This window comes from Janthinobacterium sp. Ant5-2-1, assembly GCF_001445815.1.
Taxonomy (GTDB): domain Bacteria; phylum Pseudomonadota; class Gammaproteobacteria; order Burkholderiales; family Burkholderiaceae_D; genus Janthinobacterium; species Janthinobacterium lividum_E.
This window is the reverse complement of sequence record NZ_LNCE01000051.1, coordinates 55527-100787: the sequence shown is the minus strand read 5'-3', so window position 1 is coordinate 100787 and position 45261 is coordinate 55527. Positions and strand designations below refer to the sequence as shown.

Sequence of the window (45261 nt, the reverse complement as noted above, 5' to 3'; positions counted from 1 at the left end):
CCCGCGTGGCCGCATCGGCGGGCGCCACCCCGGGCAGGACGCTGTCGCTGGCTTGAAGCACACGTTCCGCGCGCCGCTTGATGCCAGTCAAGCGGCGCCCGATCAGGCAAATATCGCGCCGAAATTCTTATATTATTTCCTTTCAGCATGTATCTGCGCCCGGCCGCATGGCGCACGTTGCAAAGGAAAACCATGTTCCGTACTTTCCGCCTGCCGGGTGACGCATGACGGCGCTGCTGCTGGCGCTGTGCCTGGCCCTGGCCATGGTGCTCGCCGTGCTGCTGGCCTGCCAGTGGCGGGCGGCGCGCATGTGGCGCATGCGCCATGCGGCGGGCGTGGTGCTGCAGGCGGCGCAGGCGCAACGCATGGCAGATGCGCTGGCGCTGCTGCATGCGCTGCCGGCGGCCGTCATCGGCACCGACCACGATGGCGTGGTGCGGTACCTGAATCCCCGCGCCAGCGCCATGGGCGGCTTGCAGGGCGACGATAGCCCCGGCCAGGCCGTGACGCAGCTGCTGCCGCTGTTCCATGACGGCACGCCCATCGACGCGGCGCGCCAGGTGCGCGACTGCGTGGCGCGGCAGGAAGTGCTGGAAGTGGCGCGCGGCGCCGTGCTGCTGCGCCATCTCGACGGCAAGCGCATCGACGTGCAGTACAGCTGCGCGCCGCTGGCGCAGGGTGGCGCGGTGCTGCTGCTGCACGACGTGTCGGCGCGCCGGCGCGCCGAGCAGCAGCTGGAATTCATCGCCCACCACGACGGCTTGACGGGCTTGCCGAACCGTTTGCATTTCCAGATCCGCTTCGAGCACGGCATCGCCTACGCGCGCCGCCACCAGGGGCTGCTGGCCGTGCTGTTCGTCGACATCGACCGCTTCAAATCCATCAACGACAGCCTGGGGCACGACGTGGGCGACCAGGTGCTGACGGAGTTCGCGCGCCGGGTGCAGCAGTGCGTGCGCAAGGTCGATACGGTGGCGCGCCAGGGCGGCGACGAATTCATCATCCTGCTGACGGAACTGCGCACGGCGCACGATGCCGAGCGGGTGGCCGAGAAAATCGTCCGCGCCATCGCCGCCCCCTTCGTCATCGGCGAATACAGCCTGACGGTGGCGGCCAGCGTGGGCGTGGCCCTGTACCCGGACGACGACGATGACGTCAATGCGCTGATCGAAAAGGCCGACCTGGCCATGTACGCGGCCAAGCGCCACGCGCCCGGTACTTGCCAGCGCTATGCGCCGCGCATGCAGACGCAGTCGTATTCGCGCACCATCCTCGAGACGGCCCTGCGCCACGCGCTCGAACGCAATGAATTCGTGCTGTACTACCAGCCGCGCATGGACTTGAAGACGCGCAGGATCACGGGCGTGAAGGCGCTGCTGCGCTGGAAGCACCCGGAACTGGGCCTGATGATGCCGCTCGACTTTTTGCCGGTGCTGGAGGAAAGCGCCTTGATCCTGCCGGTGGGCGCCTGGGTGCTGGCCACGGCGGTGGAGCAGGCGCGCAACTGGATTGCGCAAGGGCAGATGCTGACCGTGTCCGTCAGCCTGTCCGCGCGCCAGTTCTACCAGCGCGATATCGCACGCAATTTCGCCGCCGCGCTGGAGGCGGCCGGCGTGCCTGGCCATTGCATCGAACTGGAAATCGCCGCCGGCATCCTGATCGACAGCAGCCAGAATTGCGAGCTGATACTGCGCCAGTTCCGCCAGCTGGGCATGGCGATCGCCATCAGCGATTTCGGCACGGGCGACGCTTCGCTCACTTACCTGAAACGCTTTCCCACGGATGCCGTCAAGATCGAAAAGTGCTTCGTCGACGACCTGGACAAGCCGGGCGGCGACAGCGCCATGGTGCGCGCCATCGTGGCGATGGCGCGCACGCTCGGACTGCGCACCATCGCCGGCGGCGTGGAAAGCGGCGAGCAGCTGGAACTGCTGGCCGAGATGGGCTGCGACGAAGCATTTGGCTATTTTCTTGGCCGCGCCGTGGCGCCCGAGGACATCGAGGCGCTGCTCAAAAGTAGCGAAGCCATTCAGAACTGATAGCGCAGCGACAGCATGGCGTTGCGCGGATCGCCGTAGTAGCCGCCCATGCCCGTCGAGTAGTACTTCTTGTCGAAGACGTTATTGATGTTCAGTGTCGCCACCAGTTGCTTGCTGACCTGGTACTGCGCCATCAGTCCCGCCACCGCATACGCCTTCTGCGTGAAGCGTTCGCCATTCGGCCCGCGGTCGTCCATGTAGATATCGCTCTGCCAGTTCACGCCGCCGCCCAGCACCAGGCCAGGCACGCCTTGCGCCAGACGCCAGGTGGTCCACAGCTTGAGCATGTTTTGCGGCTGGTTGGTCTGGATGCGTGCGCCGGCCGCATTGCGGATGCGGCTATGCGCATAGCTGGCCGTCAGTTGCCAGTCGGGGCGCAACTGGCCCGATACTTCCGCCTCGAAGCCGCGCGTGGTGGCGCCCTTGACCGTGTGATAGGCGTAGGAACCGCCGCCCGTGCCGATGATCCAGACATTGCCCGGATCGGCTTCGGCCAGGTTTTCCTGCTTCAGCTGGAAGAGGGCGGCGCTGGTAGTGAGCTTGCCGCCGAAGAATTCACCCTTGGCGCCCACTTCGTAGTTCTTGCCCTCGAGCGGCGCCAGGAAGCGGCTGTTGACGTCGCGCTGGCTTTGCGGCGTGAAGATGCTGGTGTAGCTGGCATAGGCCGACCAGTTTCGGCCCAGGTCGTAGACGAGGCCCGCATACGGCGTGATCTTGCCGTTTTCGCGCATCGCGTCGTACAGGTCCGTGTCGGCATCGTAATCGCTGCGGATGTCGCGCTTCCAGTACGACAGGCGCGCGCCCAAAATCACCGACAGCGCATCCGTCGGGCGCAGGCGCAGCGTCGAATACAGGCCGCTTTCGCGTTCCTTGTCGTACGAGCTGCCTAGCCGCATGCCGCTGTAGTCGGGTACCGGCATATCGCCATTCCAGGCGTGGATATTCGGCACCGCATGGTCATAGCCGGCCAGGCGCCAGCCCGGATAGATGGGGCTATTCGTCTCGAGTTCCGAGGCGCTCACGCCCAGCACCAGTTCGTGCTGGCGGCCGAAGGCCCGGAACGGTCCGCTGACGTACGCGTCGAGCGAGGTCTGTTGTGGCTTGCTGTGCCAGTTGGCCAGCCACAGCCGCATGCCGCCGCCCGTCACGCGGTCCGGATAGCCATTGCCGGAAAAACCCTGCAAGGCGTCGTACTGGTTGCTGCTGCGGCTGACGGCCAGCTTGGCGATCCAGTCGTTGTCGAAATAATGGTCGAGCGTGGCGAACAGCATGCTCTGCTCGCGGTCATACGTGCTCCACGCGGCCGTGCCGTTCATCGAGCGGGGGAGGCGCGTCTGCGAGCCGTCGCTGTAGAAGATGGGGAATTCGCGGCCCGCGCCCTTGAGCTTTTCCTGCTGGTAGTTGATGCCGGCGCTGAGCACCGTCGACGGTGTCAGGTCCACTTCGACGATGGCGTACAGCACGTCCTTTTTCTGCCGGTAGCGGTCGATGAACGAGCGCTGGTCTTCATGCGCGGCGACGAGGCGCGCGCGTACCTTGCCGTCCGCCGTCAACGGTGTCGAGACATCGCCTTCGATGCGGTAGCGGTCCCATGATCCCAGCTGCGCGCCGGCCGTGGCGGCAAAGCTGCGGCCCGGGCGCTTGCGCACCAGGTTGACGGCGGCCGACGGGCTGCCCGTGCCGCTGATCAGGCCAGTGGCGCCGCGGATGATTTCGACGCGATCGTAGATGGCCATGTCGTAGGTGCGCGCTTCCAGGTTCTTGCTGGTCGGGATGCCGTCGAACATGTACGACGTCACTTCGAAGCCGCGTGAAAATACCTGGTCGTATTCGCGCGTGCTCGACGAATGGTCGACCGTGATGCCGGGCGCCTGCACCAGTAAGTCCTGCAAGGTGCGCAAGCCCTGGTCGTCGATCTGCTGGCGTGTGATGACGCTGACGGCCTGCGGCGTTTCGCGCAGCGACAGGTTCAGGCGCGTGGCGCTGGTCAGGCCCGCGTAACCGCGCTTGCCTTCCGTGGTGCCGTCGCGCAGGGCGCTGGAACTGACGGCCACTTCGTCCAGGGTGGCGGCAATCGGCGCGCCGGTCGATGCGGCACCCGCCTTGCGCAGCACGTAGCTGCGTTCCCCGCTTGGCAGCGCCTCGAGGCCCGTGCCGGCCAACAGGCGGGCCAGTGCCTGCGGCACCGTATAGCTGCCGCTCAGGCCCGGCGTGCGCACGCCTTGCAGCAGTTCGGCCGCCGCGCCCACGCTCACTTTTGCTTCGATGGCAAAGCTGGCGATGGCGGCGGACAGCTCGCCGGCCGGCACGTGGAAGGTCGTTTGCGTGGCGGCTGGCGCGGCGGCATCGGCCGCCATGGCCGGCGCCTGCGCCAGCGACAGCAGGATCACGGCGCTGCCGATGGCGCGTGCGAGGGGAGTCAAACGGGGTGGTTGCATGGTGTGGCCTTTCCGGTGAGTGTCGTTGTAAGGTATCGTTGTAATACCCTCAGGACAGGTCACGGCGAAAAAAAGGGCTAATTTTTAACAATTATTTTTTGCGGGCCGCGATAGTGACCCAGTACGGGGTCCGGTACAGCACGTCGACGGGCAGCATGCGCGCCAGGCTGTCCAGCACGGCGTCCGTGTCGTCGAGCTGGAAGGCGCCCGACAGGCGCAAGCCCGCCACTTGCGGTTCCACGCGCAGCAGGCCGGGACGGTAGCGTGACAATTCGGCAGCGAAGGTATCGAGGCGCATGTCCTGCGCCGCCAGCATGCCGTGCGCCCATGCATCGGCTTGCAGCGGCGCCGGCGTGGGCAGGCCGGCGTGGCTGGCGTCGAAGCGGCTTTGCTGTCCCGCCACGAGCGTGCGCACGGTGGCCGACGGCGCGCGCGGCGTGATTTCCACCGCGTGTTCCAGCACCGTCACGCGGCTGCCGTCGTCGTCGACGCGCACGGTGAAGCGCGTGCCCAGCGCGCGGATGCGGCCATGGCAGGTGGCGACGATGAAAGGGCGGCTGCCCGCATGGTCGGGGCGCGTCTGCACCAGCACTTCACCGCGGCGCAGGGTCAGCCGGCGTTCGCCGGCGACATACGCCACGTCGACGGCGCTGTCCGTGTTGAGCACGAGGGCGCCGCCATCGGGCAGCGATACTTCGCGCCGTTCGCCCACGCCGCTGCGGTAATCGGCCAGCATGTCGTGGCGCACCAGCAGCCAGGCGGCGGGCGCCGCCATCAGCGCCAGCAGCACTTGCACGGCCACGCGGCGCTGCGGCCGGCGCAGCACGGGCACGGCCAACTCCGGCGGTAGCAGGCCGGCCGTCTGGCTCACCTGCTGCACCCTGTTCCAGGCGCGCGCGTGTTCCGGGTCGCGCGCACGCCACCGGGCGCTGGCGGCCAGGTCATCCGGCGTGGCCTGGCCCGACTGCTCCAATAAATACCATTCGACGGCCTGGCGCGCCACCTTGCGCGACAATGGTGGATATGGCGTAGCGGCCGCGCTCATGCCGGCAGGTCCTGCGCCAGCAGCACGCATTCGGTCAGCGCCTCGGCCATGTAGCGTTTCGCGGAGCGCTCGCCGATGCCCAGCTGCGCGGCGATGTCGGCATAGGCATGGCCTTCGATCTGCGCCATGATGAAGACGGCGCGCACCTTCGGTTTCAGGCCGTCGAGCATGGCGTCGACGGCTTGCAGCGCCTGCAGGATTTCCGCGCGCTGTTCGGTCGATGGCGCATGCTGTTCGGGCATAGCGGCGAGCGTGGCCAGCCATGCGCGTTCCAGCGACTGGCGGCGCAAGTGGTTGATCAGCAGATGTTTGGCGACGGTCGCCAGGTAAGCCTTGGGCGCGCGCAGGGCCGGCGTTTGCGGCTGCATGGGCGCGCCGGCCAGCAGGCGGGCAAAGGTATCGTGCATCAGGTCGGCCGCCTCGGCAGCATTGCCCAGGCGCCGCTGCAGCCAGTGCGCCAGCCAGCCGTGGTGTGCGCGGTAATGGCTTTCCAGCTGCGTGGGCAGCAGGGGTTGCATGGACATGATCGTTACAGCACTGCCAGCGCGACGGCGGCCAGCAAGGCCGCCACGCCGATCATGCGCGCCAGCCGCATGGCCTGGTGCGGCGCATACGGCAGCAGCCAGATCAGCAGCAAGCCGCAGCCCGTCAGGCTGCCGACCCAGTAGACGAGGCCATAGCCGCCGCCCGCGATGTGCATGGCCCAGGCCAGGGCCGCCGCCAGCGCCAGCCAGCCAGCCCACTGCAGGCGGCGGCGCAGCGGCGCGGGCGGTTCGGCGCCGCGTCCGTGCAAATCGGCGTAATGGCGGTCCATCGCCAGGCACAGCGAGGACAGGCCCGCATAGCACAAGGCAAAGACAAGAAAATTCGCGAGGAAGTTCGACAGCAGTTCCATCACGCGGCCTCCATCGTTTGCGCCGGTGTTACCGGCGCCGCCTTGGCCGCTTTCACGGGCAGCGGTTTCAACTTGAACGCCGCATACGCGAGGCCCAGGCCCAGCACCAGCACCACCAGGTCGAAGGCGGCCACCGCCACGGGGCCACGGCCCAGGAACAGCGTGACGCCCAGGTGCGAATCGGTGGTAAAGACGTTCAGCACGGGCAGCGACGCGAGCAGGAAGGCGCCGGCGGCCAGCTGCATGCGCCACATGGCGCGCGACGGGCGCAGCTGGGCGATGATGGCAGCCAGGGCCCAGGCGCCGAAGAAGCAGGCGATTTCCTCTTGCGGCCGGTCTTCCATCGCCACGGGCAGCAGGCGGTTGGCCCAGAAGTAGGCGCCGAAGGCGATCGGGATGCCGGCGATGGCGCCGATGTTGAGCGCCTCGACCAGGCGCAGGCCGAAGCTGGCGCGCTTGCCGGCGGCCAGTGCCTTGGCCTGCTTCTGGCGCGTCTTGACGGCCCACAGCAGGGCGCCCGTGGCGACCATGGCGCAGCCGGCCAGGCCGGACAGGAAGAACAGCGCGCGCAGCAGCGGGCCGCCGAAATGCGCGACGTGCAGTCCCACCATCACGCCTTGCGTGGCGGCCGCGCCGGGCTGCGCGTCGCCATCGCTTGACAGCAGCTTGCCGGACACGCCATCGAACTCCATCGACGGCTGCTTCGACGACATGTCGCGTCCACCGGCGCGCGTGAGCGAAATGGTGGCGTTGGCGTCGCCCGGATGGCTGACGGAGATGCGTTCGACCTTGCCGCCGCCCCAGTGCTGTTCCGCCTGGCGCACGAGGGGCGCGATCGACGTCAGCGGCGCGGCCACGCCCGCCGGCTTGCTGTCGCCCGAGCGACCGGGAAACGCTTCGGCGAAGAAGGCGTCCTGGTCGCCCTTGTAGGCGGCCGTGGCGCCCGAGGGCATGTACAGGAACATCAGGGTGACGAGGCCCGTGTAGGTGATCATGATGTGGTAGGGCAGGGCCAGCACGGCCGTCACGTTGTGCGCGTCGAGCCATGAGCGCTGGCCCTTTTTCGGCCGGAAGGTAAACAGGTCCTTGAAGATGCGCTTGTGCGTGACGATGCCGCTGATGATGGAGACGAACATGAACATGGCGCAGAAACCCACGATCCAGCGGGCCCAGATGGCCGGCATGTAGTGCAGGTCGAAGTGCAGGCGGTAGAGGAATTCGCCGCCGCGCGTCTCGCGCGGCTTGGACAGTACTTCGCCCGTGGCCGGATCGGCTTTTTCGCTATGAAAATTGCCGCGCCGTCCGCGTTTCTTTTCACCGGGCTTCGATGGCTTGCTCCAGCCCAGCTGCGTGGCGGCGCTGCGCTCGCCGGGCAGGCTGATGAACCAGCGCGTGGCGCCTTCGGCCCGCTCTTCCATCGCCTTCTGCGCGACCTTGGCTGCTTCCTCGGTGCTTACCTGACTGGCGGCGGCGCCGTGCAGTTCGGGCTGCATCCACAAGGTGATTTCATTGCGGTAGTAGCTGGCCGTGCCGGCGCAAAACACCAGCAGCAAGATCCAGCAGACGAGCAGGCCGGACCAGGTGTGCAGCCATGCCATCGACTGGCGGAAACCTTCTTTCATGCGAGACTCCAGGATAGTGCGTCCATCCACTGCAGGATGGCGGCGATGACGGCGGCCGGCATCAGAAGGCCCAGCCAGGCGCGCAGGGCGCTGCGCGTGGCAAAGACCCACAGCACGGCGCAGGTGTAGATGGCAAACGACAGCAGGGTGGCCGTCATGACGGCTTCGGAGCGGGCCATGGGCAGGCTTACCGACAGCAGCATGGTGACCAGCGCGGCCAGCACATAGCCGCCGACGATGGCCGCCACGCTGCGCGATGCGACGCCGAGCCGGTACACGGCGCCGGCGGACAGCCGCAGGCGCGGCATTTTAGTGAAGGCTGACGCTTGCATGGTCAGTCGTGATCCTTGCTGGGGGGAATGGCCGGACCGGCAGGCAGCGGCGTCACGCCTTGCGGCTGCACCAGGCTCAGGGTGGTCACGAACATGGCCTTGTCATAGGCTTGCGCGCCGCGCTGGCCGGCTGTCTTGTCCGTGTGCTGTACTTCCAGCACATAGGTGCCCTTCCATGGCAGCGCGAAGCTGACCAGGCCTTGCGCGTCGCTCCACGCTTCCTTGCCCCAGCCTGACTGCACCACGGCGTTGACCTTGGCTTGCGCCAGCGGCTTGCCCTGGTAGCTGACCTGGAACTGGCCTGCCGTGCCGGTCGGCACCAGGTCTAGGGTTAGCGCGGGCGTCTGCGCCTTGCCGTCGGCGATCAGGCGCGCTGCCGGGACCCACACGGTGCGCGTGGCCTTGCCATCCTTTTTCTCTTCCCACGACGGGTAGTTGTCTTCCTCGACGATGATGCTTTCGCCGGCGCCCACCTTGCCATTGAGGAGGAACGCGCCGGCCGTCTTGCTCGCCTGCAGCGGCTGCGCGCCCTTGGCCGATACCCACGTCACGTTCTTGATGCTGAACTTGTCGAGCAGGCCCGGCGACGCCTCGCGCAGGTTGTCGCCGAATTCGCCGAAGTACACGCTGGCCGCCTTGCCATCCTGCTGCAGCCAGATCTGGTGCGCGCTGGCGCTGCCGGAAACGAGGGCCGCGCCCAGCAGGGCGGTGGCGAGGGCGCCGAGGCGCGCGATGGAAGTGATGTGCATGGTGTATCCCTTAGTTTTTGATGAGAAACATGGTTATCGCAGCGGTGCAAAGTACCGGGAAGTCGCGGCGGCAGCGCCGGCCAGCGAACGTGCTCGTGCCATGAAACTTTCTTCTTTCGTTATTGATATGGGAAGGCTTGCTTGGCGGGGATGCCTGGCTGGCGCAGCGTGTCATCCAGCTGCGCACCAGCCGGTGGCTGCGTGCAGACTCTGGCCAGAGCCTAAATGTGAATGAGAACTATTCTTATTATAGTGTGGGGTTGCGAGACATGCAAGAGTGCGGTGCAGCAATGCCGCAGCCAGCGTAAGCGGTTTACCGCACCGTGGCAGGCCTACAACGCTTTGCCGCTGGCCCCGCATGCGTTAACATGGGAAGTTAATATGGAGGCAAGATGGCTATTCAAATCATCAATACGGCGCCGATATCCGGCCAGCGGCCAGGCACGTCGGGCCTGCGCAAGAAAGTGGGCGTGTTCAGCCAGCCGCAATACCTGGAAAACTTTGTGCAGAGCGTTTTTGACACGCTCGGCGACTGCCGCGGCCAGACCCTGGTGCTGGGCGGCGACGGGCGTTACTACAACCGCGCGGCCATCCAGACGGTGCTGCGCATGGCCGCAGCGCACGGCTACGCGCGCGTGCTGCTGGGGCAGGGCGGCATCCTGTCGACGCCGGCCGTCAGCTGCGTCATCCGCAAGCATGGCGCCAGCGGCGGCATCATCCTGTCGGCCAGCCATAACCCGGGCGGCCCCGATGGCGATTTCGGCATCAAGTACAACATCGCCAATGGCGGCCCGGCGCCCGAAAAGGTCACCGAGGCCATGTTTGCGCGTACGCAAACCATTGCCGAATATCGCATCAGCGACGCTGCCGATATCGACCTCGACACCCTGGGCACCGTACGCATCGAGCAGATGACGGTCGAAGTGATCGATTCCGTCGCGGACTACGCGGAACTGATGCAGCAGCTGTTCGATTTTGACGCCATCCGCGCCCTGTTCGCGGGCGGCCTGCGCATCTGCTTTGACGGCATGCACGCCGTCTCCGGCCCGTACGCGACAGCCATCCTGGAAGGCATGCTGGGCGCGCCGAAAGGCAGCGTCATCAACGGCGTGCCCCTGGAAGACTTCGGCGGCGGCCATCCGGACCCGAACCCCGTCAACGCGCAGGAATTGATTACGCGCATGGCCAGCGACGATGCGCCGGACTTTGGCGCAGCCTCCGATGGCGATGGCGACCGCAACATGATCGTCGGCCGGCGCTTCGACGTCACGCCCTCGGACAGCCTGGCGATTTTGGCCGCCAACGCCAGCGTGGCGCCCGGCTACCGCGCCGGCTTGTCCGGCATCGCCCGCTCCATGCCGACGTCGGGCGCGGCCGACCGGGTCGCTAGCGCGCTGGGCATCCCCTGCTACGAGACGCCGACGGGCTGGAAATTCTTCGGCACCCTGCTCGACGCCGGCATGGCCACCCTGTGCGGCGAGGAAAGCTACGGCACGGGCTCGAACCACGTGCGCGAAAAAGATGGCCTGTGGGCCGTGCTGTTCTGGCTCAACCTGCTGGCAGAGAAAAAGCAACCAGTGGAAGACATCGTGCGCGCGCATTGGGCCACGTATGGCCGCAACTACTATTCGCGCCACGACTACGAAGACATCGATAGCGCTTGCGCGGCGCAGTTGATGGAGGCTGTGCGCGGCCAGCTGGCCGCCTTGCCGGATCAGGTAGTCAATGGCTGCACGGTGGCGCTGGCCGACGACTTCAGCTACACGGACCCCGTCGACGGCTCCGTGGCAACGCAGCAGGGCATCCGCATCATCATGACGGACGGCGCGCGCATCGTGCTGCGCCTGTCCGGCACGGGCACCGAAGGCGCCACCCTGCGTTTGTACCTGGAGCGCTACGAAGCCGATCCGGCCCGGCATGATATTCCCACCCAGGAAGCGCTGGCAGGGCTGATCGCGGTAGCCGAGCAGCTGGCGCAGATACGCGAGCGCACGGGGCGCGATGGGCCGACGGTGACGACGTAAAAAAGAAGGACGCGTAGGTCGGATTAGCGTGGCATCGCCACGCGTAATCCGACGACATTGTCAGCAGCGTTGTCGGATTACGCCCTTCGGGCTAATCCGACCTACTTGCATGATTACGCCTTGCCCGGCACCACCGCCTGGCGGTAGTTATCCACCATCTTGTAGCGCTTCGCATACAGGCCGAAGGCCAGCATGGCCACGGCGGCAAAGGCGGCGAAGAAGAACATCTGGAAGGCCGTCACGCTGATGCCGCTTTCGGCGATCTTGCCGATCACGCCTTCGTTCATGACGCTGCGGTTGACGATCAGCACCCACAGGTTGCCCACCGTGGTCGACAGGTTCCAGAAGCTCATGATGGCGCCTTTCATCGAGACGGGCGCCTGGCTGTAGGCAAACTCCAGTCCCGTCGCCGAGACCAGCACTTCGCCGAACGTCAGCAGGGCGTACGGCAGGATCTGCCACATGATGGAGACGGCGCTGCCACTGTCGAGGGCCAGTTGCAAGAGGCCAATGACGATCCACGCCAGCGAGGAAAAGCCGATGCCGGCCGTCATGCGGCGCAGGGCCGTCGCTTCCAGGCCGAAGCGGTTCAGCATCGGGTACAGCACCAGGTTGTTGAACGGGATCAGGAGCATCACCAGCATCGGGTTCAGCGCCTGCATCTGCGCCGGCAGGAACCAGCTTGGTTTTTCCATGGTGTTCGCCTGCACGATCCACGTCGAGGCCTTCTGGTCGAACAGTGAGAAGAACGGCGTGACGAGGGCGAAGATGACGAGGATGCGCAGCACGGCGCGCACGCCTTCGACGGCTTCGTCAGGGTGGATGCCGCGTGCGCGTTCCAGCTGCATGGCCGTGCCGATGCTGCCGAAGGCCAGCAGCAATACCAGCGCGGTACACGCGGAAATCACGAAGCCCCATTCCGGGATGCTGTAGAAAGCATACAGGGCGCCGACCACGCCGACGTAGGCCACGTACAGGCCGGGACGCGAACCGCCATCGACACGCGCCAGCAGGGCCGTGCGGGCCACGCGGGTAAATGAATCGGGGTTCGGCGGTGCTGGCGGCACGTGCACGTATTTCTTGGCGCCCATCCAGAAGACAAGGGTGGCGGCCAGCATCATCAGGCCGGGGATGCCGAAGGCGATCGATGGACCAAAGTCGCGCAGGAACATCGGCATCAGCAGCGAGGCGAAGAAGGAGCCGAAGTTGATGATCCAGTAGAACAGGTCGAAGACCAGCTTGGCCTTGTGCTTGTTGGTCTGGTCGAACTGGTCGCCGACAAACGAGGCCACGAGCGGCTTGATGCCGCCGGAACCGAAGGCGATCAGGAACAGGCCGAAATAGAAGCCGTTGACGCTGTTTTCAAACAGGGCCAGGCAGGCATGGCCGGCGCAATACACGAGGCTGAGCCAGAAGATGGTGTTGTACTTGCCGAAGAAGCGGTCGGCCAGCCAGCCGCCCAGCAGCGGGAAGAAATACACGCCGATGACGAAGGTGTGGAACACGTGCTTGGCTTCGCCCGTGCGCTGGTCGATCGGGATCATCAGCAGCAAGGTGCTGATGAGGAATGGCGTCAGGATGTTGCGCATGCCGTAAAAGCTGAAGCGTTCGCAGCCTTCGTTGGCGATGATGTACGATATTTGCCGCGGCATTTTGCCCGTGGCGGTTTGTGTCTCGGCCGATGACATTGGCTCTCCCCAAGTTTTTTTTGTAAGCCGCGATGCTAAGGCCTGCCGCGTTTGCTTGCAACAGAAAAAACGGCCTGTCCGCTATTTCGCAGGGATTTGTAAGGTATTGATTTTCATAAAGACATTACTTTCGGCACTTGCACGGGCAGGGCGGGGCAGTAATAGTTGCATTTGCAGCATGCCATCCGATGCGGGACTGTCCTCGAGGGTAAAACCGCAAGCCAGGTACAGGGTCAATGCCGCGTGGTTGTCCTGCACCACGGCCAGGCGCACGCGGGCCAGTTCGGGCACGCTGCAGGCGTGCGCGATGGCCGCCTGCACCAGTTGCCGTCCCGCGCCGCGCCCGCGCGCCTGCGACGCCACGTACACGCTCCACAGACTGGCCTTGTCATGCACGACGGCAATCGGTTCGCGGCGCAGGCCGGCAATGCCGATCAATTGTTCCTTGTCGAAAGCGCCAAATATTATTTGGTACGATGTGGCGCGCAAGCGCTCGGCTATCTGTGCCAGCGGCAAGCCGCTTTCCGCCGCATGCGTGGTGCAGAAGGCGGCAGGCAGTTCGGTAATGCCGGCCAGGCGCAGCGCGCGGTAGGCGCTGGCGTCGTCTGGCGTGAGGGGGCGGACAGTGATGGCGGGCATGTGGGCGAGTATCGGTCTTCGATGCCAGAAAGTAAAGCTTGCGCTGCAACGCAGGCGTCCCGCCGCAAGGCTCGCCGGCGTAGGGAGTTACTGCGTGGCGATGCGCTGCATGGGCGCGTTGTCCTTGCGCCATTGTTCCAGGCTGATCAGGTCGCCGCTGACGACGTCGTCGACGAGGATGCGCTTGCCATCTTGGGAGACGACGAAACTCTCCCAGCGGTGCGCCGCGTCCGGCGTGTTTTCCACAAAGTTCAAGTCATAGTAAGGCTGGCCGTCGATGAGGCGTGCTTCTGGCGACGTTTCCATCACGGCGCCATGGGCGCGGCCGCCGGAGGTTTTTTCGATATGCGCCGACCAGGCCTTGATTTCAGGCAATGCCATCAAGGCGTCGACGGCGCGCGCGTTCTGCTCTTGCGCCGCCGTGTTGCCGCTCGCGGCCGGGGCATTGTCACCGTGCGGCGCGGACTGCTGGTGCACGTAAAAAGCGCCGAGCCCGGCGGCCAGCAAGCCAGCCAGGATGCCGGCGATGATGGTGGTTTTGGAAGAAGAGGCGCGTGGCGGCATGATGGTGGGCGTGAGAAAGAGGGACGATGGCGGCCATGCTAAAGCAAAACGCACAGGCCGGCAATCGCCGGGCTTGCCAACGGGTTTGCCAAATCCATGGACGAAAAAAAGCCACCTTCCGTAGAAGGTGGCTTTCGGGGCCGCCGGGGAGGCGCTGACAGCTTTTGGTCTGCCAGCCCTGTCGCGGCGTATGCGGCCAGTCGCGCCGTCGCCTGCGCGACTGGCCACCGGACATTACATCATGCCGTCCATGCCGCCCATGCCGCCCATACCACCCATGCCGCCGCCCATGCCGCCGCCTGCTTTGTCGTCAGCGATTTCGCAGACCATGCAGTCGGTTGTCAGCATCAGCGAAGCGATCGAAGCGGCGTTTTGCAGCGCCGAACGGGTCACTTTGGCTGGGTCCAGGACGCCCATTTCAACCATGTCGCCATACGTGCCGTTGGCAGCGTTGTAGCCGTAGTTGCCCGTGCCAGCCAGTACGGCTGCCACGACGACCGAAGCTTCTTCGCCAGCGTTTTGCACGATCATGCGCAGTGGCTCTTCCATTGCGCGCAGGACGATCTTGATACCAGCGTCTTGATCAGGATTGTCGCCCTTGACCGTGATGTTGGCGCGTGCGCGCAGCAGGGCTACGCCGCCGCCTGGCACGATGCCTTCTTCCACGGCAGCGCGGGTTGCGTGCAGTGCATCTTCAACGCGGGCTTTTTTCTCTTTCATTTCGACTTCGGTGGCTGCGCCAACCTTGATCACGGCAACGCCGCCAGCCAGTTTGGCGACGCGCTCTTGCAGTTTTTCACGGTCGTAGTCCGAGGTCGCTTCTTCGATCTGTACACGCACTTGTTTCACGCGTGCTTCGATCGAGGCAGCTTCGCCGGCGCCATCGATGACGATGGTGTTTTCCTTGCCCACTTCGATGCGTTTGGCTTGGCCCAGTTCGGCCAGGGTCACTTTTTCCAGGGTCAGGCCGACTTCTTCAGCGATCACTTGGCCGCCGGTCAGGACAGCGATGTCTTCCAGCATGGCTTTGCGGCGGTCGCCGAAGCCAGGTGCTTTCACTGCGCAAGTTTTCAGGATGCCGCGGATGTTGTTCACAACCAGGGTGGCCAGCGCTTCGCCTTCGATGTCTTCCGCGATGATCAGCAGTGGACGGCCAGCTTTTGCGACTTGTTCCAGTACCGGCAGCAGGTCGCGGATGTTCGAGATTTTCTTGTCGCACAGCAGGACGAATGGGCTGTCCAGTACGGCAACTTGTTTCTCTGGGTTGTTGATGAAGTATGGCGACAGGTAGCCGCGGTCGAACTGCATGCCTTCAACGATGTCCAGCTCGTCGTTCAGCGACTTGCCGTCTTCCACGGTGATGACGCCTTCTTTACCGACTTTTTCCATCGCTTCAGCGATACGCTCGCCGATCGAGTAGTCCGAGTTCGCCGAGATCGCGCCAACTTGGGCGATTTCTTTGGTCGTGGTGCAAGGACGGGCGATTTTCGCCAGTTCTTCGACGGTGGCAGCAACTGCCTTGTCGATACCGCGCTTCAGGTCCATCGGGTTCATGCCGGCGGCAACGAACTTCATGCCTTCGCGCACGATGGCTTGTGCCAGCACGGTTGCGGTGGTGGTGCCGTCGCCGGCGTTGTCGCTGGTGCGGGAAGCAACTTCCTTGACCATTTGCGCGCCCATGTTCATGAGCTTGTCTTTGAGTTCAACTTCTTTCGCTACCGACACACCATCCTTGGTGACGGTAGGGGCGCCGAACGAGCGCTCCAGCACGACGTTGCGGCCTTTCGGGCCCAAGGTGACTTTGACTGCGTTGGCGAGGATATTGACGCCTTCGACCATCTTGGCGCGCGCTGCGTCGCCGAATACTACTTCTTTAGCTGCCATGTTCAATTCTCCTGAGTTTCGGGATGTATCTGTCTACAACGTGGAAACAATTACTTGACGACGATCGCCATGATGTCTTCTTCGCGCATGACCAGCAGCTCATCGCCGTCAACTTTGACGGTTTGGCCAGCGTACTTGCCGAACAGGACGCGGTCGCCCACTTTGACATCCAGAGGACGCACTTTGCCGTCGTCGAGAATCTTGCCATTGCCTACGGCAAGGACTTCGCCTTGATCCGGTTTTTCAGCAGCTGCATCAGGAATGATGAGGCCGGACGCAGTTTTGGTTTCCTGGTCGAGGCGTTTGACGATGACGCGATCGTTCAATGGGCGCAGATTCATACAAAACTCCTTAAAGTTCAATGGATAGGTGTTGCTAAATGAATACATGCCTGGCACAGCGCCAGGCGTGCTTTCAGTGACCGCCGTTGAAAGCAGCCCGCAACGGTCAAGCAAACCCCATGTCATCGAGTGCGTGCCAGCTAGGCAGTGGTGGCATCGCGGCGTCGCCCGCCGCGTAGCGTTCCCTGCTGTTGCCCGGCAGACACCATCATGTCCTGAGGATTGCTACGAAAGAGTTTGTTAGCACTCTCTACTAACGAGTGCTAATTATAGGGACGGTAGGGGGCTTATTCAAGGGCTTATTCTCCGGGAAGATAAGCTTAGACGTTCAGCGCAGCCTGCATTTACGCAGGGTTTGCGCAAACGCAAGCCTCGTTCCCGGGCGTCAGCAACAGGCGCGACTCTAGCATGCCCGCCAGGCGAAGGGCGTTCCTGTACGCACAGGAAACAGAGTTTTACTATGGACTTTGATAAGATGATTGTAATTGCATATCAATATCGCCACATATCCTCATCTGCACGAGAAAGCACACCATGCCATCGATCACTTCCCATCCCGCCCCGCGCCTGCTGGGCGCCACCCTCATCGGTCTCGCCTGCCTAGGCAATGCCGCCGCGCAAACGCCCACCATCGTCGACGAGATCTCTGTGGCGGCCCTGACGCCGCAGCAAAAGGAAACGCTGCTGGGTGACCTGTTCAACGATCTGAACAAGGATGACGACGACCAGGAAGCGCACGTGTGGGACAACGGCGGCGACAGCGGCGTGCTGGTGAAAGTGACATATAACTTCAGCAACTCCGGCATGACGGAGCACAGCCTGAAGGCGCATGTGTGCCGCGACTTGAAATTCGTCGTCACGGCGGCTGGCAAAACGCAGGACTTGAGCCGCCGCACCTGTTCGCAGAGTAGCGGCCGCTGGGATGTGCAGGGCAAGGACCCGGCGCCTGTCGTGTATCCGCCTTTCCTGTCCGACGTGACGGTCGCCAAGCTGAACGCGAAAGAGCAAGCATCGCTGCTGAAGGCGGCCGTGCGCACCGTGAAAGATGAAGAGGATGGCAAGACGCGCCAGTGGAGCAACAAGGGACTGGGCAATGTCGTACCGCTGGCAGTGCGCCTGACGCCCTCGGGCACGGACGCCAAACCTGGCAGCTACAGCCGTACTTGCCGCGATTTGACAATGGTGCTTGATGGCAAGGGTGGACAACAGACGCTGACGCGCCGCTCTTGCGAAAACCGCTATGGCGGACTCGATATCGAACCCGATTACGTCGACGAGTAAAACGCTGCCATCGCGGCGCCGGAAGATGCGCGCACTTGGCGAAAAGCGCCGGAAAAAGTGTGTATTGTCCGCCAACTGCCCTGCATTGATGTAAATATGTGTGACAGCGGCGTGATTCGATTGACGCCCATGGAGCGTCCGCCCTATAGTGGCGGGATGATTTCCGAATTCAACGAATTATCCGACAAAATAGGCCTGCTGGCCGAAATGACCCATGCGCTGCGTCGTGAAAACGCGCAACTGCGCAAGGACAATGCCGCGCTGGCCGCCGAGAACGCCCTGTATGTGCAGCGCATGCGCGAAGCGCAGGAGCGGGTCGAGGCCTTGCTGGAAAAGATTCCCGAACTGGTGCAAGCCGGCCTGGAGCAAGCCGCTTCGGAAGCGGGCGCCTATATTGCCGAGAACGAGAAGGAAGCGTAATGCCGCGTGTCGATGTCAATATCATGGGCCAGTCCTACAGCATGGTGTGCCGCGACGGCGAAGAGCGCGCGCTGCGCGAAGCGGCGATCTATCTCGATAGCAAAATGAAAGCCATCCGCGACGCGGGCAAGGTCAAGGGTAACGACCGCATCGCCGTGCTGGCCGCCTTGGGCGTGGCCGCGGAGTTCCTTTCCGTGAAGTCGCCGCAAGGTCCGCTGTCGGAATTGACGATCCTGGAAGTGAAGCAGAAAATCTCGGCCATGCATACTGTCCTGGATAGCGCTCTGACGCCCCAGGAAAACCTTTTTTAAGCGCGTACGCGACGATTTGTCTTTGCGATGCGCGAGCAAAGGAGTAAACTTGGGTCTACCCTGCGGTGTTCGCGATTGCCATATATTCCTTGAACCATTTATGCGCATCGGTTGCGAATTTTGTTTGATGGGAGTGAGCGTCGCTCGTTCGACGAACCCGAAATTGAACTAACGTGACCACCTTGAACCGTTTGGTTCGGGATGCCGGCATAGCGGCACAGGCGGGGCCTAATTCGCAGTACTTGGTAGTACAACTGAAAACGGTTGCAGCATTGATGCGCAACCGTTTTTTTACGCCTGCTGCTTTGACACGGAGTCTGCATGAAACAATACTGGCTGATGAAATCCGAACCCGATGAAGTGAGCATCGATGACCTGATGGCGGCGCCCAAGCACACCATGCCGTGGTTTGGCGTGCGCAACTATCAGGCGCGCAACTTCATGCGCGATGGCATGCAGCCGGGCGATGGCGTGCTGTTCTATCACTCGAGCTGCCCGCAGCCGGGCGTGGCGGGCGTGGCCGAAGTGGCCAGCGGCGCCTATCCCGATCACAGCCAGTTTGAAGAGGGCGGCAAATACTTCGACCCGAAGGCCACACAGGAACAGCCGCGCTGGATCAGCGTCGACGTGCGCGGCCTGAAGAAGACGGCGCTGCTGCCCCTGTCCGAAATGCGCCAGATGCCGGAACTGGAAGACATGCTGCTGCTCAAGAAGGGCAGCCGGCTGTCGATCACGCCCGTGACGCCGGCGCAATGGGAAGTGATTACCAATAAGCTGAAAGTTTAGCCCTCGACCCGGTTGCGGCCATTCTGCTTGGCCCGGTACAGGGCTTGGTCGGCGGCGGCCAGCAATTGTTCCGGCGTCTGTCCTGCGTCACTCAAGGCCAGGCCGATGCTGGCCGTCACGAGGCCGCCGCGCGACGGCGCGTGGACGATGGCGGCGGCGGTGATCGCTTCCTGCATCTTGTGCGCCACGGCCAGTGCGCCGTCGCCATCGGTGGCGGGCAGGATGGCGGCAAACTCCTCGCCGCCGAAGCGGGCCGCCAGGTCGCTGGCGCGTGGCAATGCGGAATGCAGGGCGGCCGCGATCCGCACCAGGCAGGCGTCGCCATACGGGTGGCCGAAAGTATCGTTGAGGCTTTTGAAGAAATCGATATCGATGATCAGCAGCGCCAGCCCTTGATGGTTGCGCGCGGCGCGCTGCCACTCCAGCTGCAAGGTCTGGTCGAAGCAGCGTCGGTTGGCGATGCCCGTCAAGCCATCCGTCAACGACAGCTTTTCCAGTTTGTCATGCGCCGCCCGCAAGGCCAGTTCGCTTTGCATGTAGCGGCTTTGCAAGGTGGCCGAGCGCAGCGCGTGCACCAGCAGCGCGACGAACAGCGACGCCGCCGCCAGGTAGAAATGCACGCGCATGACGGCAAAGCCCAGGCCCAGCAAGGCGGCCGTAAAGAAGATGGGACTGAAATTGTCGATCAGCAGGGTCAGCTTTTGCGGGGTCTGCTGCGCCTGTCTACTTTCCGCCCCGGACTGCGCCGCCGTGACGCGTGTGGCCAGCAGCACCAGCATCAGGAACGGCAGGCTGGGCAGCACTTCGCTCCATGCTTGCGTCACGCCATGCAAGGTCAGATAGTTGTACGCGGCCGCGCAGCCCGCGTAGCACCATAAAAACACCGTCAGCAGCAGGTAAAAGCGGCCTTGGCCGCCATCGCGGCGGTGCGCCAGCAGGCGCAGCGAGGCGCAACAGGCCAGGGCCAGGTTTTCCACGTTGTAGGTCAGCACCAGCAGGCTGGCGGGAATCGGCGCGATCGAGCGCTGGTCGAAGGGCGACACGGAAAAGATGGCCGTATAGGCCAGGTAGGCCGCCAGCAGCACCTGCACGGCATCGAGCCATTGCAGGGTGCGCGAGGGGTGCTCGTGCGTCACGGAAGACATGGCCAGCAGCAGGGGCGCGCCATACATGAAATAGGCGAAATCGGAAAAATACGTGGCGTCGGATGCCACCTGTCCGCTCAGATCCTGCCAAGCCGACAATATCATGCCCGTGCTCCAGAACAGCATGGCCACGGCGAACAGGGCCCAGCCTGTCCTGGCGGCGCCTGCCGCGCTGACATAGGCGCAGCGGCAACAGGCGGCCAGCGCCAGCAAGGGCGCGACAATGTTGAACGCATAGCTGACCCAGGGGGCGCGCGTGCCGGCCCAGGTCGTCAAGGCCAGCTGCGCCAGCACATAGCAGGCGCCCAGCGCAATTGAACATGTCAGTTTTTGCCTGGCAGGCGGCATGGCAAGACACTCCCCGATGGCGGTATGAAAACGATGATACCTAGATGTCAACAGCAAGTCCATTCCATACGGAAATTTTGCTGTTTTTAGGGAAATGTTGCCGGAGAGTAGGGAGGGTGGCGCACCTGTCTGGCGCGCCACCGGAAGAACTATGGTTTTACGTATTTACCGGACGCGCCTTGGTGGGCGGGGTGCCCATCACCTGGCTTTTATATGCCCACACCAGCAGGGCGATGGCGCCGACGATCATCGGCAGGGACAGCATCTGGCCCGACGTGATCGGCACGCCCAGCCACACGACTTCCCAGTCCGGCGTGCGGAAATATTCCGTGAAGAAGCGCGCGCAGCCGTACAGCAGGGTGAACATGGCGCCCACGGCCATGCGCGGGCGCTGCTTGCGCGCAAACAGCCACAGGATGATGAACACCAAAATGCCGTCGACCAGCATCTGGTAGATCGGCGACGGGTGCACGGGATAGGGAATGCCTGGCCACTGCATGGCCCACGGCAGGGTTTCCGGCGCGATGCGGCCCGGCAGTTCGGCATTGATGAAGTTGCCCAGGCGGCCGGCCGCGTAGCCGAGCGGCACCAGCGGCGCGATGAAGTCGAGCACGTCGAACAGGTTGCGCCCCGCCTTGCGGCTCCACAGGTACATGGCCAGGATGACGCCGAGGAAGCCGCCATGGAAGGACATGCCGCCATGCCAGACCATGAAGATCTCGAGTGGATTGTGCATGAAGTATTCGGGACGGTAGAACAGCACTTCACCCAGGCGCCCGCCGATCACCACGCCCAGCATGCCGTAGAACAGCATGTCATCGAGGTCTTCCTTCTTCCAGCCCAGTACGGCGATGTGCGGCTGCTTGATGCGCACTCTGCCCAGGATAATGAACAGGGCAAAGGCCAGCACATACATCAGGCCGTACCAGTGCACGGCGAGCGGGCCGATCTGGATGGCTATCGGGTCGGGCATCGGGTGTATCAGCATGGGGTTTCTTTCTTTGTTTAAAGCCAAGGTTGCGTAGTATGGGGGCGGCTGCGGTTTTTTGTCTTAGCGGCCACTTAATTTAATTGGCGGCCGCGCCGATCTGCTTGCGCAGCAGCGCCAAAAAACCTTGCAGTACGGCGGACGGATTGTCGCGGCGCCAGGCCAGGCCCGTTTCCACCAGCGGCGTGGCGTCCTGCAGCGGCCTGTATTCTACGCCCGGGCGCATCAGATTCGATACCGATTGTGGCACAAGCGCGATGCCCATGCCAGCCGAGACGAGGCTGACGATGGTCTGCATCTGGATCGCTTCCTGGCCGATCTGCGGCGTGATGCCGGCCGCGCGGAACACGCCAAGGATGGCGTCGTGCAGGGCGGGAGAAATGGCGCGCGGAAAAATGATCAAGGGCAGGGGCGGCACGTCGCGCAGGCGCACGGGTCCCGGCGTGTTCAATACGTCGAGACCGGACGGCGCAGCCAGCACCAGCGGTTCGGCCAGCACGGGCAGGTAGTCGAGTTCCCCTTTCGCTTTTTCGGGCAGGGGCGGGATCAGCAGGCCCGCATCCGTGCGCCCGGCCAGCAGTTCGTCGAGCTGCAGGTCGGAGGTGGCTTCCTGTAGCTGGATGTGCACTTGCGGATAGGCCGCCTGGTAAGCGCGCAGCAGGGGCGGCAGCACGCTGTAGTCGGCCGACGAGACAAACGCCAGGCTCAGCCGTCCCGCCTCGCCCTGCGCGGCCCGCCGCACCAGCGCGGGTAAATCCTGCGCCTGCGCCAGCAGCCGGCGCGCCTCGGGCAGCAGGGCCGTGCCGGCCGGCGTCAGCTGCACCTCGCGCCGGGTACGCACGAATAGCGGCGCGCCCAGCAGTTCTTCCAGCGCCATGATGGTTTGCGACAGGGGCGGCTGCGTCATGTGCAGGCGCGCGGCGGCGCGGCCGAAGTGCAATTCCTCGGCGACGGTGACAAAGTAGCGCAGCTGGCGCAGCTCCAGATTCATATATGTTTCCATGTGAATTGATTGCTGTGATATGTATAAAGACTCACAGACACGCGCATCATATATTTGACAGTGGGGCGCGCGCAAGGCAATCTGACGTACCCCCACTGCATGCAGGGTTTTACTGCAGACCAGCACAGTCAGGCACCAACACTTTTGGAAGGTCCATCATGCCGCAATACCGCTCCCGCACCACCACCCACGGCCGCAACATGGCTGGCGCCCGCGCCCTGTGGCGCGCCACCGGCATGAAGGACGGCGATTTCGACAAGCCGATCATCGCCGTCGTCAACTCGTTCACCCAGTTCGTGCCCGGCCACGTGCACCTGAAGGACCTGGGACAGATGGTGGCGCGCGAAATCGAGGCGGCCGGCGGCGTGGCCAAGGAATTCAACACCATCGCCGTCGATGACGGCATCGCCATGGGCCACGGCGGCATGCTGTATTCGCTGCCGTCGCGCGACCTGATCGCCGACTCCGTTGAATACATGGTCAATGCCCACTGCGCCGACGCCATGGTCTGCATCTCGAACTGCGACAAGATCACGCCGGGCATGCTGATGGCCGCCATGCGCATCAATATTCCCGTCGTCTTCATCTCGGGCGGCCCGATGGAAGCGGGCAAGGTCGTCAAGGTGGTCAACGGCACGCAGAAGATCATCAAGCTGGACCTGGTCGACGCCATGATCAAGGCCGGCGACAGCACCGTGTCCGACGCCGACGTGGCGGAAATCGAACGCTCGGCCTGTCCGACCTGCGGCTCCTGCTCCGGCATGTTTACAGCCAACTCGATGAACTGCCTGACCGAAGCGCTGGGCCTGGCCCTGCCCGGCAACGGCACGATTCTGGCCACGCACTCGGACCGCCAGCAGCTGTTCCTGCGCGCGGGCCGTTTGATCGTGGAGCTGGCCAAGCGCCACTACGAGCAGGACGACTACTCGGTGCTGCCACGCTCGATCGCCACCAAGGCGGCGTTTGAAAACGCGATGGCGCTCGACGTCTCCATGGGCGGCTCGACCAACACCGTGCTGCACTTGCTGGCCGCCGCGCACGAAGCGGAAGTGGAATTCACGATGGCCGACATCGACCGCATCTCGCGCAAGGTGCCGTGCCTGTGCAAGGTGGCGCCGATGACGGACAAATACCATATCGAAGACGTGCACCGCGCGGGCGGCATCGTGGGCATCCTGGGCGAACTGGCGCGCGCCGGCCTGCTCAACACCACTCTGCCGACCATCCACGCGCCGACCCTGGCCGACGCCATCGCGCAAAACGACATCAAGTGCACGGACGATCCGGCCGTGCATGAACTGTTCCGTGCCGCGCCGGGCGGCGTGCCGACGCAGACGGCGTTCTCGCAATCGGAGCGTTTCGCTAGCGTGGATACGGACCGTGCCACCGGCTGCATCCGCGACAAGGCCCACGCCTATTCGCAGGATGGTGGCCTGGCCGTCCTGTACGGCAACCTGGCCGAAAAGGGCTGCATCGTCAAGACGGCGGGCGTCGATGAAAGCATCTTGAAGTTCTCGGGCAAGGCGCGCGTGTTCGAAAGCCAGGACGCGGCCGTCGCTGCCATCCTGGAAGACACCGTGCATGAAGGCGACGTCGTCATCATCCGCTACGAAGGCCCGAAAGGCGGTCCCGGCATGCAGGAAATGCTGTACCCGACCTCGTACATCAAGTCGAAGGGCCTGGGCAAGGCGTGCGCGCTGTTCACGGACGGTCGCTTCTCGGGCGGTTCCTCGGGCCTGGTGATCGGCCACGCCTCGCCGGAAGCGGCCGAAGGCGGCGCCATCGGCCTGGTGGAAGAGGGCGACTTCATCGACATCGACATCCCCGAGCGCAGCATCAACCTGCGCGTGACGGATGCCGAACTGGCCGCGCGCCGCGCCGCCATGGAAGCGAAGGGCGACGCGGCCTGGCTGCCCATCAACCGCGACCGCTACGTGTCGCAGGCGCTGCAGGCCTATGCGGCGCTGACGACATCGGCCGACCGGGGCGCCGTGCGCGATCTGTCCCAACTGAAGAAGCGCTGATCTGTTGCGCAGGTAAGACAGGCGGCCCCGTTTGGCTATGCGGGGCCGCTTGTCGTTACATCGCCTTACAAACAACATGGTCATGGACGCGCAGATGGGGCAGAATATGAATGCCTAATCGCTACTACACTGCGTTACTACATTGAAACGCTTGATCTGGGCTCGTAGTGCATCTGCGGAAACACAGTAAAATGCCGCAGGAAGTAACTTTGGAGAAAAGACAATGAAACGTTTTATGTTGGTGAGTGTATTGACCGTGTCGGCTCTGGCATCGCAAGCAGCGTTGGCCAATCCGGACCTGGCGAAAGCAAAAAACTGCATGGCTTGCCACGCAGTGAGCACGAAACTGGTGGGCCCTGCGTTCAAGGACGTGGCTGCCAAGTACGCTGGCCAGAAAGACGCTGAAAACAAGCTCGTGGCGAAAGTCATGAAGGGCGGTTCCGGCACCTGGGGCGCGATCCCGATGCCAGCGAACCCGCAAGTGAGCGATGCTGAAGCCCACACCCTGGTCAAATGGGTACTGGCACAGAAATAATCTGTGCCGCAGTACCAGCAATTAGCGCGCCGGCAATCCCGGCGCGTTTTTTTTGCCCGCCACCTTTTGCAGATTGCCCATGCCTTCCAATGTCGCCCGCACCGCCTCGTCGAGCGGCGTATGCGGCTCTTGGCCCAGCACGGCCAGCAGCCGCGCATTCTCCATGCACAAAGGCGTTTGCCACAGATAGCGCATCTCGCGCATTTCGCGCAGGGTCGCCACGAACGGCGACGCCAGCGTCACCAGCCACCACGGGAAACGCCGGATGGCGGGCCTGTCTCCTGTCGCTTGTTCCACCACACGTGCAATCGCCCCCGTCATTTGCCGGCCGTCGTGGTCCCAGTGGCCGGCCATGTGAAACCGGGAGAACGGGGGCAAGGTGGCGCGCATGGCCAGCAATTGGACCATCGTGCGCGCCACGTCGGGCAGGTAGGACCACTGGTGGCCCACGCCGGGCGCGCCCGGATACAGCACGCTGCGCACGCCCTGGCCCGGTTTTACCAGACCCTGCGAAAACCAGTTATTGCCGGCGCGGGGGCCGAAGAAGTCGCCCGCGCGCACGATGATGACCCTGGCGCCCTGCGTGCTGGCCCGCTCCAGCCGCGCTTCCAGTTCCACGCGGATGGCGCCCTTGCGCGTGAGCGGGCATTGCGGCGCGTCTTCCGCCAGCACGGGGAAGGCGTCGGGGCCGAAGTTGTACACGGTGCCGGGCAGCACGATGGTGGCGTTTTCGGCAATCGCTGCTGAAATCGTGTTGTCGAGCATGGGCAGCACCAGCTGGCCCCAGTGGCGGTAGCCGGGCGGGTTGACGGCGTGCACGATGACGGCGCAGCCTTTGGCGGCCGCCAGCACGTCCGCGCGCGACAGGGCGTCGCCGCGCAGCCACTCGACGTTATCGCCGCGTGGCGATGGCGTTGCTCCCCGCGTCAAGGCGCGTACCTGCCAGCCTGCCGCCAATAGCTGGCGCACCATCTCGCCGCCGATGCCGCCCGTGGCGCCCAGTACCAATGCTGTTTTGTCCATCATGACCTCCGTGTGGTTGATTGAGCCAGTATCTGTCCTGCAAGGCTAATTGGGAATTGACTAGCATCGACCACAGGCTATACATTTATGTATGACTACCTCGATTGCCTGGGAATACTACCGCTCGCTGCTGGCCGTGCTCAAGCACGGCTCGCTTTCTGGCGCGGCACGCGCGCTCGCCATCACGCAACCGACCGTCGGCCGGCATATCGCCGCGCTCGAGCAGGCGCTGGGTGCGACCCTGTTCACGCGTTCCCAGCAGGGCTTGCTACCCACGGAAGTGGCGCTGGCGCTGCGGCCCCATGCGGAAACGATGGAACATACTGCCGCGCTGATGGAGCGCGCCGCCAGCAGCCAGGGGCAGGGCGTGGCCGGCGTCGTGCGCATCGCGGCCAGCGAAGTGGTGGGCGTGGAAGTGCTGCCGCCCATCCTGGCCCGCTTGCGCGCACGCCATCCGGACCTGGTCATCGAACTGGTATTGAGCAACAAGGTGCAGGATTTGCTGCGCCGGGAAGCGGATATCGCCGTGCGCATGCTTAGGCCCCGCCAGGAGCAACTGGTGGCGCGCAAGGTGGGCGATATCGAACTGGGCCTGCATGCGCATGCGGACTACCTGGCGCGGCATGGCACGCCGCTGGCATTGGAGGACCTGGCGCGCCATGCCGTCATCGGCTACGACGAGGCGAGCCCCTTCGTGCGCAATGCGGGCGCGGCCTTCCAGGGATTTACGCGGGAAAATTTTGCCTGGCGCAGCGACAGCGACCTGGCGCAGCTGGCCCTGATACGGGCTGGCGCCGGCATCGGCGTGTGCCAGGCGGGGCTGGCGGCGCGCGATCCAGCCCTGCGGCGCGTGTTGCCGCAAGCGTTTGCGCTACCGATGGAAACCTGGATCACCATGCATGAAGACTTGCGCGGCAGCCTGCGCTGCCGCGCCACCTTCGACGCGCTGGCCGAAGGCTTGCAGGCTTACGTGGCGACGCAGCCGCTTACTTGACCACTTCCATCTTGGTCTTCTTGCCATCCCGATAGGTGAAGAGCGTCAGAGCGCCATCCTTGATGTCGCCGTTGGCATCGAACGAGATCGGCCCCGTCACGCCCTGGTAGTGCACCTTGGCCAGGAAGGGCAGGTAGACGGACGGTTTCGACGATTTGGCGTCGGCCATGGCGGTGGCCATGGTCATCACGGCATCGTAGACGTACGGCGCGTACAGCTGCACTTCCATGTTGTACTTTTGCTTGTAGCGGGCGCGGAAATCGTCCATGCCTTTTTGCTGCGCGCCCGTCACGCCGCCCGCTTCCGCGCAGGTGACCATGTCTTCGCCCACGGCGTCGCCCGCCAGCTTGCCCAGCGGTTCCGTGCACAAGCCATCGCCGCCCATGAACTTGGCCTTGATGCCCAGCGCCTTCATCTGGCGCAGCATGGGGCCGCCCACGGAATCCATGCCGCCAAAGAAGATCAGGTCGGGATTTTTCGACTTGATGCTGGTCAGGATGGCATTGAAGTCCGTCGCGTTGGCATTGGTAAATTCCTTGCCGACGATTTGCACGCCGGGCGCCGCCTTCTTGGCGCCCTTGACGAACTGTTCCGCCACGCCCTGGCCGTAGGCCGTGCGGTCGTCGATGACGGCAATTTTCTTCGCCTGCAGCTTGCCCACGGCATACGAGCCTAGGGTGCCGCCCAGCTTGTTGTCGTTGGCGACGACGCGGAAGGCCGTGTTGAATTTCTGCTGGGTGTATGTCGGGTTGGTGGCGGCCGGCGAAATCTGCGGAATGCCGGCATTGAAGTAAATGCGCGAGGCGGGAATCGTCGTGCCCGAATTCAAGTGGCCGACGACGCCGTTGACCTTGGCGTCGACCAGCTTTTGCGCCACGGCCGTGCCCTGCTTGGGATCGGCTGCGTCATCTTCGGGCACCAGCACGAATTTCACGGCTTTGCCGTCGATCTTGAAGCCTTTGGCGTTCAAGTCCTCGATGGCCATCTTGGCCGCGTTCTCGTTATCCTTGCCCAGGTGGGAGCTGGCGCCAGAGACCGGGGCGACGTGGCCTATCTTGATGATTTCCTGTGCGCCCGCATGGCCGGCAAAAGCGAGGGCGAGGGCGAGAGGAAGGACTTTGGTCTTGAGCAGCATAAACATTCTCCAATGGATAAAGATACGGCGGCGTCTCGTGAAAACCGCTTCGAGGGGCGGTACGTGTGAAGAAAGGTACAACAAAAAACAGGCGGCGCAAAGCCGCATTTCGGGCTTTTTACATTTTGTCGCAACAATCACCAAAGTGAGGCGCGATGCACCAATTTCGCAGGCGCGAGCGCACCAAAGAATGGCGTTGGGAGGGAGAATAGGGTAGGTCGGGTTAGCGCACAGCGCGTAACCCGACATTGCGCAGCATGCTCAGGCTTGCGAAATGCCGGGATCAGACCCGTCGGGTCTGATCCCAGATTTTTGCCTGTGGGTGAAATGGTGCCGCCGACAGACGTGCAGTTACTGCACGGGAGGATGAAGATGGCCCAACTCATGGCTCACCGCATGCGCCACGATCTGCTCCAGCGACTGCTGCAAGTCTTCGCGCAGGGCCCCCCGCATGCCGATCAGGGCGTTTTGCAGGGCCGTCTGCAGGACGTGGGCGATGCGCTCTTCCAGCAGATGGTCGATCTTGCCCTGCACCTGGTGCAGGATGCGCTGCGTCAGCCGCTGTTCGATGGCATCCCAGTCGGGCTGCGCCACCGTAGGCGACAACGCCGGCGCTTCCTCGGCGGCAGGCGCCACCTCAGCGGGCGCGACGGCCTCGGGCACTTCCGGCCCCAGCAGCACCTCCGTCAGCAGGGGGATGCCCTGGTCGAATGGCTGCTGGCTCATTGTTTGTCCACTGAGTTGCCTGCCACGAAGTGGGTCGGCTGCACGTCTTGCTGGCGGTAGTGCAGGAAGCGCTGGCGGCCCGCCTGCGCATCTTGCTCATCCATGGAAACGATCTCGAAGACGCGCTGGAACTGCGCGTAAATGGCCGGCGGCAGCTGCGACAGGTTGACGAGGATGTCGTGATGGGGCAGCTCCGCCGTTTCGTCATCGGTCAGGATGATCGGCGTTTGCGCCGCCAGCGGGTCGCCCGCCAGCACGTGCGGCAGGAAATCCGTGGCGGAAATGGTCCACATGGCGCTGTTCAAGGCGTCGAGCTGGGCGCCATCCTGCACCAGCACGACGACCTTGTTGCCGGCCATATAGGCCTTGCGCGCCAGGCGGCAGGCGTAGGCCAGCTTGTCCGGCACGTTGCTGTGAAAATCGACGCGGCTCATGGCGATCAAGCAGCCATGCCGCTGTGGCGCAGCAGGGCGTCGATGCTTGGCTCGCGGCCGCGGAAGGCCGTGAACGATTCCAGCGCGGGGCGCGAGCCGCCGACGGACAGGATTTCTTCCAGGTAACGTTTGCCCGCTGCAGTAATGGCGGCCGGTCCCAGCGCCTTTGCTTCCTCGAAAGCCGCATAGGCGTCGGCGGACAGCACCTCGGCCCACTTGTAGCTGTAGTAACCAGCCGCGTAGCCGCCGGAAAAGATATGCCCGAAGGCATTCTGGAAGCGATTGAACGGAGGCGGGATGAGCAACGAAAACTTGGCGCGTACGCCGTCGATCAGCTGCTGCACGCTCTGGCCCGTGCTGGCGTCGTAGTCATAGTGCAGATGCATGTCGAGCAAGGAGAACTCCACCTGGCGCAGGGTTTGCAAGCCGGACTGGAAATTCTTGGCCGCCAGCATCTTGTCGTACAGCGCGCGCGGCAGCGGCTCGCCCGTGGCGGCATGCGCCGTCATGTGCTCGAGCACTTCCCATTCCCAGCAGAAGTTTTCCATGAATTGCGATGGCAGTTCCACGGCATCCCATTCGACGCCGGCGATGCCCGACACGCCCAGCTCGTCGACGACGGTGAGCATGTGGTGCAAGCCGTGGCCGAATTCGTGGAACAGGGTGATGACTTCATCGTGCGTGAACAGGGCAGGCTGAGCCTTGCCGTCGACCACGGCCGGCTCCGTGAAATTGCAGGTCAGGTAGGCGATCGGCGTTTGCACGTGCTGCGCGTCGGCGCGGCGGCCGCGCGCGTCATCCATCCAGGCGCCGCCGCTCTTGCCTGCGCGCGCATACAGGTCCAGGTAGAACTGGCCGACCAGCTTGCCGTCGCGCTCGATGCGGTAAAAACGCACGTCCGGGTGCCAGACGGGTGCCGTATCGGGCTTGATCTCGACGGCGAACAGGTTCTGGATCTGGCGGAACAGGCCGTCGATCACCTTGTGTTCAGGGAAATACTGTTTCACTTCCTGGGCCGAGAACGCGTAGCGGCGCTCCTGCAGCTTTTCCGAAGCGTAAGGCACGTCCCACGCCTGCAGCTCGGCGATGCCCAGTTCTTCGCGGGCGAATTGTTTCAGTTCTGCCAGGTCCTTCTCGGCGAACGGACGCGCGCGCTTGGCCAGGTCTTCCAGGAAAGCGATGACTTGGGCGGGCGAGGTGGCCATTTTGGGGACGAGCGACACTTCGGCGAAATTGGCGTAACCGAGCAGTTGTGCCTCTTCGTTGCGCAGCCGCAACAAGGTGACGATGTTTTGCGTGTTGTCCCAGTCCTCTTTCTTGCTGAACACGTCGCCCTGGTCCGACGCCTTGGTGGCGTTGGCGCGATAGATGGTTTCACGCAGCGCGCGATTGTCGGCAAATTGCAGGATGGGGTAATAAGACGGGAAGTGCAGCGAGAATTCGTAGCCTTGCTTGCCCGCTTTTTCGGCGGCGGCGCGCGCGGCGGCCTTCACGTCGTCCGGCAAGCCGGCCAGGTCAAGCTCGTTCTCGACCAGCAATTTATAGTCATTGGTGGCGTCGAGCACGTTTTCGGAAAAACGCGTCGAGACGGCCGCGTGTTCTTCCTGGATGGCGCCAAAGCGCTCTTTCTTGTCTTCGGGCAACTCGGCGCCGCCCAGGCGGAAGTCGCGCACGGCATTGTCGACGATGCGGCGGCGCGCCGGCGACAGGCTGGCGAAATCGGCGCGCGCCTGCAGCTGCTTGTACTTGCCGAACAGGATTTCGTTCTGGCCCAGCTCGGTCCAGAATTCCGTCACCTTGGGCAGGTTGGCATTGTAGGCGGCGCGCAGTTCAGGCGTATCGACCACGCTGTTCAAATGGTTGACGATGCTCCAGGCGCGGCCCAGGGTTTCGGCGATCTGGTCCTGGGGCGCGACGAAGTTTTCCCAGCTCACTTCTTCCATGGGCGCTTCCAGCTGCGCCACCGTGGCGCGCGCCTGTTCCAAAAGGGTATCGATGGCAGGCGTGACATGCTCGTGCGTGATCGCGTCGAAGCGTGGCAGGCCGGAAAAATCAAGCAGGGGGTTGGTATTCATCGTCGGTTCCATCCATATATAAAAGGGCGGTCATGCCGCCCCGGTGATTCTTAAATGCGCTCGGCAGCCTCTACCGTGTTCATGAGAAGCATCGTAATCGTCATCGGACCCACGCCACCCGGTACCGGGGTGATGTGTGAGGCGACCTCTTTCACACCGGCAAAATCCACGTCGCCGCACAGCTTGCCTTCATCGTCGCGGTTCATGCCCACGTCGATGACGATGGCGCCCGGCTTGACCATGTCGGCCGTCAGCGTGTTGCGGCAGCCGACGGCGGCCACGACCACGTCCGCCTGGCGCGTGTACAGGCCCAGGTCCGGGGTCGCACTATGGCAGATGGTGACGGTAGCATTCGCTTGCAAGAGCAGCAGGGCCATCGGCTTGCCGACCGTGTTGCTGCGGCCGATGACGACGGCATGCTTGCCGCGCAAGTCCACGCCCGTGCTTTCGATCAGTTTCATGCAGCCGTATGGTGTGCACGGGCGGAAGCCGGGCAAGCCCGTCATCAGTTCGCCTGCGCTCAGGACGGAATAGCCGTCCACGTCTTTCGTCGTGGCGATCGCTTCGATGACCTTGTGCGGGTTGATATGTTTTGGCAAGGGCATTTGCACGAGGATGCCGTGGATGGCCGGGTCGGTATTCAGGCTGGCGATGCGTGCCAGCAAGTCCGCTTCGGACAGGTCCGCTTCATATTTTTCCAGCACCGAGTGGAAACCCACGTCGCCGCACGCCTTGACCTTGTTGCGGACATACACCTGGCTGGCCGGGTCTTCGCCGACGAGGATCACGGCCAGGCCGGGCTGGGTGCCCTTGGCCGTGAGGGCGGCGGCGCGCGTGGCGATCTCGCTGCGCAGTTTTTGGGAGAGGGCGATTCCGTCGATCAGTTGTGCTGGCATGGTAGGAGGCTGTGTGGGAGGGAAAAGACAGATTATAAAGCCGGGCGGCGCAAAGGGGCGGTTTTGGCGCCAATGCCGTAACGTTAAAAAGCGGGCCGGAGACGCGGGCCTGAGAAAATGCCGATGGCGGCGTTGCAGCTCCTTGCCGTACTGGCGTACTGTCTGCGTCGCCGCGCCTTGCCCTCGACATTTTTCAGGCCTGCTTGGCCCGAAGCGCCTGGGCGGGCGACTGGGGCGTTAATGCGTTTTGCGGGTGTGCTGGTGGCGTAGGGAGCGCAAGGGCTTGGAGTTTTGGCGTCGTTTTTGGCACTTTGATCACGCTAATTTCCGGACAGAATTTGCGGCAGTGCAGCATAAATTTCATAGGGTGATTTCACAATACGAAATGCTATATCGTAATTTGAAAAATAGTAAATACGCTGTTAGAATCCCCACACTAAACCGACTTAATAGTAAATAATCAGCGAAATACCGTCCGACAGCGATCCGGAAAATCGGGGTGGGGCGTTCACAAAGGAGACTCAACAGATGTCAGCTCAACTGAACCAGGTAACGACACAGATCGGCACCGACCCGGATATGCAGGAAACCAAGGAGTGGCTGGACGCGCTCGAAGCCGTTCTGGAAAATGAAGGTCCGGAACGCGCGCATTACCTGATGGAGCGCATGGTTGACCTGGCCCGCCGCCGCGGCGCCCAGATCCCGTTCTCCAGCACCACCGCCTACGTTAATACCATCCCCACCAAACAAGAAGCACACTGTCCCGGCAACCTGGAATACGAAGAGCGCCTGCGCTCGTGGATGCGCTGGAACGCCATGGCCATGGTCGTCAAGGCCAACCGCGCCGACGGCGACCTGGGCGGCCACTTGTCCTCGTTCGCTTCGCTGGCGAACATGCTGGGCATCGGTTTCAACCATTTCTGGCACGCGCCAACGGCCGACCACGGCGGCGACCTGCTGTACATCCAGGGCCACTCGTCGCCCGGCGTCTACGCGCGCGCCTTCCTCGAAGGCCGCTTGACGGAAGAGCAAATGCTGAACTTCCGCAAGGAAGTCGACGGCAAGGGCCTGTCTTCGTACCCGCATCCTAAATTGATGCCTGACTTCTGGCAGTTCCCGACCGTGTCGATGGGCCTGGGCCCGCACATGGCGATCTACCAGGCGCGCTTCCTGAAATACCTGCACGCACGCGGCATCGCGAAAACCGACAACCGCAAGATCTGGGCCTTCTGCGGCGATGGCGAGATGGACGAGCCGGAATCGCTGGGCGCGATCGGCCTGGCCGCACGCGACATGCTCGACAACCTGGTCATCGTGGTCAACTGCAACCTGCAGCGCCTGGACGGCCCTGTGCGCGGCAACACCAAGATCATCCAGGAACTGGAAGGCGAATTCCGTGGCGCCGGCTGGAACGTCGTCAAGGTCATCTGGGGCCCGGGCTGGGACGCCCTGCTGGCACAAGATAAAGAAGGCATCCTGCAGCGCGTGATGATGGAAACCGTCGATGGCGAATACCAGAACTACAAGGCGAAAGACGGCGCCTACGTGCGCAAGCACTTCTTCGGCAAGCATCCGAAGCTGCTGGAAATGGTTGCCAACATGACGGACGACGACATCTGGCGCCTGACCCGCGGCGGCCACGATCCGCACAAGATCTACGCGGCATTCAAGATCGCCCAGGAACACAAGGGCCAGCCTACCGTCCTGCTGGTGAAAACCATCAAGGGCTACGGCATGGGCAAGTCCGGCGAAGCGCGCAACACGGCGCACCAGACGAAAAAACTGGACGATGAAGCCATCCGCGAAATGCGCGACCGCTTTTCGCTGCCTATCCCTGACGACAAGCTGGCCGACATCCCGTTCTTCAAGCCAGCCGACGACGCGCCGGAAATGGTCTACCTGCACGAGCGCCGCAAGGCCCTGGGCGGCTACCTGCCGCAGCGCCGCCAGAAAGCGGAAGAAACCCTGCCGGTGCCTGGCCTGGACGCGTTCAAGAACGTGCTGGAAGCAACCCCTGAAGGCCGTGAAATCTCGACCACGCAAGCGTTCGTGCGCGTCATTTCGACCCTGCTGAAAGACCCGAACCTGGGCCAGCGCGTCGTGCCTATCCTGGTCGATGAATCGCGTACCTTCGGCATGGAAGGCCTGTTCCGCCAGATCGGCATCTACAACCCGAAAGGCCAGTTGTACGAGCCGGTCGACAAAGACCAGGTCATGTACTACCGCGAAGACAAGGCTGGCCAGATCCTGCAAGAGGGCATCAACGAAGCGGGCGGCATGAGCTCGTGGATCGCCGCGGCGACGTCGTATTCGACCAACGACCGCATCATGATCCCGTTCTACACCTTCTACTCGATGTTCGGCTTCCAGCGCATCGGCGACCAGGTATGGGCTTCGGCCGACATGCGCGCCCGCGGCTTCCTGATGGGCGGCACGGCTGGCCGTACGACCCTGAACGGCGAAGGCTTGCAGCACGAAGATGGCCATAGCCATATCTTCGCCGCGACCATCCCGACCTGCATGCCGTACGATCCGACCTTCAGCCATGAAGTCGCCGTCATCATCCAGGACGGCCTGCGCCGCATGATCGCCAACCAGGAAGATGTGTTCTACTACATCACGATCATGAACGAAAACTACGCCCAGCCAGGCATCAAGCCAGGCCAGGAAGAAGGCATCCTGAAAGGCATGTACAAGCTGCAGGAAGGTCCGGCGGACGCCAAGCTGCGCGTACAGCTGATCGGCTGCGGCACCATCCTGCGCGAATCGATCTTCGCCGCCGAATTGCTGCAGAACGACTGGGGCGTGGCTGCGGACGTGTGGTCGGCGCCGTCGCTGACCCTGGTGGCCCGCGATGGCCAGGATGCGGAACGCTGGAACATGGTCAACCCGTCGAAGGAGCAGCGCGTGCCGTACGTGACGTCGCTGATGCAGGATACGGACGGCCCGATCGTCGCCACGACCGACTACATGCGCGCGTTTGCAGAACAGATCCGCGCCTTCATGCCGAAGGGCCGCACTTATAAAGTGCTCGGTACCGATGGCTTTGGCCGCTCGGACAGCCGCGCCAAGCTGCGCGAGTTCTTCGAAGTGAACCGTTATTATGTCACCGTGGCCGCGTTGAAATCGCTGGCTGACGAAGGCAAGATCGACGTGTCGGTGGTGGAGCAGGCGATTGCCAAGTACGGCATCGACGCGAACAAACCGAATCCGGTGACCCAGTAATCGTTGTGCGGACCCGATGATGCCAGGGCGGTGCGAAAGCGCCGCCCTGGCGTGTGTGCGGGTCCATCTGACAAATAAAATAACGGAGCAAGCTATGAGCATTGTGGAAGTCAAAGTCCCGGATATCGGCGATTTCAAGGAAGTCGAGATCATTGAACTGATGGTCAAGCCAGGCGATACGGTCAAGGTCGACCAGTCCCTGATCACGGTCGAATCGGACAAGGCCAGCATGGAAATTCCATCGAGCCACGCCGGTGTCGTCAAGGAATTGAAAGTCAACGTGGGCGACAAGATCGCCGAAGGTTCGCTGGTCCTGCTGCTGGAAGTGGCGGACGACGCCTCGGCGCCGGCGCCTGCCGCTGCCGCCCCGGCTGCAGCACCTGCCGCTGAAGCTGCACCTGCCGCCGCTCCTGCGGCCGCGCCAGCACCTGCCGTCCCTGCCGGCGCGCCGGCCCTGGTCGAAGTGACCGTACCCGATATCGGCGACTTCAAGGAAGTCGAAGTCATCGAACTGATGGTCAAGGTCGGCGACAGCATCAAGGTCGACCAGTCGCTGCTGACGGTCGAATCGGACAAGGCCAGCATGGAAATCCCATCGAGCCACGCCGGTATCGTCAAGGAATTGAAAGTCAAGGTTGGCGACAAGGTTGCCAAGGGTTCGCTGGTGCTGGTCGTGGAAACGACCGGTGGCGCTGCTCCTGCCGCGGCTGCCCCTGCCGCCGCGCCAGCGCAAGCCGCCGCAGCACCAGCCGCCGCCGTCGCTTCGGCACCGGCGCCTGCCGCAGCACCTGCTGCTGCCCCTGCCGCCGCTGCATCTCCTGCCGTCAACGGCAAGCTGGCGCACGCGTCGCCGTCGATCCGCAAGTTCGCGCGCGAACTGGGCGTGGACCTGACCCGCGTGGGCGGTTCCGGTCCGAAAGGCCGCATCACCCAGGAAGACGTGCAGAACTTCGTCAAGGGCGTGATGTCGGGCGCCGTCGCCGCGCCGAACGCGCCGGTCGCCAAAGCCGGTTCGGGCGTGGGCCTGGATCTGCTGCCATGGCCGTCGCTGGACTTCAGCAAGTTCGGCGCGACCGAATTGCTGCCGCTGTCGCGCATCAAGAAAATCTCGGGTCCGAATTTGCACCGCAACTGGGTCATGATCCCGCACGTCACGCAGTTCGACGAAGCGGACGTGACGGACCTGGAAGCGTTCCGCGTCGACACCAATGCGGCCAATGCGAAGAACAAGGATGCGGCCAAGCTGACCATGCTGGCTTTCGTCATCAAGGCATCCGTTGCCGCGCTGAAGAAATTCCCCGCGTTTAACGCCTCGCTCGACGCCAAGGGCGAGAACCTGATCCTCAAGCAGTACTACAACATCGGCTTCGCGGCCGACACGCCGAATGGCCTGGTGGTACCGGTGATCAAGGGCGCGGACCAGAAGTCGGTCTCGCAGATCGCCCGCGAAATGACGGAGCTGTCGCTGCAGGCGCGCGAAGGCAAGCTGAAACCGGCCGACATGCAGGGCGCCAGCTTCACGATCTCGTCCCTGGGCGGCATCGGCGGCACGCACTTCACGCCTATCGTCAATGCGCCGGAAGTCGCGATCCTGGGTCTGTCGAAAGCCTCGATCAAGCCGGTATGGGATGGCAAGGCCTTCCAGCCACGTTTGATGATGGGCACCTCGCTGTCCTACGACCACCGCGTGGTCGATGGCGCGATGGGCGCGCGATTCTCCGTGTACCTCGGCGAAGTCCTGGCCGACATGCGCAAAATTCTGCTGTAAGGAGCGATTGATGAGCACAGTAGAGGTAAAAGTACCGAATATCGGCGACTTCAAGGAAGTCGAAGTCATCGAACTGATGGTCAAGGTCGGCGACACCATCAAGGTGGACCAGTCGTTGATCACCGTCGAATCGGACAAGGCCAGCATGGAGATTCCATCGACCCACGCGGGCGTCGTCAAGGAATTGAAAGTCAAGGTCGGCGACAAGATCGCCGAAGGCAGCGCGCTGCTGGTGGTGGAAGCGCTTGACGGCGCCGCCGCTCCTGCAGCCGCACCAGCGGCCGCTCCCGCACCAGCAGCAGCTCCGGCTCCTGCGGCGGCGGCGCCAGCTGCGGCCGTTGCCGCCATCCCGGCCGGCAATTACAGCGGCCAGGTCGACATCGATGTCGACATGATGGTATTGGGCGGCGGTCCTGGCGGCTACTCGGCGGCGTTCCGCGCGGCCGACCTGGGCATGTCGACGGTCATCGTCGAGCGCTACGCGACCCTGGGCGGCGTGTGCCTGAACGTGGGCTGCATCCCGTCGAAAGCGCTGCTGCACGTCGCCTCCGTCATCGATGAAACGGCGCACATGTCCAACACGGGCGTGACGTTTGCCAAGCCGACCATCGACATCGACCAGGTACGCAAGTACAAGGAAGGCGTGATCTCGAACATGACGGGCGGTCTGGCCGGCATGGCCAAGGCGCGCAAGACGCAAGTGGTGACGGGCGTGGGCCAGTTCCTGTCCGCGAACCACATCGAAGTGACGGCAGGCGACGGCTCCAAAAAAGTCGTGCAGTTCAAGCAAGCCATCATCGCGGCCGGTTCGTCCGTGGTGAAACTGCCATTCGTGCCGGAAGACCCGCGCATCGTCGATTCGACGGGCGCGCTGGAATTGCGCCAGGTCCCGAAACGCATGCTGGTCATCGGCGGCGGCATCATCGGCCTGGAAATGGCGACCGTGTATTCCACGTTCGGCGCGCGCATCGACGTGGTCGAAATGATGGATGGCCTGATGCAGGGCGCGGACCGCGACGCCGTCAAGGTGTGGCAGAAGTTCAACGAGAAGCGCTTCGACAACATCATGACCAAGACCAAGACGGTAGCCGTCGAGGCTCTGCCGGAAGGCATCAAGGTCACGTTTGAAGCTGCCGAAGCAGGTGCCACGGCACCGGCGCCGCAAGTCTACGACCTGGTGCTGGTGGCCGTGGGCCGCAGCCCGAACGGCAAGAAGCTGGCCGCCGACAAGGCGGGCGTGCAAGTGACGGATCGCGGTTTCATCAACGTCGACAGTCAGATGCGCACCAACGTGCCGAACATCTTCGCCATCGGCGATTTGGTCGGCCAGCCGATGCTGGCGCACAAGGCCGTACATGAAGCCCACGTGGCAGCGGAAGCGGCTTCCGGCCAGAAGTCGCACTTCGACGTCAAGGTGATTCCATCGGTCGCCTACACGGATCCGGAAGTGGCATGGGCCGGCATCACGGAAGACGAAGCGAAAGCCAAGGGCATCAAGGTCGAGAAGGGCCACTTCCCTTGGGCAGCCTCGGGCCGCGCCGTGGCCAACGGCCGCGCCGAAGGCTTCACCAAGCTGCTGTTCGACGCTGAAACGCACCGCATCATCGGCGGCACCATCGTCGGCACGCATGCGGGCGACATGATTGGTGAAATCGCGCTGGCCATCGAAATGGGCTGCGACGGCACTGACATCGGCAAGACCATCCATCCGCACCCGACCCTGGGCGAATCGATCGGTATGGCCGCCGAAGTGTACGAAGGCGTGTGCACGGACTTGCCGCCGCCGCGCAAGCGCTGATGTTGTAGCGCTGTGTCGTAACACTAAAAACCCCGCAAGCGATTGCGGGGTTTTTTACTATCCAACCATCGCCGGCACGCACGCGGGCGACAGGTGAACGATGAAGCGGCGAGATCGCGCTGGTCATCGAAATGGGCTGCGACGGCACCGACATCGGCAAGATCATCCACCCGCATCCAACGCTGGGCGAATCGATCGGCAGTTTGGCAAAAGCGCGCCGAAGTGTACGAAGGCGTGTGCACGGACTTGCCGTCGCCGCGCAAGCACTGATAAAGAGTTAACTTTCAGTATGAAAAACCGGGATACGTTCTCGGTTTTTTTATTTCCCTTGACCTGCGGCATGGTAAAACGTGGTGCAGCGGTGTCTTGTGAAAATTGGTGAGTATTGCCGTGCGGAAAAAGTGGCAGAATGGAGGTCTGTAACCATGTTTTTCTTTTGCTTCGACGGAAGCGTGTGATTTTTCCAGGAATGTTGCCAGCGTGGGATACGGTCAAATTCCGCTGTACTGAGAGAGCTTTGCAACGATGAAAAAATTTACCGCCCTTCATATTTCCGATGTCCGCTTGCGCCGGGCCGATGAGCAAGAGCAAGCCGTGATGCTGCATGCCTTGTACCAGGACGTGGCCGCTATCCTGGCGGCGGGCAAGCGGATCGATGCGATTTTCTTCACGGGGCAGCTGGTGGCGCCCGACGCCTGTGCCGGCACGACGCCCGTATACGTCTACGAATACTTCCTGCGCCCCTTGCTGCAGGCGGCCAGCTTGCCCGGCGCGCGTTTCTACCTGGTGCCGGGCAGCCGCGCGCAGGGTGTCGCGGCTGCGGCGCTGGGCAATGCCGGCTTCAGCTTTTTCTCCGCCGACGAGCACGCCAGTGCCGAGCAGCGCGCGCACTACAAGAATATCCACGCCGTGTTCCATGGCCACCAGCATACGGGCGATGCCAGTTCACTGATGAAGTCGCTGGGTATCCTGTTCAAGAGCAATCCCGGCAGCCTGTACGGTGCGAATGGCCAGATGGCGGCGTTTTCCGTGCTCGAGTTCGGCACGGGCGAGGCCGCGGCCGATGGCGGCAGGGCGGGCACGCAGTGGACGGTGTCTCTGCGCGAGTTCGATGACGTGAGCAAGAACTTCGCCCTGTCGGTGCTGTACACGCCGAATGGCCAGGAAACGGGGCAGATGGATGCCGAGTATGTGTTTGCCACCCTGCTGCCGCAGCTGGCAGGTGAACGCGCTTATCTCGATGGCTTGCTGGGCAAGGCGGGCACGCGGCAGCGCGTGGATGCTGGCGAGGCTGCCGATGCGCGCGAATTCCTGATCGAGCTGGCGTTCGTGATGTTCGAAGCCAAGAGCGTCTTCCTCAACGAGGCGGAGCTGGAACGTTTTGCCAGCGACTATTGCGGCGTGAAGGGCTGGAGCATGGCGGCAGGGGATTGGCTGGCGCCGTTGTATGCGCATGGCTTGCTGCTGCGGGCCGATGGCCAGGTGGCGTTTTCCTTCGACTACTTCCGCACGTATTTCCTGGCGCAACGCTTTGAAACCTCGTTCGACCTGATGCGCTATGGCCCGGACCGCTACGATGCAAGTGAGTCTTCACTCAGTGTCGATGGCGCGTCGGCGGCCCAGCCCTTCCTGCGCGCACTGGGCTTGAGCGATGAACATGCCAAAGCGGCGCTGCCGGAAGACTGCAGCCGCCCCGGCTGACCTGCGCGTCAGTCCGCCAGCGGCTGGCGCAGGGTGCCGTGCAGGAACAGGTCGAGACTGACGGCCACCTTGGCGCGCAATTGCGCCACGTCCGGTTGCGCCGGCGGCGGAAACAGCAGGCGCGACATCTGGTCGCCCAGCAGGCAATTGAGCAGGTGCAGCGACAGCATGGCCGGCGCCAGTTCCGCGCGAAACAGGGGCGCGATATCGGGGCGGCTGAAAAACCTCGTCAGCATCTCGCGCGTCTGTCCCGGTCCCACCTTGTAAAACGTTTCCGCCAGTTCCGGGTGCGTGGCCGCCTCGGCCACCACCATGCGATTGAGGCGGATGGCCGCCGGCATGGTGACGAGCTGCACGAACAGCAGGCCGAACTCGCCCAGGATGGTGGGCAGGGGGCGCATATCCGTTTCCAGCGCCGGCATGGTCGAGAAATAGGCGGCGCGGCGCAGTTCCACCACGGCATTGAACAAGCCCGACTTGCCGCCAAACTTCACATAAATCGTGCGCACGGCCACATGGGCTTCGCGGGCGATCATTTCCAGGCTGACCTTTCCATACCCTTTTTCCAGAAACAGGCAGCCGGCCGTGTGCAGCAGGTTGTCCATGCGCGCTTCCATGTCGGCAGCGCGCGGGCGGCCGGCTGGCTTGCCGCAGCAGGAAAGCTCCTGGGCGTCGTCGTCGGATTCTTTATCGGTAGGCAAGGTATCGCTGAGGCCGGGATCGGACATGGTCTGGGTCTCTTTACAAGTTGGAAGGTAAGTGATGGCTCACACTGTAGTGCAAATTAAAATGAAATGCAATCGTTTCATTTCTTGACTTTGGCTTTTCTTTGCCCAATAATGAACCTATATCATTTCATTTCCGGAGCGAGTATGTTCAACCAGCCAGGCCAAGCAGAGCACAAAGTGCTGAGCGCCGTCCCACCCGCGGCCCCGGCCGCCCCTTCCGCGCCCGCCGCTTCCGCCAGCTCCGCACCCCCTAACAACCGTGTGAAAATCATCGCCGGCCTGATCGTCCTGGTCGCCTTGGGCGCCGGCGCGCGCATGTGGTACCGCAGCCACTATTTCGTGGAAACGGAAAATGCCTATGTGGCTGGCCATGTGCATCCCGTTTCGGCGCGCATTTCCGGCGTCGTCACGAAGGTCTTCATCGACGACAATCAAATGGTGAAAGAGGGCGACGTGATCGCCGAACTCGACCCGTTCGACCAGCGCGTGAAAACCGAGCAGATCGCCGCGCAGATCGCCAGCGCCGAGCAGCAAGTGCTGCAAGCGGACGCGCAGATCGCGCAAGTGCAGGCGCAAGCCAGTGGCGCCCAGGCGCAAGTGGCGCAAGCCGATGCGCAGCTGCTGCGCGCAAAACAGGATGCGGACCGTTATGGCCAGCTGTACACGAGCCAGATGAAAGCCGTGTCGAAAGCGGAACTCGACGCGGCCAATGCTGCCCGCTCGAGCGCCGTGGCCGACCTGGCCGCCCGCCGCGACAGCGCTTCGGCCGCCAAGGCGCAGATCGGTGCGGCGCAAGCTGCGCGCGACGTCGCCAAGGCGCAAGTGGCTGTATTGCGCGTGCAATTGAAGGACGCGGAACAGCAGCTGCAATACAACCGCATCCTGGCCCCTGTCGCCGGCCGCATCGGCAAGCGCAATGTGGAAACGGGCATGCGCGTGCAGCCTGGCCAGCAATTGACGGCCATCGTGCAAGACAACGTCTGGGTCACCGCCAACTTCAAGGAAACCCAATTGGCCGACCTGCACCGCGGCCAGAGCGTGCACGTGACCATCGACGCCATGCCGGGCAAGAAACTGGTGGGCACCGTGGACAGCTTCGCGCCAGCTTCGGGCGCGCAATTCGCCCTGCTGCCAGCCGATAACGCGACCGGCAACTTCACCAAGATCGTCCAGCGCGTGCCGGTGAAAATCGTCTTCCAGCCGGAAGACATCAAGGCCATGAATGGCCGCCTGGTGCCGGGCATGTCGGTGATCGCCGAAGTGGAAGTGAATCAGCCCGAGTCGGACAAGGCACCGCGCCACGCCGCCGCCCCCGCCGCCCAGTCCACCACGCGCTAAGCTTCCATGAGCAGCCCCTCCACCACGCTGGCGAAGCCGCCAGCGTTTCCCGTGATCGACGAGAAAGTCTCCGGGCGCACCTGGCTGGCGGTCGCCGCCGGCATGCTGGGCGCCTTCATGGCGGTGCTCGACATCCAGATCACCAACTCCTCGCTCAAGGATATCCTTGGTTCGCTGTCGGCCACCCAGGAAGAGGGCTCGTGGATTTCCACGGCCTACCTGGTGGCGGAAATTATCGTCATTCCCCTCACCGCGCTGCTGGCGCGCGTGTTCGGTCTGCGCACCTACATGATCGGCACCACCGCTTTCTTCCTGCTGTTCTCCACCCTGTGCGGCACGGCCTGGAACCTGGAAAGCATGATCGTCTTCCGCATGCTGCAGGGGTTCACGGGCGGCGCCCTGATCCCGATGGCGTTCACCCTGGTGATGCTCAAGCTGCCGCCGTCGAAGCGCGCCGTCGGCATGGCGATTTTCGGCCTGACGGCCACCCTGGCGCCAGCCATGGGCCCGACCCTGGGCGGGTATCTGAGCGAGCTGTATGGCTGGCCCTCGATCTTCTACATCAACTGGGTGCCGGGCGTGCTGCTGATCGCCGGCATGATCTATGGCCTGGACAAGGAGCCGATGAAGCTCGAGATGTTCTGGAAAGCCGACTGGCTGGGCATCTTCTTCATGGCCCTGGGCCTCGGCTGCCTGACCATCTTCCTGGAAGAGGGCAACTCGAAGGACTGGTTCGACTCCGGTTTCATCATCGCCTTCGCCTCGCTGGCCCTGGTGGGCATCCTGGGCTGGGTCGTCACCAGCGCCACGCGTGCCGAACCGTTCGTCAACCTGGGCCTGTACGGCCAGCGCAATTTTCTCGTCGCCACCGTGCTGTCGGCCGTGACGGGCATGGGCCTGTATGGTTCGGCCTTTTTGCTGCCCCTGTTCCTGGGCCAGATCGCCGGCTACTCGCCGATGCAGATCGGTGAAGTCATCATGTGGGTAGGCTTGCCGCAGCTGTTCATCATGCCGTTTGTCGCCAAGCTGTCGTCGGTGGTGGACAACCGCATCCTGTGCTCGTTCGGCCTCTTGCTGTTTGGCGGCTCGTGCATGATGAATGCCTACATGGACGCGTCCACCGGCTACGACCAGCTGCTGTGGTCGCAGGTGGTGCGCGCGCTGGGCCAGCCCTTCGTCATGCTGACCCTGTCGAACTTCGCCATGAAGGGCATCGCGCCGAAGGATATGCCGTCCGCATCGAGCCTGTTCAACATGACGCGCAACCTGGGCGGCTCGATCGGCATCGCCCTGCTGGCCACGGCCCTGAGCACCCGCGAGCACTTCCACTCGCAGCGCCTGGGTGAAGCGATCAATGCGTATTCCAGCGCCACGCAGCTGCGCATCGACCAGCTGACGTCCTCGTTCATGGCCAAGGGCTATGACGCCGTCACGGCCGGCAACCAGGCCTTGCAGGCGATCGACGGCATCGTGCGCCGCGAAGCGTATGTGATGGCTTACAACGATGGCTTCTTCCTGATCGGCGCCATCCTGCTGGCCTGCATCGTGCCCCTGTGGCTGGCCGACAAACTCAAAGCTCCCGGTGGCGGTGGCGGCGGTCATTGACCGCGCGCAGCCCGCACGTGCAGCACCTCAAGAACAAGAAGGTACACATCATGCAAACAGTATTGACGAAAATCGCGCTGGCCGCTTCCCTTGCCGTGGCGCTGTCCGCCTGCGGCACCGTGGGCCAGGATTTTACCGCGCCGGGCAATGTCGCCGGCGCCGACACCTTCCGCCATGGCGCGGCCGCGGCGGATGCCGCACAGCTGCCCAAGGAGTGGTGGAGCATCTACGGCGACGCCACCCTGAACCGCCTCGAGCAAAGCGCGCTGCAGGACAACCCCAGCGTGAAAGCGGCCGGCGAGCGCTTGCTGCAGGCGCTGGCGCAAAGCGGCACGGCGCGCGCCAACCAGGGCCCGAGCGTGAACGTCAGCACGGGGATCTCGAACTCGCGCACCTCGGCCAACACGTCGCAGGGCCTGGCCCTGGGCAACCGCTCCATCAGCGGCAATAATTTTTCGATCGGCGGATCGCTGTCGTATGAAGTCGACTTGCTGGGCCGTGTAAAACGCATGGTCGAAGCGGCCGACTCGCAAGCCTTGGCGGCGCAGGCCGACCGCGACGGCGTGCTGCTGATGCTGTCGTCGCAAGTGGCCAGCAATTACTGGCAGCTGCGCGGCCTGGACGCGGAAATAGCCATCCTGAATGGCGCGCTGGACACGCGCCGCGAGTCGGCGCAGCTGGTCGAAGCGCGCTTCAATGCGGGCTTGACGAATG

At 63.4% G+C, this 45261-nt stretch carries 39 protein-coding genes and 1 other RNA gene (1 of these 40 cut by a window edge); 17 read left to right on the top strand and 23 right to left on the bottom strand.

Going from position 1 to position 45261, the window contains the following annotated elements:
- Positions 1–224 precede the first annotated feature (224 nt).
- Positions 225–2039, top strand: a complete 1815-nt coding sequence (locus ASN89_RS17480) for a putative bifunctional diguanylate cyclase/phosphodiesterase (RefSeq protein ID WP_082654618.1) — start codon at positions 225–227, stop codon at positions 2037–2039.
- Here ASN89_RS17480 and ASN89_RS17475 read toward each other — a convergent pair.
- From ASN89_RS17475 to ASN89_RS17445, 7 genes are all read right to left on the bottom strand, one after another.
- A complete protein-coding gene (locus ASN89_RS17475; protein ID WP_058050164.1) occupies positions 2030–4477 on the bottom strand; it encodes a TonB-dependent siderophore receptor in 2448 nt (815 codons plus the stop codon). The two genes, ASN89_RS17480 and ASN89_RS17475, sit on opposite strands and share 10 nt — an antisense overlap.
- A 91-nt stretch (positions 4478–4568) precedes the next feature.
- Entirely contained in the window at positions 4569–5522 is a 954-nt protein-coding gene (locus ASN89_RS17470; RefSeq protein WP_058050163.1) for a FecR domain-containing protein, read from the bottom strand.
- A complete protein-coding gene (locus ASN89_RS17465) occupies positions 5519–6046 on the bottom strand; it encodes a sigma-70 family RNA polymerase sigma factor (RefSeq protein ID WP_058050162.1) in 528 nt (175 codons plus the stop codon). Before ASN89_RS17465 ends, ASN89_RS17470 begins: the two co-directional genes overlap by 4 nt.
- 5 nt (positions 6047–6051) lie before the next feature.
- The gene (locus ASN89_RS17460) at positions 6052–6417 is read right to left on the bottom strand and encodes a DUF3325 domain-containing protein (RefSeq protein WP_082654617.1); all 366 of its coding nucleotides are present in this window, start codon (positions 6415–6417) and stop codon (positions 6052–6054) included.
- Positions 6417–8039 carry a PepSY-associated TM helix domain-containing protein gene (locus ASN89_RS17455; protein ID WP_058050161.1) on the bottom strand — a complete coding sequence of 541 codons (1623 nt, stop codon included), beginning with the start codon at positions 8037–8039 and terminating at the stop codon, positions 6417–6419. Before ASN89_RS17455 ends, ASN89_RS17460 begins: the two co-directional genes overlap by 1 nt.
- The gene (locus ASN89_RS17450; RefSeq protein ID WP_152988595.1) at positions 8036–8371 is read right to left on the bottom strand and encodes a DUF3649 domain-containing protein; all 336 of its coding nucleotides are present in this window, start codon (positions 8369–8371) and stop codon (positions 8036–8038) included. The genes ASN89_RS17455 and ASN89_RS17450 overlap by 4 nt, the downstream gene beginning before the upstream one ends.
- Positions 8372–8373: 2 nt before the next feature.
- Positions 8374–9120: a DUF4198 domain-containing protein gene (locus ASN89_RS17445; protein ID WP_058050159.1), complete on the bottom strand. Its 747-nt coding sequence runs from the start codon at positions 9118–9120 to the stop codon at positions 8374–8376.
- 392 nt (positions 9121–9512) lie between these two features.
- Between ASN89_RS17445 and ASN89_RS17435 the strand changes: the two genes are divergently transcribed.
- Positions 9513–11144: an alpha-D-glucose phosphate-specific phosphoglucomutase gene (locus ASN89_RS17435; protein ID WP_058050157.1), complete on the top strand. Its 1632-nt coding sequence runs from the start codon at positions 9513–9515 to the stop codon at positions 11142–11144.
- A gap of 113 nt (positions 11145–11257) precedes the next feature.
- Here ASN89_RS17435 and ASN89_RS17430 read toward each other — a convergent pair whose 3' ends face one another.
- From ASN89_RS17430 to groES, 5 genes are all read right to left on the bottom strand, one after another.
- Positions 11258–12832 (bottom strand): oligopeptide:H+ symporter, encoded by a 1575-nt coding sequence (locus tag ASN89_RS17430; RefSeq protein ID WP_058050156.1) that lies wholly within the window; start codon positions 12830–12832, stop codon positions 11258–11260.
- Positions 12833–12913: 81 nt separating this feature from the next.
- Positions 12914–13471, bottom strand: coding sequence for a GNAT family N-acetyltransferase (locus ASN89_RS17425; RefSeq protein ID WP_058050155.1), 558 nt, complete (start codon positions 13469–13471; stop codon positions 12914–12916).
- Positions 13472–13558: 87 nt separating this feature from the next.
- The gene (locus ASN89_RS17420) at positions 13559–14035 is read right to left on the bottom strand and encodes a hypothetical protein (RefSeq protein ID WP_052755945.1); all 477 of its coding nucleotides are present in this window, start codon (positions 14033–14035) and stop codon (positions 13559–13561) included.
- 234 nt (positions 14036–14269) lie between these two features.
- Positions 14270–15919 carry a chaperonin GroEL gene (groL, locus tag ASN89_RS17415; RefSeq protein ID WP_010400981.1) on the bottom strand — a complete coding sequence of 550 codons (1650 nt, stop codon included), beginning with the start codon at positions 15917–15919 and terminating at the stop codon, positions 14270–14272.
- A gap of 50 nt (positions 15920–15969) precedes the next feature.
- The gene (gene groES / locus ASN89_RS17410) at positions 15970–16260 is read right to left on the bottom strand and encodes a co-chaperone GroES (RefSeq protein WP_010400979.1); all 291 of its coding nucleotides are present in this window, start codon (positions 16258–16260) and stop codon (positions 15970–15972) included.
- Positions 16261–16794: 534 nt separating this feature from the next.
- Between groES and ASN89_RS17405 the strand changes: the two genes are divergently transcribed.
- The 5 genes from ASN89_RS17405 (at position 16795) to ASN89_RS17390 (ending at position 19058) form a co-directional block, all read left to right on the top strand.
- Positions 16795–17541: a hypothetical protein gene (locus ASN89_RS17405; RefSeq protein WP_058050154.1), complete on the top strand. Its 747-nt coding sequence runs from the start codon at positions 16795–16797 to the stop codon at positions 17539–17541.
- A gap of 156 nt (positions 17542–17697) precedes the next feature.
- Positions 17698–17961, top strand: a complete 264-nt coding sequence (locus ASN89_RS17400) for a hypothetical protein (protein WP_034747342.1) — start codon at positions 17698–17700, stop codon at positions 17959–17961.
- Positions 17961–18272, top strand: a complete 312-nt coding sequence (locus tag ASN89_RS17395; protein ID WP_034747344.1) for a cell division protein ZapA — start codon at positions 17961–17963, stop codon at positions 18270–18272. The genes ASN89_RS17400 and ASN89_RS17395 overlap by 1 nt, the downstream gene beginning before the upstream one ends.
- Before the next feature lie 54 nt (positions 18273–18326).
- A non-coding RNA gene (gene ssrS, locus ASN89_RS28225) (6S RNA) lies at positions 18327–18504 on the top strand.
- Positions 18505–18593: 89 nt separating this feature from the next.
- Entirely contained in the window at positions 18594–19058 is a 465-nt protein-coding gene (locus ASN89_RS17390) for an EVE domain-containing protein (protein WP_046686032.1), read from the top strand.
- Here ASN89_RS17390 and ASN89_RS17385 read toward each other — a convergent pair.
- The 3 genes from ASN89_RS17385 to ASN89_RS17375 all read right to left on the bottom strand — a co-directional run bounded on the left by ASN89_RS17385 (position 19055) and on the right by ASN89_RS17375 (position 22530).
- Positions 19055–20551 (bottom strand): GGDEF domain-containing protein, encoded by a 1497-nt coding sequence (locus ASN89_RS17385; RefSeq protein WP_058050153.1) that lies wholly within the window; start codon positions 20549–20551, stop codon positions 19055–19057. The genes ASN89_RS17390 and ASN89_RS17385 overlap by 4 nt on opposite strands.
- A 157-nt stretch (positions 20552–20708) precedes the next feature.
- Positions 20709–21539 carry a prolipoprotein diacylglyceryl transferase gene (gene lgt / locus ASN89_RS17380; protein ID WP_058050152.1) on the bottom strand — a complete coding sequence of 277 codons (831 nt, stop codon included), beginning with the start codon at positions 21537–21539 and terminating at the stop codon, positions 20709–20711.
- Between the two features lie 79 nt (positions 21540–21618).
- On the bottom strand, positions 21619–22530 hold the full coding sequence (locus ASN89_RS17375; RefSeq protein ID WP_058050151.1) for a LysR family transcriptional regulator: 912 nt from the start codon (positions 22528–22530) through the stop codon (positions 21619–21621).
- Positions 22531–22700: 170 nt separating this feature from the next.
- On the opposite strand from ASN89_RS17375, the gene ilvD reads away from it, so the two are divergent.
- Together ilvD and ASN89_RS17365 are read left to right on the top strand one after the other, a co-directional pair.
- Positions 22701–24566, top strand: a complete 1866-nt coding sequence (gene ilvD, locus ASN89_RS17370) for a dihydroxy-acid dehydratase (RefSeq protein ID WP_046686029.1) — start codon at positions 22701–22703, stop codon at positions 24564–24566.
- Between the two features lie 223 nt (positions 24567–24789).
- Entirely contained in the window at positions 24790–25101 is a 312-nt protein-coding gene (locus tag ASN89_RS17365) for a c-type cytochrome (RefSeq protein ID WP_034747381.1), read from the top strand.
- 21 nt (positions 25102–25122) lie between these two features.
- Here ASN89_RS17365 and ASN89_RS17360 read toward each other — a convergent pair whose 3' ends face one another.
- Positions 25123–26127: an NAD(P)H-binding protein gene (locus tag ASN89_RS17360; RefSeq protein WP_058050150.1), complete on the bottom strand. Its 1005-nt coding sequence runs from the start codon at positions 26125–26127 to the stop codon at positions 25123–25125.
- 88 nt (positions 26128–26215) lie between these two features.
- On the opposite strand from ASN89_RS17360, the gene ASN89_RS17355 reads away from it, so the two are divergent.
- Positions 26216–27118: a LysR family transcriptional regulator gene (locus ASN89_RS17355; RefSeq protein WP_058050149.1), complete on the top strand. Its 903-nt coding sequence runs from the start codon at positions 26216–26218 to the stop codon at positions 27116–27118.
- Here ASN89_RS17355 and ASN89_RS17350 read toward each other — a convergent pair.
- From ASN89_RS17350 to folD, 5 genes are all read right to left on the bottom strand, one after another.
- Positions 27111–28253 carry a branched-chain amino acid ABC transporter substrate-binding protein gene (locus ASN89_RS17350; RefSeq protein WP_058050148.1) on the bottom strand — a complete coding sequence of 381 codons (1143 nt, stop codon included), beginning with the start codon at positions 28251–28253 and terminating at the stop codon, positions 27111–27113. The genes ASN89_RS17355 and ASN89_RS17350 overlap by 8 nt on opposite strands.
- Before the next feature lie 351 nt (positions 28254–28604).
- A complete protein-coding gene (locus ASN89_RS17345) occupies positions 28605–28979 on the bottom strand; it encodes a hypothetical protein (RefSeq protein ID WP_058050147.1) in 375 nt (124 codons plus the stop codon).
- Entirely contained in the window at positions 28976–29413 is a 438-nt protein-coding gene (locus ASN89_RS17340; RefSeq protein ID WP_058050169.1) for a DNA polymerase III subunit chi, read from the bottom strand. The genes ASN89_RS17345 and ASN89_RS17340 overlap by 4 nt, the downstream gene beginning before the upstream one ends.
- A gap of 5 nt (positions 29414–29418) precedes the next feature.
- Positions 29419–31488 carry a M3 family metallopeptidase gene (locus ASN89_RS17335; protein ID WP_058050146.1) on the bottom strand — a complete coding sequence of 690 codons (2070 nt, stop codon included), beginning with the start codon at positions 31486–31488 and terminating at the stop codon, positions 29419–29421.
- Positions 31489–31538: 50 nt separating this feature from the next.
- Entirely contained in the window at positions 31539–32384 is an 846-nt protein-coding gene (gene folD, locus ASN89_RS17330; protein WP_058050145.1) for a bifunctional methylenetetrahydrofolate dehydrogenase/methenyltetrahydrofolate cyclohydrolase FolD, read from the bottom strand.
- 528 nt (positions 32385–32912) lie between these two features.
- On the opposite strand from folD, the gene aceE reads away from it, so the two are divergent.
- The 3 genes from aceE (at position 32913) to lpdA (ending at position 39175) form a co-directional block, all read left to right on the top strand.
- A complete protein-coding gene (gene aceE, locus ASN89_RS17325) occupies positions 32913–35609 on the top strand; it encodes a pyruvate dehydrogenase (acetyl-transferring), homodimeric type (protein WP_058050144.1) in 2697 nt (898 codons plus the stop codon).
- Positions 35610–35703: 94 nt separating this feature from the next.
- On the top strand, positions 35704–37377 hold the full coding sequence (aceF, locus tag ASN89_RS17320; protein ID WP_058050143.1) for a dihydrolipoyllysine-residue acetyltransferase: 1674 nt from the start codon (positions 35704–35706) through the stop codon (positions 37375–37377).
- Between the two features lie 10 nt (positions 37378–37387).
- Positions 37388–39175: a dihydrolipoyl dehydrogenase gene (lpdA, locus tag ASN89_RS17315; RefSeq protein WP_058050142.1), complete on the top strand. Its 1788-nt coding sequence runs from the start codon at positions 37388–37390 to the stop codon at positions 39173–39175.
- A 162-nt stretch (positions 39176–39337) separates the two neighbouring features.
- On the opposite strand, the gene ASN89_RS28710 is transcribed toward lpdA, so the two are convergent.
- The gene (locus ASN89_RS28710; protein WP_152988594.1) at positions 39338–39781 is read right to left on the bottom strand and encodes a hypothetical protein; all 444 of its coding nucleotides are present in this window, start codon (positions 39779–39781) and stop codon (positions 39338–39340) included.
- Between ASN89_RS28710 and ASN89_RS17310 the strand changes: the two genes are divergently transcribed.
- Entirely contained in the window at positions 39701–40876 is a 1176-nt protein-coding gene (locus ASN89_RS17310; protein WP_058050141.1) for a hypothetical protein, read from the top strand. The two genes, ASN89_RS28710 and ASN89_RS17310, sit on opposite strands and share 81 nt — an antisense overlap.
- Positions 40877–40884: 8 nt before the next feature.
- On the opposite strand, the gene ASN89_RS17305 is transcribed toward ASN89_RS17310, so the two are convergent.
- The gene (locus ASN89_RS17305) at positions 40885–41604 is read right to left on the bottom strand and encodes a TetR/AcrR family transcriptional regulator (protein ID WP_046686018.1); all 720 of its coding nucleotides are present in this window, start codon (positions 41602–41604) and stop codon (positions 40885–40887) included.
- 144 nt (positions 41605–41748) lie between these two features.
- On the opposite strand from ASN89_RS17305, the gene ASN89_RS17300 reads away from it, so the two are divergent.
- The 3 genes in view from ASN89_RS17300 to ASN89_RS17290 are tightly spaced (at most 50 nt apart) and all read left to right on the top strand, a layout consistent with a single transcriptional unit that may run on beyond the window.
- Positions 41749–42942 carry an HlyD family secretion protein gene (locus ASN89_RS17300; protein WP_058050140.1) on the top strand — a complete coding sequence of 398 codons (1194 nt, stop codon included), beginning with the start codon at positions 41749–41751 and terminating at the stop codon, positions 42940–42942.
- A 6-nt stretch (positions 42943–42948) separates the two neighbouring features.
- Positions 42949–44547, top strand: a complete 1599-nt coding sequence (locus ASN89_RS17295) for a DHA2 family efflux MFS transporter permease subunit (protein ID WP_058050139.1) — start codon at positions 42949–42951, stop codon at positions 44545–44547.
- 50 nt (positions 44548–44597) lie between these two features.
- A protein-coding gene (locus tag ASN89_RS17290) for an efflux transporter outer membrane subunit (RefSeq protein ID WP_058050168.1) crosses the window boundary here: on the top strand, positions 44598–45261 show its 5' portion. The gene runs 809 nt beyond the window's last position; the window shows 664 of its 1473 coding nt (coding positions 1–664); the start codon lies at positions 44598–44600; its stop codon lies beyond the right edge, outside the window.

Coding starts and splice junctions, on each gene's coding strand:
- ASN89_RS17480 (WP_082654618.1), top strand. CDS start 225: ATGACGGCGCTGCTGCTGGCGCTGTGCCTGGCCCTGGCCATGGTGCTC.
- ASN89_RS17475 (WP_058050164.1), bottom strand. CDS start 4,477: ATGCAACCACCCCGTTTGACTCCCCTCGCACGCGCCATCGGCAGCGCC.
- ASN89_RS17470 (WP_058050163.1), bottom strand. CDS start 5,522: ATGAGCGCGGCCGCTACGCCATATCCACCATTGTCGCGCAAGGTGGCG.
- ASN89_RS17465 (WP_058050162.1), bottom strand. CDS start 6,046: ATGTCCATGCAACCCCTGCTGCCCACGCAGCTGGAAAGCCATTACCGC.
- ASN89_RS17460 (WP_082654617.1), bottom strand. CDS start 6,417: ATGGAACTGCTGTCGAACTTCCTCGCGAATTTTCTTGTCTTTGCCTTG.
- ASN89_RS17455 (WP_058050161.1), bottom strand. CDS start 8,039: ATGAAAGAAGGTTTCCGCCAGTCGATGGCATGGCTGCACACCTGGTCC.
- ASN89_RS17450 (WP_152988595.1), bottom strand. CDS start 8,371: ATGCAAGCGTCAGCCTTCACTAAAATGCCGCGCCTGCGGCTGTCCGCC.
- ASN89_RS17445 (WP_058050159.1), bottom strand. CDS start 9,120: ATGCACATCACTTCCATCGCGCGCCTCGGCGCCCTCGCCACCGCCCTG.
- ASN89_RS17435 (WP_058050157.1), top strand. CDS start 9,513: ATGGCTATTCAAATCATCAATACGGCGCCGATATCCGGCCAGCGGCCA.
- ASN89_RS17430 (WP_058050156.1), bottom strand. CDS start 12,832: ATGTCATCGGCCGAGACACAAACCGCCACGGGCAAAATGCCGCGGCAA.
- ASN89_RS17425 (WP_058050155.1), bottom strand. CDS start 13,471: ATGCCCGCCATCACTGTCCGCCCCCTCACGCCAGACGACGCCAGCGCC.
- ASN89_RS17420 (WP_052755945.1), bottom strand. CDS start 14,035: ATGCCGCCACGCGCCTCTTCTTCCAAAACCACCATCATCGCCGGCATC.
- groL (WP_010400981.1), bottom strand. CDS start 15,919: ATGGCAGCTAAAGAAGTAGTATTCGGCGACGCAGCGCGCGCCAAGATG.
- groES (WP_010400979.1), bottom strand. CDS start 16,260: ATGAATCTGCGCCCATTGAACGATCGCGTCATCGTCAAACGCCTCGAC.
- ASN89_RS17405 (WP_058050154.1), top strand. CDS start 16,795: ATGCCATCGATCACTTCCCATCCCGCCCCGCGCCTGCTGGGCGCCACC.
- ASN89_RS17400 (WP_034747342.1), top strand. CDS start 17,698: ATGATTTCCGAATTCAACGAATTATCCGACAAAATAGGCCTGCTGGCC.
- ASN89_RS17395 (WP_034747344.1), top strand. CDS start 17,961: ATGCCGCGTGTCGATGTCAATATCATGGGCCAGTCCTACAGCATGGTG.
- ASN89_RS17390 (WP_046686032.1), top strand. CDS start 18,594: ATGAAACAATACTGGCTGATGAAATCCGAACCCGATGAAGTGAGCATC.
- ASN89_RS17385 (WP_058050153.1), bottom strand. CDS start 20,551: ATGCCGCCTGCCAGGCAAAAACTGACATGTTCAATTGCGCTGGGCGCC.
- lgt (WP_058050152.1), bottom strand. CDS start 21,539: ATGCTGATACACCCGATGCCCGACCCGATAGCCATCCAGATCGGCCCG.
- ASN89_RS17375 (WP_058050151.1), bottom strand. CDS start 22,530: ATGAATCTGGAGCTGCGCCAGCTGCGCTACTTTGTCACCGTCGCCGAG.
- ilvD (WP_046686029.1), top strand. CDS start 22,701: ATGCCGCAATACCGCTCCCGCACCACCACCCACGGCCGCAACATGGCT.
- ASN89_RS17365 (WP_034747381.1), top strand. CDS start 24,790: ATGAAACGTTTTATGTTGGTGAGTGTATTGACCGTGTCGGCTCTGGCA.
- ASN89_RS17360 (WP_058050150.1), bottom strand. CDS start 26,127: ATGATGGACAAAACAGCATTGGTACTGGGCGCCACGGGCGGCATCGGC.
- ASN89_RS17355 (WP_058050149.1), top strand. CDS start 26,216: ATGACTACCTCGATTGCCTGGGAATACTACCGCTCGCTGCTGGCCGTG.
- ASN89_RS17350 (WP_058050148.1), bottom strand. CDS start 28,253: ATGCTGCTCAAGACCAAAGTCCTTCCTCTCGCCCTCGCCCTCGCTTTT.
- ASN89_RS17345 (WP_058050147.1), bottom strand. CDS start 28,979: ATGAGCCAGCAGCCATTCGACCAGGGCATCCCCCTGCTGACGGAGGTG.
- ASN89_RS17340 (WP_058050169.1), bottom strand. CDS start 29,413: ATGAGCCGCGTCGATTTTCACAGCAACGTGCCGGACAAGCTGGCCTAC.
- ASN89_RS17335 (WP_058050146.1), bottom strand. CDS start 31,488: ATGAATACCAACCCCCTGCTTGATTTTTCCGGCCTGCCACGCTTCGAC.
- folD (WP_058050145.1), bottom strand. CDS start 32,384: ATGCCAGCACAACTGATCGACGGAATCGCCCTCTCCCAAAAACTGCGC.
- aceE (WP_058050144.1), top strand. CDS start 32,913: ATGTCAGCTCAACTGAACCAGGTAACGACACAGATCGGCACCGACCCG.
- aceF (WP_058050143.1), top strand. CDS start 35,704: ATGAGCATTGTGGAAGTCAAAGTCCCGGATATCGGCGATTTCAAGGAA.
- lpdA (WP_058050142.1), top strand. CDS start 37,388: ATGAGCACAGTAGAGGTAAAAGTACCGAATATCGGCGACTTCAAGGAA.
- ASN89_RS17310 (WP_058050141.1), top strand. CDS start 39,701: ATGAAAAAATTTACCGCCCTTCATATTTCCGATGTCCGCTTGCGCCGG.
- ASN89_RS28710 (WP_152988594.1), bottom strand. CDS start 39,781: ATGCAGCATCACGGCTTGCTCTTGCTCATCGGCCCGGCGCAAGCGGAC.
- ASN89_RS17305 (WP_046686018.1), bottom strand. CDS start 41,604: ATGTCCGATCCCGGCCTCAGCGATACCTTGCCTACCGATAAAGAATCC.
- ASN89_RS17300 (WP_058050140.1), top strand. CDS start 41,749: ATGTTCAACCAGCCAGGCCAAGCAGAGCACAAAGTGCTGAGCGCCGTC.
- ASN89_RS17295 (WP_058050139.1), top strand. CDS start 42,949: ATGAGCAGCCCCTCCACCACGCTGGCGAAGCCGCCAGCGTTTCCCGTG.